At 46.6% G+C, this 56,409-nt stretch carries 59 protein-coding genes and 5 pseudogenes (2 of these 64 only partly in view); 36 read left to right on the plus strand and 28 right to left on the minus strand.

The features are described from left to right. The 4 genes from rpsA to JCM23214_RS02315 form a co-directional block, all read left to right on the plus strand. Positions 1–564 carry the final stretch of a 30S ribosomal protein S1 gene (rpsA, locus tag JCM23214_RS02300; RefSeq protein ID WP_025897321.1) on the plus strand. 1,149 nt of this gene lie to the left of the window's left edge, so the window shows 564 of its 1,713 coding nt (coding positions 1,150–1,713); the start codon falls outside the window, past its left edge; the stop codon is at positions 562–564. 53 nt (positions 565–617) lie between these two features. After that, a complete protein-coding gene (gene sppA, locus JCM23214_RS02305; RefSeq protein WP_025897322.1) occupies positions 618–1,523 on the plus strand; it encodes a signal peptide peptidase SppA in 906 nt (301 codons plus the stop codon). A 63-nt stretch (positions 1,524–1,586) separates the two neighbouring features. Continuing rightward, positions 1,587–1,865 carry an integration host factor subunit beta gene (locus tag JCM23214_RS02310; protein ID WP_025897323.1) on the plus strand — a complete coding sequence of 93 codons (279 nt, stop codon included), beginning with the start codon at positions 1,587–1,589 and terminating at the stop codon, positions 1,863–1,865. Between the two features lie 35 nt (positions 1,866–1,900). Next, a complete protein-coding gene (locus JCM23214_RS02315; protein WP_025897324.1) occupies positions 1,901–2,251 on the plus strand; it encodes a LapA family protein in 351 nt (116 codons plus the stop codon). Here the strand turns inward: JCM23214_RS02315 and JCM23214_RS02320 are convergent. Then, positions 2,238–3,017 carry a glutathione S-transferase family protein gene (locus tag JCM23214_RS02320; protein ID WP_025897325.1) on the minus strand — a complete coding sequence of 260 codons (780 nt, stop codon included), beginning with the start codon at positions 3,015–3,017 and terminating at the stop codon, positions 2,238–2,240. The genes JCM23214_RS02315 and JCM23214_RS02320 overlap by 14 nt on opposite strands. A 90-nt stretch (positions 3,018–3,107) precedes the next feature. On the opposite strand from JCM23214_RS02320, the gene JCM23214_RS02325 reads away from it, so the two are divergent. From JCM23214_RS02325 to JCM23214_RS02355, 7 genes and pseudogenes are all read left to right on the plus strand, one after another. After that, on the plus strand, positions 3,108–3,815 hold the full coding sequence (locus tag JCM23214_RS02325; protein WP_025897327.1) for a helix-turn-helix transcriptional regulator: 708 nt from the start codon (positions 3,108–3,110) through the stop codon (positions 3,813–3,815). A 138-nt stretch (positions 3,816–3,953) separates the two neighbouring features. Beyond that, on the plus strand, positions 3,954–4,661 hold the full coding sequence (gene pyrF, locus JCM23214_RS02330; RefSeq protein WP_025897328.1) for an orotidine-5'-phosphate decarboxylase: 708 nt from the start codon (positions 3,954–3,956) through the stop codon (positions 4,659–4,661). Between the two features lies 1 nt (position 4,662). Continuing rightward, entirely contained in the window at positions 4,663–5,316 is a 654-nt protein-coding gene (locus JCM23214_RS02335) for a phosphoribosylanthranilate isomerase (RefSeq protein ID WP_025897329.1), read from the plus strand. 24 nt (positions 5,317–5,340) lie between these two features. Beyond that, complete coding sequence (trpB, locus tag JCM23214_RS02340) at positions 5,341–6,552, plus strand: tryptophan synthase subunit beta (protein WP_025897330.1); 1,212 nt, start codon at positions 5,341–5,343, stop codon at positions 6,550–6,552. Next, positions 6,552–7,363, plus strand: a pseudogene (gene trpA, locus JCM23214_RS18710) (tryptophan synthase subunit alpha). Before trpB ends, trpA begins: the two are co-directional and overlap by 1 nt. Before the next feature lie 16 nt (positions 7,364–7,379). After that, complete coding sequence (gene accD / locus JCM23214_RS02350) at positions 7,380–8,372, plus strand: acetyl-CoA carboxylase, carboxyltransferase subunit beta (RefSeq protein ID WP_025897331.1); 993 nt, start codon at positions 7,380–7,382, stop codon at positions 8,370–8,372. Positions 8,373–8,415: 43 nt separating this feature from the next. Next, positions 8,416–9,681: a bifunctional folylpolyglutamate synthase/dihydrofolate synthase gene (locus tag JCM23214_RS02355; protein ID WP_439646372.1), complete on the plus strand. Its 1,266-nt coding sequence runs from the start codon at positions 8,416–8,418 to the stop codon at positions 9,679–9,681. On the opposite strand, the gene JCM23214_RS02360 is transcribed toward JCM23214_RS02355, so the two are convergent. After that, a complete protein-coding gene (locus tag JCM23214_RS02360) occupies positions 9,678–10,367 on the minus strand; it encodes a response regulator transcription factor (protein WP_025897334.1) in 690 nt (229 codons plus the stop codon). The genes JCM23214_RS02355 and JCM23214_RS02360 overlap by 4 nt on opposite strands. 287 nt (positions 10,368–10,654) lie before the next feature. On the opposite strand from JCM23214_RS02360, the gene ribA reads away from it, so the two are divergent. Both ribA and JCM23214_RS21945 read left to right on the plus strand, forming a co-directional pair. After that, the gene (ribA, locus tag JCM23214_RS02365; protein WP_025897335.1) at positions 10,655–11,776 is read left to right on the plus strand and encodes a GTP cyclohydrolase II; all 1,122 of its coding nucleotides are present in this window, start codon (positions 10,655–10,657) and stop codon (positions 11,774–11,776) included. Between the two features lie 139 nt (positions 11,777–11,915). Next, entirely contained in the window at positions 11,916–12,854 is a 939-nt protein-coding gene (locus tag JCM23214_RS21945; RefSeq protein WP_025897336.1) for a superantigen-like protein SSL4, read from the plus strand. On the opposite strand, the gene JCM23214_RS02375 is transcribed toward JCM23214_RS21945, so the two are convergent. After that, positions 12,851–13,759: a DMT family transporter gene (locus JCM23214_RS02375; protein ID WP_025897337.1), complete on the minus strand. Its 909-nt coding sequence runs from the start codon at positions 13,757–13,759 to the stop codon at positions 12,851–12,853. The two genes, JCM23214_RS21945 and JCM23214_RS02375, sit on opposite strands and share 4 nt — an antisense overlap. A 51-nt stretch (positions 13,760–13,810) precedes the next feature. On the opposite strand from JCM23214_RS02375, the gene JCM23214_RS02380 reads away from it, so the two are divergent. Continuing rightward, positions 13,811–14,326 (plus strand): L,D-transpeptidase family protein, encoded by a 516-nt coding sequence (locus JCM23214_RS02380; protein ID WP_025897338.1) that lies wholly within the window; start codon positions 13,811–13,813, stop codon positions 14,324–14,326. A 91-nt stretch (positions 14,327–14,417) separates the two neighbouring features. Continuing rightward, positions 14,418–15,815, plus strand: coding sequence for an MATE family efflux transporter (locus tag JCM23214_RS02385; protein WP_025897340.1), 1,398 nt, complete (start codon positions 14,418–14,420; stop codon positions 15,813–15,815). A 1-nt stretch (position 15,816) separates the two neighbouring features. Here JCM23214_RS02385 and JCM23214_RS02390 read toward each other — a convergent pair whose 3' ends face one another. Then, a complete protein-coding gene (locus tag JCM23214_RS02390; RefSeq protein WP_025897342.1) occupies positions 15,817–16,482 on the minus strand; it encodes a YggS family pyridoxal phosphate-dependent enzyme in 666 nt (221 codons plus the stop codon). Positions 16,483–16,497: 15 nt separating this feature from the next. On the opposite strand from JCM23214_RS02390, the gene JCM23214_RS18720 reads away from it, so the two are divergent. Continuing rightward, the gene (locus JCM23214_RS18720; RefSeq protein ID WP_025897343.1) at positions 16,498–17,148 is read left to right on the plus strand and encodes a thiamine phosphate synthase; all 651 of its coding nucleotides are present in this window, start codon (positions 16,498–16,500) and stop codon (positions 17,146–17,148) included. On the opposite strand, the gene JCM23214_RS02400 is transcribed toward JCM23214_RS18720, so the two are convergent. The 3 genes and pseudogenes from JCM23214_RS02400 to JCM23214_RS02410 form a co-directional block, all read right to left on the minus strand. Then, positions 17,145–17,981, minus strand: a complete 837-nt coding sequence (locus tag JCM23214_RS02400) for a sulfotransferase domain-containing protein (protein ID WP_025897345.1) — start codon at positions 17,979–17,981, stop codon at positions 17,145–17,147. The two genes, JCM23214_RS18720 and JCM23214_RS02400, sit on opposite strands and share 4 nt — an antisense overlap. Beyond that, positions 17,981–18,819, minus strand: a pseudogene (locus JCM23214_RS18725) (sulfotransferase domain-containing protein). Before JCM23214_RS18725 ends, JCM23214_RS02400 begins: the two are co-directional and overlap by 1 nt. 114 nt (positions 18,820–18,933) lie before the next feature. Beyond that, positions 18,934–19,974, minus strand: coding sequence for a porin (locus JCM23214_RS02410; RefSeq protein WP_025897347.1), 1,041 nt, complete (start codon positions 19,972–19,974; stop codon positions 18,934–18,936). Positions 19,975–20,400: 426 nt separating this feature from the next. Between JCM23214_RS02410 and JCM23214_RS02415 the strand changes: the two genes are divergently transcribed. The 4 genes from JCM23214_RS02415 to holA are packed head-to-tail and all read left to right on the plus strand — an operon-like array spanning position 20,401 to position 25,075. After that, positions 20,401–20,958 carry a DUF3576 domain-containing protein gene (locus JCM23214_RS02415; protein WP_037492559.1) on the plus strand — a complete coding sequence of 186 codons (558 nt, stop codon included), beginning with the start codon at positions 20,401–20,403 and terminating at the stop codon, positions 20,956–20,958. 52 nt (positions 20,959–21,010) lie between these two features. Beyond that, a complete protein-coding gene (leuS, locus tag JCM23214_RS02420) occupies positions 21,011–23,569 on the plus strand; it encodes a leucine--tRNA ligase (protein ID WP_025897350.1) in 2,559 nt (852 codons plus the stop codon). Beyond that, on the plus strand, positions 23,559–24,053 hold the full coding sequence (gene lptE / locus JCM23214_RS02425) for an LPS assembly lipoprotein LptE (protein ID WP_025897351.1): 495 nt from the start codon (positions 23,559–23,561) through the stop codon (positions 24,051–24,053). Before leuS ends, lptE begins: the two co-directional genes overlap by 11 nt. 5 nt (positions 24,054–24,058) lie before the next feature. Continuing rightward, positions 24,059–25,075, plus strand: a complete 1,017-nt coding sequence (holA, locus tag JCM23214_RS02430; protein ID WP_025897352.1) for a DNA polymerase III subunit delta — start codon at positions 24,059–24,061, stop codon at positions 25,073–25,075. A gap of 13 nt (positions 25,076–25,088) precedes the next feature. On the opposite strand, the gene JCM23214_RS23770 is transcribed toward holA, so the two are convergent. From JCM23214_RS23770 to JCM23214_RS02465, 7 genes and pseudogenes are all read right to left on the minus strand, one after another. Beyond that, positions 25,089–25,604 carry a ParB/RepB/Spo0J family partition protein gene (locus JCM23214_RS23770; RefSeq protein ID WP_199899232.1) on the minus strand — a complete coding sequence of 172 codons (516 nt, stop codon included), beginning with the start codon at positions 25,602–25,604 and terminating at the stop codon, positions 25,089–25,091. Next, positions 25,571–26,038, minus strand: a complete 468-nt coding sequence (locus JCM23214_RS23775; protein ID WP_199899233.1) for a ParB/RepB/Spo0J family partition protein — start codon at positions 26,036–26,038, stop codon at positions 25,571–25,573. The genes JCM23214_RS23770 and JCM23214_RS23775 overlap by 34 nt, the downstream gene beginning before the upstream one ends. Before the next feature lie 30 nt (positions 26,039–26,068). Then, positions 26,069–26,872 carry a ParA family protein gene (locus JCM23214_RS02440; RefSeq protein WP_025897354.1) on the minus strand — a complete coding sequence of 268 codons (804 nt, stop codon included), beginning with the start codon at positions 26,870–26,872 and terminating at the stop codon, positions 26,069–26,071. A 13-nt stretch (positions 26,873–26,885) separates the two neighbouring features. Beyond that, positions 26,886–27,491 carry a 16S rRNA (guanine(527)-N(7))-methyltransferase RsmG gene (gene rsmG, locus JCM23214_RS02445; RefSeq protein WP_025897355.1) on the minus strand — a complete coding sequence of 202 codons (606 nt, stop codon included), beginning with the start codon at positions 27,489–27,491 and terminating at the stop codon, positions 26,886–26,888. A gap of 9 nt (positions 27,492–27,500) precedes the next feature. Then, positions 27,501–29,364 (minus strand): annotated as a pseudogene (gene mnmG, locus JCM23214_RS18735) (tRNA uridine-5-carboxymethylaminomethyl(34) synthesis enzyme MnmG). 106 nt (positions 29,365–29,470) lie between these two features. Next, on the minus strand, positions 29,471–30,802 hold the full coding sequence (gene mnmE, locus JCM23214_RS02460; RefSeq protein ID WP_037492560.1) for a tRNA uridine-5-carboxymethylaminomethyl(34) synthesis GTPase MnmE: 1,332 nt from the start codon (positions 30,800–30,802) through the stop codon (positions 29,471–29,473). 13 nt (positions 30,803–30,815) lie between these two features. Beyond that, positions 30,816–31,064, minus strand: coding sequence for a DUF6489 family protein (locus tag JCM23214_RS02465; protein WP_025897358.1), 249 nt, complete (start codon positions 31,062–31,064; stop codon positions 30,816–30,818). Positions 31,065–31,171: 107 nt separating this feature from the next. Here JCM23214_RS02465 and JCM23214_RS02470 point away from each other — a divergent pair, with 107 nt between their 5' ends. Genes JCM23214_RS02470 through JCM23214_RS02480 form a run of 3 tightly spaced genes read left to right on the plus strand, consistent with a single transcriptional unit; the run spans position 31,172 to position 34,698 of the window. Next, positions 31,172–33,196, plus strand: a complete 2,025-nt coding sequence (locus JCM23214_RS02470; RefSeq protein ID WP_199899234.1) for a thioredoxin domain-containing protein — start codon at positions 31,172–31,174, stop codon at positions 33,194–33,196. A 1-nt stretch (position 33,197) separates the two neighbouring features. Continuing rightward, positions 33,198–33,677 (plus strand): methylated-DNA--[protein]-cysteine S-methyltransferase, encoded by a 480-nt coding sequence (locus JCM23214_RS02475; RefSeq protein ID WP_025897360.1) that lies wholly within the window; start codon positions 33,198–33,200, stop codon positions 33,675–33,677. Positions 33,678–33,723: 46 nt separating this feature from the next. Further along, on the plus strand, positions 33,724–34,698 hold the full coding sequence (locus tag JCM23214_RS02480; protein ID WP_025897361.1) for a quinone oxidoreductase family protein: 975 nt from the start codon (positions 33,724–33,726) through the stop codon (positions 34,696–34,698). 173 nt (positions 34,699–34,871) lie between these two features. Here the strand turns inward: JCM23214_RS02480 and JCM23214_RS02485 are convergent, their stop codons facing one another. The 6 genes and pseudogenes from JCM23214_RS02485 to hemE all read right to left on the minus strand — a co-directional run bounded on the left by JCM23214_RS02485 (position 34,872) and on the right by hemE (position 39,707). Beyond that, positions 34,872–35,252 carry a hypothetical protein gene (locus JCM23214_RS02485; RefSeq protein WP_025897362.1) on the minus strand — a complete coding sequence of 127 codons (381 nt, stop codon included), beginning with the start codon at positions 35,250–35,252 and terminating at the stop codon, positions 34,872–34,874. An 8-nt stretch (positions 35,253–35,260) separates the two neighbouring features. Beyond that, positions 35,261–35,506 carry an AbrB/MazE/SpoVT family DNA-binding domain-containing protein gene (locus JCM23214_RS02490; protein WP_025897364.1) on the minus strand — a complete coding sequence of 82 codons (246 nt, stop codon included), beginning with the start codon at positions 35,504–35,506 and terminating at the stop codon, positions 35,261–35,263. Positions 35,507–35,650: 144 nt separating this feature from the next. Continuing rightward, positions 35,651–36,907 carry a transcription termination factor Rho gene (rho, locus tag JCM23214_RS02495; RefSeq protein WP_025897365.1) on the minus strand — a complete coding sequence of 419 codons (1,257 nt, stop codon included), beginning with the start codon at positions 36,905–36,907 and terminating at the stop codon, positions 35,651–35,653. Between the two features lie 240 nt (positions 36,908–37,147). Further along, complete coding sequence (gene hemJ / locus JCM23214_RS02500) at positions 37,148–37,597, minus strand: protoporphyrinogen oxidase HemJ (protein ID WP_025897366.1); 450 nt, start codon at positions 37,595–37,597, stop codon at positions 37,148–37,150. Continuing rightward, positions 37,594–38,643, minus strand: a complete 1,050-nt coding sequence (gene hemH, locus JCM23214_RS02505; protein WP_025897367.1) for a ferrochelatase — start codon at positions 38,641–38,643, stop codon at positions 37,594–37,596. The genes hemJ and hemH overlap by 4 nt, the downstream gene beginning before the upstream one ends. An 18-nt stretch (positions 38,644–38,661) precedes the next feature. Next, positions 38,662–39,707, minus strand: a pseudogene (gene hemE / locus JCM23214_RS18740) (uroporphyrinogen decarboxylase). Between the two features lie 400 nt (positions 39,708–40,107). On the opposite strand from hemE, the gene JCM23214_RS02520 reads away from it, so the two are divergent. The 5 genes from JCM23214_RS02520 to dnaQ are packed head-to-tail and all read left to right on the plus strand — an operon-like array spanning position 40,108 to position 43,668. Continuing rightward, positions 40,108–40,926, plus strand: a complete 819-nt coding sequence (locus JCM23214_RS02520; protein WP_025897368.1) for a pyruvate, water dikinase regulatory protein — start codon at positions 40,108–40,110, stop codon at positions 40,924–40,926. 10 nt (positions 40,927–40,936) lie between these two features. Beyond that, entirely contained in the window at positions 40,937–41,548 is a 612-nt protein-coding gene (locus JCM23214_RS02525; protein WP_037492561.1) for a Maf family protein, read from the plus strand. Next, positions 41,545–42,405 carry a shikimate dehydrogenase gene (locus JCM23214_RS02530; protein WP_025897372.1) on the plus strand — a complete coding sequence of 287 codons (861 nt, stop codon included), beginning with the start codon at positions 41,545–41,547 and terminating at the stop codon, positions 42,403–42,405. Before JCM23214_RS02525 ends, JCM23214_RS02530 begins: the two co-directional genes overlap by 4 nt. Next, positions 42,402–43,007 (plus strand): dephospho-CoA kinase, encoded by a 606-nt coding sequence (gene coaE / locus JCM23214_RS02535; RefSeq protein ID WP_199899237.1) that lies wholly within the window; start codon positions 42,402–42,404, stop codon positions 43,005–43,007. The genes JCM23214_RS02530 and coaE overlap by 4 nt, the downstream gene beginning before the upstream one ends. Continuing rightward, positions 43,000–43,668 (plus strand): DNA polymerase III subunit epsilon, encoded by a 669-nt coding sequence (gene dnaQ / locus JCM23214_RS02540; RefSeq protein ID WP_025897375.1) that lies wholly within the window; start codon positions 43,000–43,002, stop codon positions 43,666–43,668. The genes coaE and dnaQ overlap by 8 nt, the downstream gene beginning before the upstream one ends. Positions 43,669–43,725: 57 nt before the next feature. Here the strand turns inward: dnaQ and secB are convergent, their stop codons facing one another. After that, complete coding sequence (gene secB, locus JCM23214_RS02545) at positions 43,726–44,223, minus strand: protein-export chaperone SecB (RefSeq protein WP_025897377.1); 498 nt, start codon at positions 44,221–44,223, stop codon at positions 43,726–43,728. Between the two features lie 94 nt (positions 44,224–44,317). Then, positions 44,318–44,824 (minus strand): FxsA family protein, encoded by a 507-nt coding sequence (locus JCM23214_RS21955; protein WP_025897380.1) that lies wholly within the window; start codon positions 44,822–44,824, stop codon positions 44,318–44,320. A gap of 168 nt (positions 44,825–44,992) precedes the next feature. Between JCM23214_RS21955 and JCM23214_RS02555 the strand changes: the two genes are divergently transcribed. The 8 genes from JCM23214_RS02555 (at position 44,993) to JCM23214_RS02590 (ending at position 51,376) form a co-directional block, all read left to right on the plus strand. After that, positions 44,993–45,685, plus strand: coding sequence for a Tim44/TimA family putative adaptor protein (locus JCM23214_RS02555; protein WP_025897381.1), 693 nt, complete (start codon positions 44,993–44,995; stop codon positions 45,683–45,685). A gap of 18 nt (positions 45,686–45,703) precedes the next feature. After that, complete coding sequence (mltA, locus tag JCM23214_RS02560; RefSeq protein ID WP_025897382.1) at positions 45,704–46,912, plus strand: murein transglycosylase A; 1,209 nt, start codon at positions 45,704–45,706, stop codon at positions 46,910–46,912. Between the two features lie 75 nt (positions 46,913–46,987). After that, complete coding sequence (locus JCM23214_RS02565; protein ID WP_025897383.1) at positions 46,988–47,761, plus strand: (Fe-S)-binding protein; 774 nt, start codon at positions 46,988–46,990, stop codon at positions 47,759–47,761. Further along, complete coding sequence (locus tag JCM23214_RS02570; protein ID WP_025897385.1) at positions 47,761–49,185, plus strand: LutB/LldF family L-lactate oxidation iron-sulfur protein; 1,425 nt, start codon at positions 47,761–47,763, stop codon at positions 49,183–49,185. The genes JCM23214_RS02565 and JCM23214_RS02570 overlap by 1 nt, the downstream gene beginning before the upstream one ends. Next, positions 49,155–49,859, plus strand: coding sequence for a LutC/YkgG family protein (locus tag JCM23214_RS02575; RefSeq protein ID WP_051547990.1), 705 nt, complete (start codon positions 49,155–49,157; stop codon positions 49,857–49,859). Before JCM23214_RS02570 ends, JCM23214_RS02575 begins: the two co-directional genes overlap by 31 nt. Next, on the plus strand, positions 49,859–50,545 hold the full coding sequence (locus JCM23214_RS02580; RefSeq protein WP_025897388.1) for a Smr/MutS family protein: 687 nt from the start codon (positions 49,859–49,861) through the stop codon (positions 50,543–50,545). The genes JCM23214_RS02575 and JCM23214_RS02580 overlap by 1 nt, the downstream gene beginning before the upstream one ends. A 10-nt stretch (positions 50,546–50,555) precedes the next feature. Further along, the gene (locus JCM23214_RS02585) at positions 50,556–50,924 is read left to right on the plus strand and encodes a helix-turn-helix domain-containing protein (protein WP_025897389.1); all 369 of its coding nucleotides are present in this window, start codon (positions 50,556–50,558) and stop codon (positions 50,922–50,924) included. Between the two features lie 17 nt (positions 50,925–50,941). Further along, positions 50,942–51,376 carry an MmcB family DNA repair protein gene (locus JCM23214_RS02590; protein ID WP_199899238.1) on the plus strand — a complete coding sequence of 145 codons (435 nt, stop codon included), beginning with the start codon at positions 50,942–50,944 and terminating at the stop codon, positions 51,374–51,376. A gap of 25 nt (positions 51,377–51,401) precedes the next feature. On the opposite strand, the gene JCM23214_RS02595 is transcribed toward JCM23214_RS02590, so the two are convergent. From JCM23214_RS02595 to JCM23214_RS02620, 6 genes and pseudogenes are all read right to left on the minus strand, one after another. Then, entirely contained in the window at positions 51,402–51,797 is a 396-nt protein-coding gene (locus JCM23214_RS02595) for a GFA family protein (protein ID WP_025897393.1), read from the minus strand. Positions 51,798–51,864: 67 nt separating this feature from the next. Next, the gene (locus JCM23214_RS02600) at positions 51,865–52,689 is read right to left on the minus strand and encodes a hypothetical protein (protein ID WP_025897395.1); all 825 of its coding nucleotides are present in this window, start codon (positions 52,687–52,689) and stop codon (positions 51,865–51,867) included. Positions 52,690–52,757: 68 nt separating this feature from the next. Continuing rightward, positions 52,758–53,582 (minus strand): DUF547 domain-containing protein, encoded by an 825-nt coding sequence (locus JCM23214_RS02605; protein WP_051547991.1) that lies wholly within the window; start codon positions 53,580–53,582, stop codon positions 52,758–52,760. A gap of 87 nt (positions 53,583–53,669) precedes the next feature. Then, positions 53,670–54,659, minus strand: a complete 990-nt coding sequence (rfaD, locus tag JCM23214_RS02610; protein WP_037492563.1) for an ADP-glyceromanno-heptose 6-epimerase — start codon at positions 54,657–54,659, stop codon at positions 53,670–53,672. Next, positions 54,659–56,139 (minus strand): annotated as a pseudogene (gene rfaE1 / locus JCM23214_RS18750) (D-glycero-beta-D-manno-heptose-7-phosphate kinase). The gene rfaD and the pseudogene rfaE1 overlap by 1 nt, the downstream one beginning before the upstream one ends. Before the next feature lie 7 nt (positions 56,140–56,146). Next, positions 56,147–56,409: the end of a D-sedoheptulose 7-phosphate isomerase gene (locus JCM23214_RS02620; RefSeq protein ID WP_025897398.1), read on the minus strand. The gene runs 316 nt beyond the window's last position; only the last 263 of its 579 coding nucleotides appear in the window; the start codon falls outside the window, past its right edge; it ends in the stop codon at positions 56,147–56,149.

Below are 56,409 nucleotides of genomic sequence, written 5' to 3' on the forward strand. Positions count from 1 at the left end.
AAGAACATCACTGAATTCGGTCTGTTTGTTGGACTCGAAAACGATGTTGATGGCATGGTTCACATGTCCGATATCGACTGGAGTGAGCCTGGCGAAAAAGCAATCCAGAACTACAACAAAGGTGATGAGGTAACTGCAAAAGTTCTCGATATCGACATCGAGAAAGAGCGCATCAGCCTAGGCATCAAGCAAATGAGTGAAGATCCATTTGCAGGCGCAGCGGAGCTGAAAAAGGGCGCTGTTGTTACTTGTACTGTTACCGCAGTTCAGGATGCTGGTGTTGATGTAGAAGTTACCGACGGTGTTGTTGGCTTCATCCGCAAGGGTGATCTGAGCCGTGATCGTGCAGAGCAACGCCCTGACCGTTTCGCGGTTGGTGACAAGCTGGATGCGAAAATCACATCGATTGACAACAAGACACGTAAAGTTTCTCTGTCAATCAAAGCCAAGGAAGTTGCGGAAGAAAAAGAAGCTGTTGCACAATACGGTTCTTCTGACGCAGGTGCATCTCTTGGTGACATTCTCGGCGCCGCAATGCGTAAAGCAGAAGGCTCTGACGACTAAAATACAACATTTCGGTTGAGGAAAAATGATGTTTAACGAAAGTAGGAAACACCGTGACGACTGAAACCGATCTGATACTCGACAGGCGCCGTTTGAAACGGCGCCTGTTTTTTTGGCGAATACTGACTGTAATCGCAATCCTTGTCGCGATCGCTTTTGGGACAATGAAGCTTGTTCCCGACCAAGCAGAGCCACATGTTGCGAAGCTGAATATTGAAAATGTCATTGTTGAAAATGACCGTCGTCAACAGGTCATCAGTGATATTGCCCAAAATGATAATGTGAAGGCACTTATCGTTTATATCAACAGCCCCGGTGGCTCCACCTACGGAAGTGAGCGCCTTTATCATGCGCTCAAAGATGTAGCCCAGAAAAAGCCCGTTGTAACAGTGATCGGAACGGTAGGCGCATCCGGTGGATATATTACTGCCCTGGCAGGGGAGCGGATTTTTGCCGGCGAAACTTCCATCACCGGATCCATTGGTGTCATTGTTCAATTTACGGAAATCTCCAAATTACTGGATCAAATCGGCGTTCGCGCTGACGCGATAACATCAGGCCCCCTTAAAGGTGAACCTTCACCACTTAAACCCCTCTCAAATGCCGGGCGGCGCAATCTTCAGGAGATGGTCCTGCAAACTCATGAATGGTTTGAAGATTTGATTGTTCAAAACCGTCCCCTGTCAGAAGCCGAAGTTGAAGCCATTTCTGATGGACGCATTCTGATCGGAAAATCAGCGATATCTGCGGGACTGATTGATGAGCTTGGTGGCCTCAAGGAAGCACGGATTTGGCTGGAATCGAACAGGCAGATTCCCCGTGACCTGCCCCTCATACAGGCCGACTATAGTGAACCAAAAGGTCTAATTCAGGAGCTTATTCAAGGAATATTGGGGAAAAGCGTTATATCTGAAAGACTTACACTTGACGGACTGATTTCTCTTTGGCACCCTAATTAGAGAAAATTTGTTTAAACAAGTATCGAACACATAATTCGTAGAATTTATTGGGGGCCTCTCAGGATGATTAAGTCGGAGCTGATTGCAATTCTCGCAGAAAAAAATCCTCATCTTTATCTGCGAGATGTGGAGCGGATTGTCACAACCATATTTGACACTATTTCGGATGCTCTGGCGAACGGGGATCGTGTTGAGCTTCGTGGTTTTGGGGCCTTTTCAACCAAAGAGCGATCTTCGCGCATCGGTCGGAACCCTCGCACCGGAGAACAGGTTTCTGTGGACGCAAAACTTGTTCCCTATTTTAAATGTGGCAAAGAAATGCGCGAGAACCTAAATAAGTGAGATAATAACTCTCCCTTTTTCAGGCGGATATATCAGTGAAACTCATTTCTTGGATTTTTATCGCAGCCCTTGCGCTTGTTGTCATTATATTGAGCGTGGGAAACAAGGCGCCGGTCGTATTTTCGCTATATCCACTGCCTTTCGAAATGGAACTCCCCCTTTACATCCTGATTCTTGCAGGAGCCTTTATCGGTGTTTTGCTGGGCTCAGTTCGAACCTGGATCGCTGACGGGAAAGCCCGCAGTGAAAACCGAGCCCATAAACAGGAAGTCCTGCGCCTCAAGGCAGAATTGGCAAAGCTTGAGGCGCAGCAGTCTGAAAATCGATCAACTGACGAAGACAGCCGGGAGCGAATGCTTAAGATAACCGAAGTCAAGCAGACTTAAGTTGCGAGATTATCTCTGTTTCAAGAGGCTCAAAAGAAATCTGGTCGCCTCCGCCTCTCTCACTATCCCTGAAATACATCTCTTTTAATCGTTTTACATAACCAACCAGATTATCAAAACTCCGCAAACTCCGTTGAAGCTGACCTTCATCCGGCTGATAGTAAATATTAGCCAGCAATCCATATAATGACGCATCCGTTAATCCGGGCATCTCTCCATGTATAAACGCCTGATTACCAAGCATTATTGAAAGTGCTTCAAAGTCCCGCTCCGCCTTGGCGTATATTTCCTCCGAAGTGTGCCTTGAAATTCCTTGAGCATGAATAGCTTTTCGAACGGATTTTTGAGCACTCGCTTTCACAAACCCGCGCATAACAAAAGGCACTCCGGAAAAAACCCGTTGTGAAAATTTTGGCCAGACCTCCATGTCCTGCCACCTCGAATACAGCAAAATAAAATACAGCTCTTCTTCTACTAGCCTGCGGATTAAAATGCCTTTGGCCCGTTCCTGCATATTCAATTGACGGTCCGGATCCCTATCAGTCCTTTCAGCCAGAATTTGAACAATCAGTTCACTATCCCCTATTTTCTGTCCATCCAGTGTGATGAAGGGAACCTTTCCTTTCGGCCCCAGCTGTGTGAATGACCAAATCTGTTCGTAAGGCAATCCGGCTATTCGAAGCCAGGTTTCCAGCTTTAGCCCAAACGGGCTGGGTTGCATTCCAATTACGCAAGGAAAATTGTGAACTTTCACTGTGTCTGCCATCTGCAGTCTCCATCATGTAGTTGAAATGGCTTGATAACACCCCCCTACTGACAACATACTGTCAGTAGTCTTTAGCTCAGGATCCTATTCATGCGCCGTGCAGATCGCCTTTTTCAGATTGTTCAGATACTCCAGCGAAAGAAAAACGCAATTACCGCGCAGATAATCGCTGAAGAGCTGGAAGTTTCAGTCCGTACGATCTATCGCGATATACAGGACCTGATCAAAAATCATGTCCCCATTTGCGGTGAGCCCGGTACAGGGTATTTATTGCAAGGTGGTTATGATCTTCCCCCCATGATGTTCTCAGATGAGGAAATTGAGGCCATTATGCTGGGCGTTGAATGGGTGAGAGCAAACGGTGATACACAAATTCAGCGAGCGGCGGAAGACGTTCTGGTGAAAATCGGAGCTGTTCTACCCAAAAACCGACAGGCTCTTCTCTCCTCCCTTACCCACATCATCCACCGTCCAGATGAAGCAAAGAAAATCACCGTCTCTATGCCGGAAGTTCGTCGCGCCATCCGTCATCATCTCAATGCAGACACTACATATCTGTCTTTGGCTGGCGAACTCACAGATAGGCGCCTTAGCCCCCTCATCATCGTATTTTTCGAAAATATTCAACTACTTGTTGCCTGGTGTCATCTCCGTCAGGATATCCGCAATTTCCGAATGGACCGTTTTCAATCATTTACGGTCTCGGATGAAACCTTCCCCAGTAGTTATGTAAAACAATTACACGATCATATGAAATCCGAAGCCCAGCAGATGCAAAATAGCAAGAGCCAGAAATGAATAATCTCTCAAAACTGGTCAGCTTTTTCTCATAAAGCAGAAAATTGACAAAAACCGCTTCTATCACTTCACTTTCGTGCAAAAAAGGCTATTATCCACTGCTTTTCTTCCACAATTAGCGGAAAAAACTTGGACATCATGACCCGACTGAACCCGAAAAATCCGATTTTAACTGCCATCGACAAAAATAATCTGTCGGAGGCGGAAAATCTGGTGAGCGAAGTCGGAGCTGCCAGTGGTGGAATCAAGCTTGGCAAGGAATTCTTTACGAGCTTCGGCCCACAAGGCATACAACAGGTCGCCGGAACACAAACCCCGTTGTTCCTCGATCTGAAATTTCACGACATCCCAAACACGGTTGCCGGTGCTGTTCGGGCCGCAACCCGTGCGCTGGCGCCCAATATGATGACCATTCACGCGAGTGGGGGCGCGGCCATGATCCGAGCAGCCAGTGACGCTGCCTCTGAATTTGAAAGCTCCCCCTGGATTTTAGCTGTTACGGTCCTGACCAGTATGGATGACAGTGACCTCACATCAGTTGGTGTAAATTCAACAGCTTCGGATCAGGTTCTACGTTTGGCTCGACTGGCTCAGGAAAATGGTGCAGATGGTGTCATCTGCAGTCCTCATGAGATCACAACCTTGCGCGCAGAATGCGGCCCTGACTTTAAGCTGGTTGTCCCGGGAATTCGGCCCACCGGAAGTGATCATGGGGATCAGAAACGGGTAAAAACACCCGCAGAGGCTGTGGCTGACGGAGCAGATTATCTTGTCATTGGACGGCCCATTACCGCTCATGAAGCACCCGCCACCGCTATTCAGAATATCCTCGAAAGTCTGAATTGAAATGACTGCTATTCAGGTTAAAATCTGTGGATTGAACGAGAGAGCATCTATTGCCGCAGCGCTTGATGCCGGTGCAGATTTTATTGGAGCTGTATTTTATCCACGTAGCCCCCGCTCCATCACAGCCGAGCAAGCCAAAGATCTCTTTGCGAAAATGGATCATAGCCAAACAAAACTGGTCGGGCTTTTTGTTGATCCGTCAGACGATCTGTTGCGTACAGTTTTGGAAAATGTAGATCTTGATCTGATCCAGCTACATGGCAAGGAAACACCGGAGCGGGTTGCAGAAATTCGCGAAAATTTCAAACGACCTGTTATGAAAGCCCTCGCCATTGCGCAAAAAGAAGATCTGTCTGCGGTGAATGCCTATGAAAGCGTGTCGGACATGTTGCTGTTTGACGCAAAAGCCCCTAAAAGCATGAAGGATGCATTGCCCGGCGGAAATGGCCTGAGCTTTGACTGGAATATGCTGGCGGATTTTAAATGCGCTCGCCCGTGGATGCTCGCCGGGGGATTGAATGTGCAAAATGTGACAGAGGCGGTCAGGATCAGCGGTGCAACGATGGTGGACACCTCCTCAGGTGTTGAAATCAAACCGGGACACAAGGATCCCGCTGCGATTTCGAGCTTTATTGAAGCTGTTCGCCAGATTTAGAATGAAGGTTGAATTGGAAAACCGATGACGCAGTTAAATACATACCGTTCAGGTCCGGATGATACCGGACATTTTGGGATTTTCGGCGGTCAGTTCGTGGCCGAAACCCTGATGCCGCTTATTCTTGAGCTGGACGAAGCCTATGAAGACGCAAAAAAGGATCCGGACTTCTCCCGCCAGCTCGACGGCCTGTTAAAGCATTATGTTGGCCGAGAAAGTCCCCTGTATTTTGCAGAGCGTCTGACCGAACATTTTGGCGGTGCTAAAATTTATCTGAAACGCGAAGATTTGAACCATACCGGTGCTCACAAAATCAACAACTGTATGGGACAAATCCTTCTCGCCCTTCGGATGGGTAAAAAGCGCATCATTGCAGAAACCGGTGCGGGTCAGCATGGCGTTGCTACAGCAACAGTTGCGGCCCGTTTTGGCCTGCCCTGCACAATCTATATGGGCGAAACTGACATAGAACGGCAAAAGCCCAACGTGTTTCGCATGAAATTGATGGGCGCTGAGGTAAAACCTGTTACTTCGGGATCGCGAACCCTCAAAGATGCAATGAACGAAGCGCTTCGCGACTGGGTTACCAATGTCGATGATACCTTTTATATCATTGGAACTGTTGCCGGACCTCACCCATACCCCACTTTAGTTCGCGATTTCCAGAATGTGATAGGTGACGAAGTTCGCGCACAAATTATGAAAGCTGAAGGCCGCCTTCCAGACACCCTGCTGGCATGTATTGGGGGTGGCTCCAACGCAATGGGTCTTTTTCATCCTTTCCTTGATGACGAAAATATCAAAATCGTAGGAGTGGAAGCCGCGGGCCATGGGTTGGATACAGATAAACATGCTGCATCCCTAAAGGGAGGACGTCCTGGTGTCCTCCACGGAAACAGAACATATCTTCTACAAGATGGTGACGGCCAGATTATCGAAGCCCATTCCATTTCCGCAGGACTGGATTATCCCGGCATTGGCCCTGAACATGCATGGCTTAATGATGTAGGCCGGGTTGACTATGTTAGCGCAACCGACGAAGAAGCACTGGAAGCGTTCCAGTTGTGCTGCAAGCTTGAAGGCATCATTCCGGCGCTGGAATCCAGTCATGCCCTCGCTTATCTGAAACATTACGCACCATCCTTGCCCAAGGATCATATCATCGTGGTCAATCTGTCTGGTCGTGGGGACAAGGATATTTTTACAGTTGCTGACGCTCTGGGAGTGGAACTCTAATGCAAACCCGTATTGATCGTCGCTTTGCGGCCCTGAAAGCTGAAGGCCGGGCAGCCTTTGTTACTTTTGTCATGGCCGGGGATCCCAACAGGGAAACGTTCGAAAAGATAATCAGTGGCCTTCCAGCCGCAGGCGCAGATGTCATCGAAATCGGAATGCCTTTTACAGATCCGATGGCAGACGGACCTGCCATTCAACAGGCCGGCCTACGGGCACTCGCATCAGGAACCACACTCAGATCAACGCTGGAATCAATTCGCAATTTTCGGCGCGAAAATGACGATACCCCGATTATTCTCATGGGGTATTATAATCCGATTTACAGCTATGGTGTTGATGCGTTTCTCAAAGATGCGAAAGACGCCGGTATCGATGGCCTCATCGTAGTTGATCTGCCCTCCGAAGAAGACAACGAGCTATGCTTGCCTGCGCAGGCTGCTGGTCTTAATTTTATAAGGCTTGCGACGCTACAACAGATGACAAACGCTTGCCATCCGTATTGAAAAACAGCTCCGGTTTTCTGTATTATGTTTCCATCGCGGGAACGACCGGTGCTGCAGCCCCAAAACCTGAGGATGTGGCTGTGGCCCTTGAAAGAATTAAAGCGGCAACGGATCTTCCCATTGCTGTTGGTTTTGGTATACGAAGCGGTGCACAGGCTGCTGAAATCGCTAAAATCGCAGATGGTGCTGTCGTCGGAAGTGCTCTTGTAGAGTGCATTGCAAACGCCACTTCAGACGCAGAAGCCGTCAAAGCTGTACATACACTAGCCTCTGAAATCTCTGCAGGTGTGCAGAGCGTTTCAAAATAGGAAACAGGAATCCCTTATGAACTGGCTGACCAATAAAGTTCTTCCAAAAATCCGCAACCTGACTAAAGCGGCAGATACACCAGATAATTTGTGGGTGAAATGCCCAGAATGCGGCCAAATGCTGTTTCACAGTGAGTTAGCTGCTAATCAGAATGTCTGCAGCCATTGTGAACACCACATGCGTATCGGACCCAAGGACCGCTTTAATGCACTGTTTGACGACGCTCGCTATGACGTCATCGAACTGCCAGAAGTACAGGTTGACCCACTCAAATTCCGGGATTCCAAAAAATATCTGGATCGTCTGAAAGACGCTCGAAACAAATCCGGTGATCGCGACGCTATGGTCGTAGCCCATGGCAAGCTTGCTGGAAATGCAGCTGTTGTTGCTGTTCAAAACTTCAACTTTATGGGCGGATCTTTGGGTATGGCTGTTGGTGAAGCCATTATTGCCGCTGCAAAGCTTGCAATATTGCAAAAAGCACCCTTAATTCTGTTCGCTGCGGCCGGTGGTGCCCGCATGCAAGAAGGGATTCTTTCCCTCATGCAGATGCCGCGCACAACGGTGGCCATCCAACGGCTGAAAGAAGCCCGTTTGCCATTTATTGTGGTCCTCACAGACCCGACAACAGGTGGTGTTACAGCTTCTTATGCCATGCTCGGTGATATTCAGATTGCTGAGCCCGGCGCTCTAATCTGCTTTGCTGGCCCTCGCGTCATCGAAGAGACGATCCGTGAAAAACTGCCAGAGGGTTTCCAACGCGCAGAGTTTCTGCTTGATAAAGGTATGCTGGACATGGTGGTGCATCGCCATCAGATGAGAGAAACTCTTGCGCGGATCGTTGACTTAACGACCAACAAATTCAGGGAAGCTGATAAAAAACCTGCCAAAAAAGCCAAACCTTCGCCCCAAGCTACGGCAGAAAAACCAGCTGTAGCAAAGGTGGATGACAAGGCTAAAAAATCCCCAGCTAAACCAACAACAACTGAACCTGAAGCCAAAGGGTAATTCCTTGCACGAGCTTAAGAGTGACGCGATCCTGAAGCGCCTGATGGCGCTTCACCCCAAGGTTATCGACCTGTCGCTGGATCGTATGCATGAGATCCTTGAAAAGCTGGGCCATCCGGAACGTAAATTGCCACCTGTTGTTCATGTAGCCGGAACAAATGGCAAAGGCTCCTTACTGGCTTATTTGCGCGCTATCCTCGAAGCTGCAGGCTATCGCGTACATGTCTACACCTCTCCGCATCTTGTCAGTTTTGCTGAACGGATTGTCCTTGCAGGAGAGATTATTTCGGAGCAGAAACTATCAGAATTTCTTGAGCATTGTGAAGCCGTAAACGGTTCTGAGGCGATTACATATTTTGAAATAACAACAGCGGCTGCTTTCAAGGCATTTGCTGAAACACCAGCAGATATTCTACTTCTGGAAACTGGTCTTGGGGGCCGGCTGGATGCAACAAATGTGGTTGATCAGCCTGCAGCCGTCGCAATCACACCTGTCAGCCATGATCATGAACAGTTTCTAGGGAGTGATCTAGGTGGTATTGCTCGGGAAAAAGCGGGCATAATCAAACAAGGTAGCCCGCTTGTCATTGGCCCTCAATCTGAAATTCCTCTGAAAGAACTCAAAAAAGTCGCCGCTCGGCTGAAAATTGAACCTTTTACCTTTTCGGAAGATTGGTCATGCCACCGCACCGGCAACACCCACTGGCAGTATGAAGGAAAATTCCTGTCAGGAACCTACCCCGCACCAGCGCTTCACGGTCTTCATCAGGTGCCCAACGCAGCAACAGCTCTGGCCGTACTGGAAACTCTGGACGAATTCACAATCACACCGGAACATTTAGAAAAGGGCCTGAGTTCAGTAACCTGGCCCGCCCGTATGCAACCACTGACCAAGGGAAATCTGGTCCGGCGAGTTCCATCTTCTGTTGAAATTTGGCTTGATGGGGGGCACAACGCTGCGGCCGGCGCACAAATCGCAGCCTGCTTTAACGAGTGGGAAAAAGAGGATGACCGCCCAACCTATCTTATTGCCGGTATGCTCTCTACCAAAGATCAGCTAACCTATTTCCGCCATATGCAGACTTTCGTTCAAAAAGCGGTAATGGTTCCCATCCCTGGCGAAGATGCCTCAACTCCCGCAGAAGCGCTGGCAAAGGAGGGTCGTGCCGCCGGAATAGACTGCATCACAGCCCCTACCGTCGAAGAAGCCGTTGATATGCTGATGCCCTATCTGGTTAGGAAGTCTTGCAGATTGTTAATCGCTGGCAGCCTGTATCTTGCGGGCCATGTTTTGCGCACCAATTCTTAAGGAGCGAGACGGTATCCACCCGTTTCTGTAACCAGAATAGCCGCAGACGAAGGGTCTTCCTCAATTTTCTGACGGAGCCGGTAAATATGTGTCTCCAGCGTATGCGTTGTAACTCCCGCATTATACCCCCAAACCTCATTCAACAGAATATCGCGGGAGACAACCTTCTGCCCTGCCCGATAGAGATATTTCAGTATTGAGGTTTCCTTTTCGGTAAGGCGAATTTTCTCGTCCTTGATTTCGTTGAGGAGCAGTTTTTTGGCGGGCTGAAAACTGTAGGGCCCGATGGCGAACACGGCGTCCTCGCTTTGTTCATGCTGGCGGAGCTGGGCGCGAATTCGTGCCAGAAGGACACCAATCCGAAATGGTTTGGAAACATAATCATTCGCACCAGATTCCAGCCCAAGGATCTGGTCGCTGTCACTGTCCTGCGCAGTTAACATGATGATAGGAGCCCTTGAGCCGTTTCGCCGAATAATCTTGCAAGCTTCACGGCCATCCATGTCAGGCAGACCTACGTCCAGTAAAATCAGATCAAAATGACCGGATTTAATCAGCTCCATTCCCTCGCTTGCTGTTCCGGCCTGAACAGTTTCAAACTCCTCATGAAGATCGAGCTGCTCTGCCAATGTTTCGCGCAGGCTCTCGTCATCATCTACCAAAAGAATTTTTTTTGATCCTGACATGGCTTTCTCCCAACAACCCCGTAAGCAAACCTTCTTGGAAAAATTTCCAATAACTCTGCATAGATTGAATTTCTTTACCTGTTATCAAGTGAAATTCACAGTACCACGCTCACACCTCACGCAGATTTTATCAAATGAGAGCACTTTTGTCCGCTTTACACCTAAACAAACACCATTTGAGGAAAAAATTGTTATAAAATAACAATACTGTATGATTACAGATAGTCAAAACAGTGTATGCCTGCTAAAAACATATAAAAACACCTCCGTAATCGGGCCTTGTATCTATGAAGAACCCCTATTCACCTACAGAGAAAAACCTGTCGCTTCGCAATGTGGATCGTGCCATTGCCGACTTACGCCGTGCCTTATGTGTTATTGTGCAGGCCCCAGATAGCGCAGTTCTGGCTCTCTCAACTGAAATGGCGTTTGAAGACGCTAAACTCAGAATGGAAAGCCTCGCGCAAACTTCGGCTATTCTCGCGCTTACAGCGCATCGCGCGAACGTGTTACACATTCTGCCTACAGGGGATGAAACCATTCAGGTCGAAATCGCCGATTGGATGAAAACAGACTTATTGCGCGCTCTTGCTGATGCGACCCATGATCTGGACCAACCGTTCAGGGGGCCTTTTAATCGCATCAAATCATCGACCCCTAAAACAGTGACTGCCGCGATTAAAATGGCCAAGCTGGGTCGGCTCCTGCCATCCGTACTATTCTGTGAAATTGATCCAGCGAATGTTGAAAGCCTGAAACAAAACGAAGACTTGTTGAGTGTCACTGCCGATGAAATCCTCACCTATGATGATGACGCGGCTGCCGAGTTAAAACCGGTCGCCATTGCCAAGGTCCCTTTGCAGGCTTCAGAAAACACCAAAATTCAAGCCTTTCGGCCCATGGATGGGGGCATTGAGCATCTCGCGATTATCATTGGTGACCCACCAAGACACGAACCTGTTCTGGCGCGTCTGCATTCGGAATGCTTTACCGGTGATCTTGTCGGCTCCTTGAAATGCGACTGCGGTGAACAACTGCGCGGTGCCATAAAAGCCATTGCTGATGAAGGCGGGGGTGTACTGTTATACTTGGCGCAAGAAGGGCGAGGCATCGGCCTGATCAACAAATTACGGGCATATAAACTGCAAAGTGATGGATTTGATACCATCGATGCTAATGAACGTTTAGGATTTGATGCCGATGAACGTGTCTTCAGGCCTGCTGCGGAAATGCTCCGGCATATGGGATTTTCAAGCGTCCGACTCATGACCAACAATCCGGAAAAAATTGAAGGAATGACCCGGTGCGGCATCGAAGTTACCGAGCGGGTTTCACATAAATTTCCCTCCAACACGCATAACGAGCTATATCTGGCCACCAAGCGGAAAAAAAGCGGGCATTATCTGTAAAGGGATAGCCTTTCCCATATCTGGTAAAATTTGCCCAGCTGACACCGACAAGCAAAAGAAAATAGTGGTGAAAGGCGCATAAAACCAAGCTGCTTAACTGGCATGAACCTTGCTTACTTTTTAGCGAAGGAGATTTTATATGTCAGTCGGTATCGCTACTCAAAACCACTATGCCTATATGGACCAGCATGTAGAAGGCGGCGCAACGGTACAGTATCCTGGCGCTCGATCATCTCAAATAAACGCAGAAGCTTCGGCTGAGACATCTGGGCAGGAAACCGCGCAAAAAGACATAAACCTTTTTGGTGAGGATGGCTTTGGCTTTGATGATTTCCTCGATATCATAAACCCTCTTCAACATATTCCCGTCATTTCGACGTTGTACCGGGAAATCACAGGCGATCAGTTAAATCCGGGCGCCCGTATTATCGGTGGTGGGATATTCGGTGGTGGCGTGGGATTGGCGGCCTCCGTGGTCAATACAGTCATCGAAGTGGAAACCGGCAAGGATATTGGTGGGCATGTTGCAGCCTTGGTAAGCGGCGAGGAAATACCTGATGAGACGATGCTAGCTACAACATCATCCGCGCCGCAATCACCCACACCCGCAGTTACCCCAACATCAACGCCTCAAATAATCCCGGCAAGCTTTAACGCTCCAAAGCCCACAGTCCTCGAGCCAAAACCGCAGGCATCAGCCCCAAATTCAGCATCAACGCCAGTTCAAAGCAGATCATCTAACCAAGAAAAATCACCCGCACAACCGCCACTGATGATGGGACTGGAGTGGAAAACCCAGCCTCCTAACCTGCACAAAAACATTGATAATATCCGCGCTGCACAAGGTGAAAACCTAACACCCGAACAGTTGGCCCGCATACTGGGTGCTTTCAATCAAGCTCCTGCTGCAAGAGCTACAACTGTTGATACAAAAGCTCAGACCAGCGAGCCTGATCAGGTTGGGCGCGCATCTCCTGGCAATCCTGGTGAAATCACCACAAACGCAATACGGAATTCAAATTTAGCGAACCTAACATCACAGACCGACCAATTTGGCCTCACCGTCACGTTGCGCTAGGTCTCTCTGCGTTTTTTTACAAGCTTGGGGAATTTGATCTGGGTGATCACCATTCCCCCTAAAATCAGTGCAAGCCCAATATAGGTCTGAACACTTGGTATCTCACTTGCAAACAGATATCCCCACAAAATCCCCAGCATCGGGTTCAGATAATTATTGAGGGCCACAAATGTTGCTCCAACCCGCATAATCACGAAATACAATACTACCGTCGCAATCGCGGTCGGAAACACTCCCAGAACAACAAGTGCTCCCAGCGATTCCTGACTTGGTGACAAGGTCCAGGGCTGATCTACAAACAGACAGATGGGTACAGCGATCATGCTCGCAACGATCAGTACGCCAGCCGCTCTGGAAAAGGCGTCCATATCTGGCATATTACGCGCAACAAAACCACAGGCGACATAACAGGCAGCGCCGGCGACAATAGCAAGCTGACTTATCACATTATTTCCAAGCTCCAATATGGCGTTAGGCCCTATCAAAACCACAAGACCACCAAAACCGATTGTTACGCCGACCACCCTCTCAGTGGTAAGCTTTTCATCCTCTGTCAGAAGATGACCCAGCACAAATCCGATTAATGGTGCTGTTCCGATCAGAATAGCCGCTATAGAGCTATCGACCGTAAGTTGCGCCCAACTGATCATATTAAAGGGCAGCACGTTACCAAATACGCCCAAAATCAGAAAAAATATCCAACTCCTGCGATCTGCTGGTAACCTCGCACCGCTGAGGCGCATCACCACATATAAGACGATTGCAGCGATCAAGATACGACCCGCAGCAACCGATTGCGGCGGCAATGTTTCAACGGCAAACTTGATAAATAGAAAGCTGGAACTCCACATTAATGACAATGATAAGAGTGCCAAAAAATCTAATGTTTGAGGTTTGTTGGACATTATGGGGACTTTTTATATGACAGAGTGATCAAACAGGAATACACCGTTCATATGTATATTCAAGTAAAAGCAACCGACGGCCATTTAGGCCAATTGGAAATGGCAGGAAAACTTTTCCCCTGCGCCCTTGGAAAAGCGGGTGTTACCGCTGATAAAAAAGAAGGGGATCATGCCAGCCCGTTGGGATGCTTCCCATTACGTGAAGTTTATTATCGCCCGGACAGGGTCAAAAAGCCTGAAACCTTCCTTCCCTGCTATCAAATTCAACAACAGGATGGCTGGTGTGATGACCCAGCGCACCCCAGCTATAATCAAAAAATCCAGCGCCCCTTTACGGCCAGACATGAAACCCTCTGGAGAGAAGATCATTTGTACGATGTCATCGTTGTTCTTGGATATAATGACGACCCACCTGTCCCTGGCAAGGGAAGTTGTATTTTCATGCATGTCGCCAAAGATGAATACGAAGGCACAGAAGGATGTATCGCCCTGTCTATACAAGACTTACTAATTGTCCTTACAAGTTTGGACAAGGATACTTTAATTGAAATTAATGCGGGTGATTAAAACGGCTTTTTTTCTAGCCATTGGCGCTGCGTGTATTTACTCTAGCCATCTTCGTACCTTATATAATCCCCTAGCAACTGACCCTACTTTGATGTCTGACGCCCAATCGAACTCCACCAACGTGTATCTGACAACCCCTCTCGCATCTCTGTATGCAAAAACGGCGGGGCCTATCATTCTGGTGACCTTTAGCAATGGCCTGTATACGGTTGTAGATGGTTGGTTTATCGGGCGCTATGTGGGGCCAGAGGCTCTTTCCGCCGTTACCATGGTTTTCCCCCTGTTTATGATGCTGATTGCGCTTGGAACACTTGTCTCCAGCGGGTTTTCAAGTGTTTTTGCCCGTTATTACGGTGCCGGAAAAAAGGAACTGGGTGAACAATCCATGTCCAGTGCGGCTGTCCTCTCGGTTTTCATATGCGCCTTGTTGGTCGGGCTTTATGAAATTTGGGGATTTCAGGTTGTCGAACAGATTGCCAATGGATCAGTATCTCTTGCACAGATGGGTGACACCTATTTTTCCCTGACCATATATTTCAGTCCGTTGTTTTTTATTATTGCCCTGCTATCTGATAGCCTGCGATGTCAAGGCCACCTAGCCTTCATGAGCCTGATGGCTATCTCGGCCAATATCTTTAACATGATCTTCAATTACCTGTTGATCGTGGAACTAGATATGGGTGTTGCCGGATCTGCATATGGCACCGCCCTAGCCCAAGGGACAGCTGCTATTCTGGTATTAGCCTATCTTTATCTCCGCCGCGATACCGCCCGCTTCCGGTTTGCCGGATTCTTTAAACTCACCCTTAACTGGGGACAATATCTGGCGCTTGGCGCACCAACCAGCCTGACCTATGTGGGTGTTTCTGCGATCACGGGTGCGACCATTTACCAAATTCAGACCTGGAATGCTGACACATACGAAGTCACAGTTGCAGCTTATGGCATTATCACCCGCATTCTGTCTTTCGGATATATGCCAATTCTAGGGATGACAATGGCACAGCAGGCTATCGTTGGAAACAATTTTGGGGCCCAAAAATGGGATCGGGCCACTGCTGGCCTGAAATTCTCCATGTGCGTGGCATTTCTCTATTGCACAACCTTACAATTCATCATGATTGCCTTTCCAGGACAAATCGCGGCGCTTTTCGTTGACAGTGTCGCTGTTCAACAGGAAACAGCCCGTATTCTTCCCTATATTGCGGCTCTGTATTTGCTCTTTGGCCCCTTACTTATGTTTCCGGGCTTTTTCCAGTCAGTTGGTGATGCTCGCCGGGCGGCTCTTTTGGGCCTGACGAAAGTCTATCTGATCAGCTTGCCCTTGATCCTGTTTTTGCCTTCCTTTTTTGGTGAGGTCGGAATTTGGTATGCTGCCCCCATAACTGAAGTCGCCGCGCTGATTTTAACCGTTTTGGTCGTTGGACGAATTTTAAAGCGGCAGGGAAATTTGGCGGATTGGATGGCAGGGCGGCCACAGCAGAGCTAGCTTAACCGCGCTCTCCAAATATGGCAGAGCCAACCCGTACAGAGGTCGCTCCAAACTGAACTGCATATTCGTAATCACCGCTCATTCCCATAGACAGTTTTTCCAGTCCATTGCGTTTGGCAATTTTTGAAAGAAGAGCAAAAAACGGCGCTGGCTGCTCCTCCAACGGGGGAATACACATCAAACCCTCAACCTGCAGCCCATATTCCTTTCTGCATTGCTCAATAAATGCGTCAGCATCTTCAATAGCAACACCTGCCTTTTGGGGTTCTCCGCCAATATTCACCTGAATGTAGACAGGGATCTGGCGGTCTGCTTTTCGCATTTCCTCCGCAAGGGTTTTAGCGATTTTAGGACGGTCCACTGTCTGGATAACATCAAACAACGCAACCGCCTGCGCCGACTTGTTGCTTTGCAGGGGGCCAATTAAGTGCAGTTCAATATCGGGATATTGACTTCGAAAATCAGGCCATTTGCTTTGAGCTTCCTGAACGCGGTTTTCACCAAATACGCGATGTCCCGCTTGCAAAGCCGCCTCGACCCGCTCAAGCGGCTGTTGTTTGGAAACCGCTATCAACTTGACCTTGTCAGGGTCTTGCCCCCATTTTAAGGCACGTTTTTTGATTTTTTCCTGAACATTGGCCAAATTAGCCGAGACATCTGTCATTGATCCTGATCCTGTGTGCTGCAGAAACTCAATTCCTATGGCATAGCAGAAACCGTCCTGAAGGAAAAACCCTTTGAGCTTTTTTTGCGCCCAGTGCTAAAACAGGTCATGCAGTTACCAGATGCCTTTTATTTTACTGATCAAAACAGAACTCATTCCGCTATCGAAACAATAGCAGATCTACCCCCAAATGTGGGAGTAATCTTTCGTCATTATGACACTAAAAATCGCGCTGAAATTGGTGAGAAAATCGCCCATATTTGCCAAAAAGATCAACGGTTTCTGAGTGTTGCCAGTGACGCCAGACTCGCTTGCCACTTAAAAGCTGACGCCCTGCACCTACCGCAATGGCAACTAAGGCAACTTCCCTTGTTAAAACACCGTTATCCAAATCTTTTGATAAGCGCCGCTTGCCACCAATATCTCGGTCTAAAAACGGCAGATCGACTGGGAGCCGATTTTGCCTTCCTCTCCCCGATCTACCCGACCAAAAGCCACCCCGGTGCGGCCACGCTAGGCACCATTCGGCCCACCAGATGGCTTAATACCCTTTCAATTCCAGTCTATGCACTGGGCGGCATTGGGCAAAAACATTTCAACCAACTGGCATTTTCAGGCTTTGCTGGCTTCGCCGGAATTTCACTTTTTGAAAGAGATTTACCTTAATATCCATCAGGGATGTAGTTGAAACGTTGCATTTGCTGACGGTTGGCATCAACGATCTGCCTGATTTGTGCCGCCGTCAGCTTACTCTTCCACTGATCCGTTTTTCCACTTCTAAAAAAAGCTTTACTATGCCGGGACCGCTCCACAAACCCGTCCTTTTTCTCCATTGATTTTAAGGATTTAAAAGAGGATTGTTTAATCGCCTGTACCAGCTTTTTGCGGTCAATTTCTGCACCCAAAAACTGTAAAGCATTGCGCATTGTTCTCTCCGGTGAACTATGCAAATCTTCATATCTAATTGTCCAGACCGGAAAAGGTGGCTGTGTAGTCCAACTTGCGACATTCATCGACCATGAACTGAAAATCTGTCTTACCATGGTCTCGTTGGGTGCAGTACTACCACTTCGGTTGTTCATAAATTTGATAGCCCGGTCAATATCCAACCCGAAATGATCGGCTACTGAAATTACAGTATCCAAAGGGTTGCGAACAACATAAAGCCCTGCTTTAGTAACATCCGCTGTTATAAGCGGTATCCCAAAATTGGTAGAAAGCAAATTATGTGTTTTCACGAAGGTGACTTCGGGGCGCAAGCTGGCGATATAGCGATGTGCTGCTGGCGTGAGTTGCATGACTTCATCGTCAGAAAGGGCTTCAACATCTTTTTTGGTGATTGCCCTATAGGAACTCATGCTTGAGCCGCCAAAGGTCGTCAGATCGAGACTGTTCAAATTCTGGCGTTTAACATCACCAAGAAAATAGTTGTTCAACAGCATCCGTACCCAAGTGTTTCCAGATTTGGGATAAGATGCCAACCACACTATGGCCCCCATTAACTCTTAACCCCTTTCAGATACCCAAATTCCTCCATAAGTTCCCTATGGGCTTCAACCAGTTTATTCACCTGCGTGTCTGTTAGCTGCTCTTTCCAACCCCCTGCCTTACCCGATCTGAAAAACATGTCAGTTTTGTTGGATCTTTCGAGAAAACCATCTTTCTTTTCCTGGCTTTGCAATACCTTGAAAGACGACGCCTTAATCGCCTTGGCGAGCACTTTTTTAGGAGGCTTTAGCCCCAGAAACTTTGTGATCCCTGCAAACGCAACTCCGGCTTATGGAGTAAATCTTCATACCTCACGCGATGGATATATTGCGGATTGAACTTCTTCCAACTATTTGTGTGATTTGACCAACTCCCATAAAACTGCGCGAGTTTATAGGCATCTTCAGGGGTCTGAGCATCAGGATTGTTCATGAAATCGATGGCTTCATCGATTGAAAATCCAAAGTGATGGGCTAGGCTGACACAAACGTCCCGCGGATCTCTGATAATGTGAATGGCACCGGCAGTGACTTCAGCCGTAATAAAAGGCACCCCAAAATTATATCCCAGCCTATTGTGTGTTTTCACAAATACGGATTGCGGGCGAGAGCGGGCCATTACCTCCTGCGCTTTTGGGGTAAGTTTCATGACCTCTTCAGGACTCATTCCCTCCAGTGAACCACCAGCTGCCTGTTCATACCAGAATTTCTGGCCATCCCCATAAGCAAATTGGGACAACTCATTAATATGAACGATACCTGTCGGGTTTGTGATCAAATTTTGAAGAAATGACCGCACCCATGTGTTTCCCGATTTAGGATAAGACGCCAGCCAGATAATTCCGCCCATTTCAAACTCCCTTTTAACTCTCCGTAATCTAGGTGAATTTATAGGCAGTTCAACAAAAAAGGGGTGGCCGAAGCCACCCCTTTCAAATCCTTGCGGACTAACTGTACCTTCAAATTAGAAGGACAGGGAAGTACCCAGGAAGAAGACTGTTGAATCTTCGTTGCCACCGACAACTAGATCGTCTTCAGCATCCCAGAACTGAACACCACCAAATGCAGTGATTCCTGGGCCGAGTGTGTATTGACCGCCAACAACGATTGCGTCCAGTTGTCCATCTGATGCATCGTCAAGAGTTACACCAGCATACTGGATACCAACTTTCCATGGACCCTGACCGTAAGTCAGACCAATGTTGTAGTCATGACGTTCTTCGTCATCTACGTTTCCATCGTTGTCTGTCAGTTTGTATGCAGCACCGATTGAGAAACCAGCTACATCGAGACCAACACCAGCTGAGTATTCGTCTTGGTCTTCAGCTGTTGTGCTTTCTGAGTGTTCCCAACCCAAAGAAGCTTTGAAGCCTACTGAACCGAATTTGTGGTTGAAGTTTGCACCGAGTGAGTATGCCTCGTCTGTTGCACCTTCATCTTCGATGTCAGAGTAAACTTTAGCACCAGCTGTTTCGCTGTCACCATCTGGAGTGTAAGACACACCAAACTGGAAACCACCAAAGCGTGGTGTGAAGTATGTCAGCTTGTCAGAGTCGCTGATGTCGTTTGTGTATGTAGACGGAGTTGTGAAACCAGATGCGTTTGCATTTGGTGATGCCAAGCCCCATGCAGGAACTGGTGATGGAGATGCATAGTGCATCAGGTATGATGAAGAGTTTTCAGAACCCATCAGGATACGACCGAAAGAACCATCAACATACATGTAAGTTTCGTCGACCTGGTCGCCTGATTCACGTGCTTCCAACTGGATGTTGACACCGAATGTCAAACCGTTGTCCAGTGTTGTGGAACCCATGAAGAAAACTTCGCCTTCGTGACGGATGTCATTTGAAAGCTGATCGCCTGTGTCGTAAGACGCAGCAACGAAAGAAGTCTGCAGGTAACCACCAAGACCGAGTTTAATTTTTTCAGCAGCAGAAGCAGTACCCGCTGTGAGTGCACTTGCAGCTACCAAAGCTGTTGTGCCCAAGATTACTTTTTTCATTTTGTCTCCCCTCTGCTCATGAAAGCTAGAGAAATAGATTTGAAATAAACGACGCAAGGCACAGTGGCCTTGTTAGCCATGTGAAGTTAAAGGCCTATTACCCCAAATGGTCAAGCGCTTGAACGGTGGGCTTTTTCCTCTTTTGGAAACACTGTGCTCAAAAAGTCACAACCTGTTCGACCCGTTGTATAGATAACCATTTCGGCAAATCGATATTTCACACTACAAGCTGTAATAAAATCATCTAATCCCCCTATATTTAGTAGAAACAGTCGTTAAATATCGGATTTCCAAAAATCACACCGTTTCAGTTGTTGTCGTACAACTGAACCTGCATTAGACTGGCGCAAAATTGAGGTTCACCGTTAAAGAACGCTTTGCTTACAGCGTTTCTTCAGATGACTTAGATCCAAAGGGATTTTCGGAATGATTTTGCGAATTTTCAGTCGCACGACAATTAGCGTAATTGCCAGTATTGCAGGGCTACTTGCTCTCACTGCTTGTGGCAGTAACCTTGGAACAGACTCTGCCTTTCCCGAATCTGGACCCTCTGGGCAGGTTTTCCCAGATGGTCGCCCAAAGGAGCGTGAAACAATATTTGGAGAAGGCGGTCTGTTTGGTGGAAGCAAATCACTTAAAGATGGTGAAGGCGGTGGCGGTATAGGTGTCAACAGCTATTTATGGCGGGCATCTCTGGATACATTATCTTTTATGCCCTTAAGCTCCGCTGACCCATTTGGCGGTGTGATCATTACCGACTGGTATTCACCTGCAGAAAGTCCGGGCGAACGGTTTAAAGTAACCGTTTACATTCTGGATCGCCGATTGCGCGCCGATGGCATTAGGGTCTCTGCCTTCAAACAGAATCTGGATGCCACCAATAATTGGGTGCCAGTTCAGCTCACGCCCAAAACCATTACCAATCTGGAAAATGCCATTTTAAGGCGCGCCCGCGAGCTCCGTATTGCACGTGAAGGCGAATAAATCACTAACCAATTGTAGTTAATAATCTTTTTAGAAAACGGTCCTGTAAATAATGTCCCGCTATAATGCAAGGGAAGTTGAAGCCAAATGGCAGTCAACTTGGCAAAACCGAAATACTTTTGAAACGAAAACAGACACCAGCAAACCAAAATATTATGTGCTGGAGATGTTCCCATACCCGTCCGGAAATATCCATATCGGGCATGTGAGAAACTATACCATGGGGGATGTTGTTGCCCGTTTCAAACGCGCACGCGGCTTTAATGTTCTGCACCCGATGGGTTGGGATGCTTTCGGACTGCCGGCAGAAAATGCAGCACGTGATAAAAAGGTGCATCCGGCTGAATGGACATACGCCAATATAGCCAACATGCGAAAAGAGCTGAAATCCATGGGCCTCTCTCTTGATTGGAGCAAGGAGCTGGCAACTTGTCATCCCGGCTATTATGGCAAACAACAGAAACTGTTCCTGGATTTTCTCGATAAAGGCTTGGTTTACCGAAAAGAAAGCTGGGTGAACTGGGACCCGGTGGATATGACTGTTCTTGCAAACGAACAGGTGATTGACGGCAAAGGCTGGCGCTCTGGCGCTCTGGTTGAGAAACGAAAACTCAATCAATGGATGTTCCGGATTTCTGACTATAGCGAAGAACTTCTTGAAGGGTTGCAAACATTGGACCGCTGGCCCGAAAGGGTTCGCCTGATGCAGGAAAACTGGATCGGTAAATCCAGCGGTGCTCGGGTAAATTTCAAAATCAGCGATCGCAGTGATCATCTTGAAATTTATACTACACGGCCTGACACCTTGTATGGGGCCAGCTTTATGGCAGTTGCAGCGGACCATCCATTAACGCAGGAACTTGCCAAATCAAATACGGCCATCGCTGATTTTGTAGCTGAATGCCATCGCATGGGTACAAGTGAGGAAGCCATTGAAAAAGCAGAAAAGAAAGGGGTGGATACCGGACTTTTTGCAGATCATCCTTTCATAGAAGGTAAAAAGCTTCCGATCTATGTCGCTAATTTTGTGCTGATGGAATATGGAACTGGTGCAATTTTTGGCTGTCCCGGCCATGATCAGCGTGATTTTGACTTTGCCACAAAATACAAGTTGGAAATTTCCCGTGTAGTCGCCGGCCCCGGCGGTGAGGAAGGGCCGCTTGAAACAGAACCATATATTGGTCCGGGCAAGATTATCAATTCTGACTTTTTAAACGATCTTGAGGTTGAAGAAGCGAAAAAAGCAGCAATTTCAAAGCTTGAAGAACTTGGTTTGGGATCCGAAACAATTAACTATCGACTACGTGACTGGGGCCTTTCCCGGCAGCGTTATTGGGGCTGCCCCATTCCAGTTGTTCACTGTGACAAATGCGGGACCGTTCCGGAAAAAGCGGAGAATTTGCCCATAGAATTACCGGAGGATGTAACCTTCGACAAACCCGGCAATCCTCTGGATCATCACCCCACATGGAAACAGACGAAATGCCCATCTTGCGGTGCTGACGCTGTTCGCGAAACCGATACCATGGATACCTTTGTTGATAGTTCCTGGTATTTTGCCCGTTTCTGCTCTCCCCGTGCCGACGAAGCTGTAAGCCGTGAAGATGTCGACTACTGGCTCCCCGTAGATCAGTATATTGGCGGAATTGAACATGCGATTCTGCATCTTCTGTATTCCCGCTTTTTCTCCCGTGCGATGAAAGTTACGGGCGCAGTTGATTTTGAAGAACCTTTTGCAGGCCTCTTTACGCAAGGAATGGTCACCCACGAAACATATAAAAGCCAATCCGGTGAATGGCTTTTCCCTCAGGATGTAATTACCAATGATGCGGGCGAGCCGGTTCATATTGAAACAGGGGAAAAAGTGATTATTGGCGGCGTCGAAAAGATGTCCAAGTCCAAAAAGAACGTGGTCGATCCTGCTGAAATAATAGACAAATTTGGTGCAGATGCGGCCCGCTGGTTTGTTCTCTCTGACAGTCCACCTGACCGCGATATGGAATGGACGGATGCTGGCGCTACCGGTGCGTGGCGCTTCAAACAGCGCCTCTATAAATTTATCCATGAAAACCTGGAAAATGCAGCGGATTTAAATGCTGACGAACCGACTGAATTCTCTGGCGAAGCACTAGCGCTCCGCCGCGAAACGCATAAGACCCTAGCCTCGGTTACAGACAGCATAGAAAAGCTTCATTTTAATACGGCAATTGCCCGTATTTACGAATTTATGAAGACTCTCTCTGAGTTTCGCAGTACCGGTGAAGACGGAGCCTGGGCCCTCAGAGAAGCGATGGAAGTCATGGTTTCAATTGTGGGACCAATGATGCCGCACCTTGCTGAAGAATTATGGGAATTACTGGGTCACACGGAAATCCTTGCAGACAGCCCTTGGCCAACCGTCATCGATGAACTTACAGTCGATGATACTGTGACAATCGCTGTTCAGGTAAAAGGAAAATTGCGTGGCACTATTGAAGTTCCCAAGGATGAAGACAAGGCTAAAGTCGAAGCCATGGCTCTCGCCGAAGAAAATGTAAAAAGATTTATCGGCGATGCCACAATTCGCAAAGTTATTGTAGTCCCCAACAGGATTGTAAACATTGTTATATAGAACACTGGCTTTATTTGGTATTCTCTTTCTGGTTGCTGCATGTGGCTTTCAGCCGCTCTATGGCCGCCAGACAGAGAATGCTAAAGTTACCTATGCTCTTGATCAAACCTATATATTGCCAATCGACGGGCGCGTTGGACAAATTGTCCGTAATCATCTGCTAGATAAAGTCAGCCCCAGAAGCCTTCCTTCAAACGCAGCATATCAACTTCAGGTCAGAATTCGTGAGGAAAAAGAAAATCTTGCTATCGATCGGAGCAACAGTTCCAACCGTAATAACCTGACGCTGAGAGCTAACTACCAACTACTGGACTCCACCGGAAAAAATATAGTTTATCAAGGATCTGCACAAGCAATTGCGTCTTTTAATATTGTTGATTCAGACTTCGCTAACCTAGCAGCTGAAAAAAATGCTCAAAAACGATCTGCCATAGTTTTATCCGAAGAAATCCACCGGCAGTTGTCTGTATATTTTTCCCGGTAATTCCTATGGAATTTCGTTCTGGTCAAATTAAAGCTTTTTTCAATACACCAGATAAAACACGACGAGTGTTTTTAATTTACGGTCAGGATGAAGGACTTGTTCGGGAATATGGCAAAAAAATTGCGCTAACCGCTGTTGCTTCCCTTGATGACCCTTTTTGCTATAGCGAACTGGATGCAACATCCTTAAGTGATGATCCCGCAAGGCTTCGTGATGAGATAGAAGCCATTTCCATGATGGGCGGTGAACGCGTCGTCCGCTTGAGAAATGTATCTAATGCACATGCAAAACTGATCACAAATGTACTGGACGCAGATTTTTCCAATACGCTCCTCATATGTGAAGCTGGAGACCTAAAAAAAACAGCCGCTCTGGTAAAGGCAGTAAATTCGCTGAATTTTGGTGCGATAATTGCCTGCTACCGTGACAAATCACAGGATATTCTGTCTCTAATCAATGAAATTCTGGGCGGCGCAAATATTCCCGTACCCACCGACGTGCTGGAGTATCTGAAATCAAGTCTGGGAAGTGACAGGGCAATCTCCCGACAAGAGCTTGAAAAGCTTCAGCAATACAAAGGCAACGACACCTCACCCCTCACCCTTCAGGAAGTTAAATCAATCGTCGGAGATAACTCTGCTGAAAGCGTTTTTGATGTCATAGATGCAACTTTGTTTGGTGACCTGCCCAAACTTGAATATGCCATTGATAAAGCATTCTTCGCTGGGGAATCAGCTATTACTTTTCTTCGCCTTGCCCAAAATCAGCTCAAACAACTCCACAAAGCCGCAGCTTTTATTTCAAAAGGCACACCCGCTAATATAGCTGTAAAAAAAGCAGGTATTGCTCCTTTTAATCAGCAGAAAGCACTTGCTCAAATCGGCCGTAAAACGGCGGCTCATTTTGCACAATGCCTGGACATCATCCTGCAAGCTGAAATTGAATGTAAAAAAACGGGAATGCCCGCCGAAACTTTCTGCAGGCGTGCCCTCCTAAGGGTAGCCATGGCTAACCGGCGTTAGCTAAGCTATTGATTTAATGGAAGTCTTCATCAAGAGCAGATTGGATACTTCCTTCAAAAGCATCCTCTTCTTCTTCTTGCTCTGTAACTTGACGAGAGATACGACGACATATTTCATCCAATTGATCGATGTGATCATAGGCAATCGATATTTGGCCGCAACCCTTTGATTTATCATGAGAAATCGAAACTTTCATCCCAATTGCCGCTGATAAATCCTGTTCTAGAGCGAGCGCATCCTGATCCTTCGTACTGCGGGGCGCTGAGGGCGCTCTATTTGAGGGTTTTTTAGAGACAATTTTCTCAATTTCTCGAACTGAAAGACCATCAATCAAAACACGGCGAGCCAGTTTATCGGGATTATCCGACATCAGGATGGCGCGGCCAGCACCTGCACTAATTGCTCCCGAGCTTACCAAACCTTTGACCGTTTCCGGTAGCGCGAGCAACCTTAGTGTATTTGCAATATGTGATCGACTCTTACCAAGTTGTTTTGCTAATTGATCCTGTGTGTAAGAATATTCATCCATGAGCCGGCGATACCCTTCAGCTCTTCTATGGGAGACAAATCCTCACGCTGAATATTCTCGATAATCGCAATTTCAAGACTATCCGTATCGCTCAGATCTTTAATAATGACAGGAACTTCATGAAGTTGAGCAATCTGTGCGGCCCGCCAACGGCGTTCTCCCGCAATTATCTGATAAGATCCATTGCCACTGGGATCGCGACGAACCAGAATTGGTTGCAAAACACCTTTATCCGCAATTGAATCAGCAAGACTTTCCAACGCTTCCTGATCCCAAAGCTGACGCGGCTGAAAAGGACTTGGATGTAGTTGGTCTATTGGAACCTCCTTGGAGGTTCTGACCCGATCCAGTTCCGAATAATCGGCGGCAACATCATCCCCAAGAAGAGCAGACAGGCCCCGTCCCAGTTTCTTTTTTCCAGTATCGTCAGACATTTTCGTTTAACCGTTAGTAGCAGACTTGCATCAGGCAGCAAACTGGCGTTTTTCACGCCGAATGACCTCACTTGCCAATTTAATATAGGCTTGGCTTCCAGCGCAACGATGATCATAAATCAATGCAGGCTTACCATGGCTGGGAGCCTCTGAAACCCTAACATTTCTGGGGATTACAGTCTGATAAACTTTATCACCTAAATATTCTCTTACATCTTGAGCAACCTGATCGGAAAGCTTGTTTCGCTTGTCGAACATAGTCAGCACAACACCCTGAATTTCCAAGGAAGGATTTAATGTTGTCCGAACCCGTTCGATGGTTTTGATTAACAAACTCAATCCTTCAAGCGCAAAAAATTCGCATTGAAGCGGCACGATGACAGACTGCACAGCAACAAGGGCATTTAAAGTCAGTAGATTGAGCGACGGCGGGCAGTCAAACAGAATATAATCATAATTCCCTTTGATTGGCGCAAGCGCTTCTACCAGCCTGTGGCTTCTTCGGTCCATTTCAATCAGCTCAAGCTCGGCACCTGTTAAATCAGGTGTCGAAGGAACCAGGTCCAGATTAGGAATAACACTCTCGCAGACCGCATCAGCCATAGGAATATGGCCCATGATCACATCATATACGTTTTTCTCGCGATTAAATCGGTCAACCCCAAGTCCAGTGCTTGCATTTCCCTGTGGATCAATATCAACAATCAAAACAGATTTACCGACAGCAGCCAAAGCTGTCGCCAGATTAATGGCTGTTGTTGTCTTACCAACTCCACCTTTTTGATTTGCTATGGCTAAAATTCTTGATGATCCAACAATGCGAAGCTCTTCCATGATGCCCCCTCACCTATAGCGGGCGGACATCCTTCAATTGCAGGACGCAGCCCTCAGAACTGGATAGACTTGTATGCTTAACTGGGGTCATTCTCCAACATTTTGCGGCTTTGGTCAATTCCGCATCTACATCTTGTCCCTTTAAAAACAAAAAGGTTGTTTTTTCAGTCGCAAACGGATGCGCCAATTCCAGCAATTTTTCAAGAGATGCAAGCGCTCTTGCAGAAATTATATCAGCATTAAAAGGGTCAATTGCTTCAATTCTTTTAGTATGAACTGTGATTTTGGTCGATGTTTCACGTGAAACTTCTCGCATGAACTGGCATTTTCTGAGGTCACTTTCGATGACATGCACGTCATAATCTGATGCCATAGCAACCACTAGGGCCGGGAAACCGGCCCCACTACCAAGATCAACCCATGTACCCTTATCTTGCGGCGCATATTTTAATATCTGAAAACTATCAAGAATATGCCTCTCCCACACATGAGGAAGAGTAGATTTACTAACCAGATTTATAGCCCGTTGCCACTTCTTGAGAAGCTCGACATAAATTCTTAGTTTATCCAGTGTTTCACGTGAAACACCGGTAAGGGATTGGAATTCCTGTTCCTGCATATTAATAGGTTATCCTGCCACTTTCCGGTGGTCCCCGCGCTTCACATAAGATAGCAAAGCGGTGAGTGCAGCGGGCGTAACACCTGAAATACGGGCCGCCTGCCCTAAAGTGTCTGGACGAGTATCTTTTAGCTTTTGGGTTACCTCACTCGACAACCCACCAATTTTTTCGTAATCAATGTCCGCTGGCAAAATCAGGGCTTCATCTTTTCGGAATTCTCTGATGTCGGCTTTCTGACGATCCAGATACCCTTTATATTGGGCGTCAATTGCGATCTGTTCGAGAATTTCCTTGGAAAAAGATTCTGTTTCCGGCCATATGGCAGCAATTTCTGTAAGACCGATATCTGGATAAGCCAAAAGGTCAGATGCAGAACGCCGAACACCATCCTGATTTACATTCAATCCTTTGGACCTGGCTTCATTCGGTGTCATATCCAAGCTATCAAACAGCTCTCTGGCACGAGTCAAATCAGCCTGTTTCTGATCAAAGGCACGTTTTCTTTCTTGTCCAACACAGCCAATTTCGATCCCAAGTCCAGTAAGGCGCGCATCTGCATTATCCGCACGTAGGATCAAACGATACTCAGCACGAGAGGTAAACATGCGATAAGGCTCCTTCGTCCCGCGGGTAACCAGATCATCGATCATTACACCCATATACATCCGCCCGATCCAGAATGAAGGCGCCCTCTCCTCCTGCAGCTCGCGCTGCATTAATTCCGGCAAGCAGGCCCTGTGCAGCCGCTTCTTCATATCCGGTTGTTCCGTTTATCTGGCCTGCCAGATAAAGGTTTTTGAGTTTACGGGTCTCAAGTGTATGGCGAAGCTCTCTCGGATCCACAAAATCATACTCAATGGCATAGCCAGCTTGATAAAACTCTACTTTTTCAAGGCCTGGAATAGACCTTAAAAATTCTACCTGAACATCAGCTGGCAAAGATGTTGACATTCCGTTCGGATAGATCGTGTCAACATCCAACCCTTCAGGCTCCAGAAAGATCTGATGGCTCGTTTTGTCTGCGAAACGAACTACCTTGTCCTCTATCGAGGGGCAGTATCTTGGGCCAGTTCCTGTAATATCACCAGAATACATTGGGGCCCGATGTAAATTGTCACGGATCACCTGATGAGTGGCTTCAGTTGTATATGTAATATGACAGGGGATCTGTGGTGTGGTGATTTCCTTCGTCAGGAAAGAAAACGGAACAGGTTCTTCATCACCGGGTTGTTCTTCCAGAACTGACCAGTTTATGGTTTTCCCATCCAGTCGAGCCGGAGTTCCAGTTTTAAGGCGTCCCAATTCAAAACCAGCCCGCTCCAAAGTAACGGAAAGTCCGTTCGACGGATCATCCCCTATCCGACCTGCCGGAATTTTAGTCTCGCCCATATGGATCAGGCCACGCAAAAATGTACCCGTTGTCAGGATAACCTTAGCGCATTTGATGACTGTTCCATCGCCAGTCACAACACCGACAACCTCACCTTGCTCTACGATCAGATCTTCAACGGCACCGGCTTTGATCGTCAGGTTTTCCTGATTGCCAAGAATGTCCTGCATGGCTGCCTTGTACAATTTTCGATCCGACTGAGCACGAGGTCCCCTTACTGCAGGTCCCTTACGCCGATTCAGCAATCGAAACTGTATACCAGCCGCATCAGCCACACGACCCATCACACCGTCCAGAGCATCAATCTCTCGAACCAGATGGCCTTTACCCAAACCACCAATTGCGGGATTACAGGACATCGCGCCAATTGTATCCAGCTTATGAGTGAGAAGGAGGGTATTAGCACCCATGCGTGCAGATGCCGCGGCCGCTTCACAGCCTGCGTGTCCTCCGCCAATTACAATTACGTCATATACAGTCATGAGCGCCAATTTATGAATAGAAAAGAAAAAGTCAAAGCAATAATACAGTTGGTGAAAAATGGAGTTCTTATTGTCAGTGTTTCACGTGAAACACACGATTGATCCGCTATTTTCCGATACAAAAATCACCGAAGACAACGTCCAGAATATCTTCAACATCCACGCGCCCTGTGATTCGCCCTAAAGCCCGCACCGCCAGCCGCACATCCTCAGCCGCTAGTTCCGGGTCCCCCGCCAGCTCAAAACGATTTAGTGATTGAACACAATCCTCCAACGCCTGACGGTGGCGGACCCGTGTCAGGGAAGGTGCACCGGAAACATCCAGCTTCGAGACAACATCTTTTTCCAGTTGGTTCAGAAAGGAATCCAACCCCTCACCTGTTTTTACCGACAGTACAAACTCACGCGGGTTACCAGATACCTCAATGTCCTTGGACAGGCTGGTTTTATCTGCCTTATTATACAAACGGTAAGAGCTAGAGCTGGCAAGATCTGGAAATTCAATAGCAGCATCAACCCCGTCAGCCGCGTCCGTCATGAAGATGAGAATATCCGCAGCCTCAGCTCGCGCCCGCGCGCGACGCACTCCCTCCTGCTCTATCTGATCGGTTGCTTCGCGAATTCCAGCTGTATCAGCGATAGTTACCGGGTATCCCGCAAGATCCAGATGCACTTCCACAATGTCACGGGTGGTCCCCGCCTGATCAGAAACAATTGCCGCTTCTTTACGAGCAAGTTTATTCAGCAGGCTGGATTTTCCAACATTTGGCGCGCCTAGAATAACAACATCCAAGCCCTCGCGTATTTTCTCTCCCCGATGCCCATCCGCTAGATGTTTTTCAATTTCCTCCCGAAGAACTACTATTTTAGGAGCGATAGCGCCCGCTACCCCCTCCGGCAAGTCTTCGTCGGGAAAATCAATATCCGCCTCCAGATGGGCGAGACTGGCAATCAGCTCTTCTCGCCATTTGGTATAAATTGCACCCAATGATCCGCGCATTTGACGAAGGGCCTGCTGATGTTGTGCGTGAGTTTCCGCATTCACCAGATCCCCGATCCCTTCTGCTTCAGTCAAATCCAAACGACCGTGTTCAAAAGCCCGGCGAGTAAATTCACCCGGCTCGGCAATTCGAAAACCGTCCAGTTTTGAAAGTTCCTCCATCAAAGAAGCAACAATGGCCGGGCCCCCATGCAAATGTATTTCCAGAACATCTTCGCCTGTAAAGCTACCCGGACCTTTAAAAGGAATAACAAGTGCCTCATCAATGAGAAACGACCTATCACATGAGTAAATATCCCGCACGGATGCCATCCTGTTAGCGGGTCTTGGCTTATCTGTCAGTTTATCAAGTGCGCTCAACGCCTGCGGTCCGGAAATGCGTATAACACAAATCCCTGCCCGGCCTCTACCGCTGGCGGTTGCGAAAATGGTATCCATCAATGTACGGTGCCTAGTCTTTTTTGTCAGACTTATCTTGAGTAAAAGAATTCCAGAACATGTTCTGCATCTGGTCAAACCCTTTCATACTCGCAGGCAGCCAGTTTTTCATCATATTTTCTGCATCCAGGTTATTAATATTTTCCATCATTTTTTTCTGGATTTCAGCCATTAACGCCTGTTGCATGGGTTCCACATCCGGAAGTCCAAAAAATTTCCTTGCTTCTTCTGGTGTACACTCAATATCAAGATTAATCTTCATGGATGCATTCCTTGTATTGTTCGCCATAGAACGATATTCAAGTTATGTGAAAATCACTGGTGGATCAATCAGATGGATTGATTTCACATAAAATAATGGATTTAGTAATGCGAAATGTCCTTGATCAGGAAACAAGCCCATATCTGCTGCAACATAAAGACAATCCCGTTCATTGGCAGCCCTGGGGACAGGACGCTCTGGATCAGGCCAAAAGAGAAGGCAAACCGATCCTGCTCAGCATCGGTTATGCAGCCTGTCATTGGTGTCATGTTATGGCCCATGAAAGCTTCGAAGACGAACAGGTCGCGGCAGTAATGAACGATCTGTATATCAATATTAAGGTCGATCGGGAGGAAAGACCTGACATCGATAATATCTATCAAACGGCTCTCGCGTTGCTGGGAGAACAGGGCGGATGGCCACTGACCATGTTTCTCAACTCAAAAGGGGAACCCTTCTGGGGCGGTACATATTTTCCAAAAGAAACCGCTTATGGTCGACCCGGATTTATCCATGTCCTGGAATCCGTTCATGGTATTTTCCAAAATGAACCCGAAAAAGTAACCAAAAACCGGGATATATTAAAAGCAGCGCTGAAAAAGCATAATTCGGTACCCGATGGCGACAGGCCCAAACTGAATTTGGACGTTCTGGACAGGATCGCTGCACGTTACAGTGAAGAAGCAGATCAGGAACATGGCGGGATCGGATCAGCCCCTAAATTCCCCCAAACCTATGTTTTAGAAAATCTGTGGCGAAGCTATGTACGGACAGGTCATGACATTCTGTCCGATATAACTGTTAAGGCCCTCACCCATATGTCTCAAGGCGGCATTTATGATCATCTGGGCGGCGGATATGCGAGATATTCTACCGATGCAGAGTGGCTGGTCCCGCATTTTGAAAAGATGCTTTATGATAATGCGCTGATCCTGGATCTCTTGGTTCTGGTTCATCACGAAACCAAGAGCGAGCTTTTCAAAAGCCGTATTTATGAAACAATAGAATGGGTCCTTCGCGAAATGATTGGTGAAAACGGAGCGTTTTCATCCACAATCGATGCAGATAGCGAAGGTGAGGAAGGGAAGTTTTATGTATGGAGCATCGCTGAGCTGGAAGCCATTTTAGGGGACGAAGCTGCTCAGTTTTGTGAAATATATGGTGTTGAAGCCGAAGGAAACTGGGAAGGCAAAAATATACTTCACCGATTAAACTATCCAACCACCCTTGATCCGGAATTTGAAACGGCACTCGGGGCATTGCGCTCCAAATTATTTGAGGAACGCAAAAAAAGGGTAGCACCTGAGCTTGATGATAAAATATTGACCGACTGGAACGGCTTGATGATTGCCGCAATGGCCAAAGCCGGTGCCTATTTCAGCGAAGTCAGGTGGGTGGAGCAGGCGGAAAACGCGTTTACCGCCATCACAACACATTCTATGGAGGATGATGGACGGCTCTATCACAGCTATCGACTTGGATTAGCCAAACATACTGGTATTCTTGAAGATTATGCCAATATGGCCCGGGCGGCCTTAACCTTGTATGAAATAACCGGAAGGAATTTTTACCTGGAGCGCGCCAAAACCTGGTTTTCAATTCTAAACACGCATTTCTGGGATACAGAAGGTGGGTATTTCCAAACAGCAGATGATGCAGAAGCCCTGATTGTCCGGAGCAAGAGTGCATTTGATAACGCGGTTCCCTCTGGTAATGGGACCATGCTCGAAGTTCTTGCCAAACTTCATTACCTGACCGGAGAGAGAGAACCCTTTGAAAAAGCCACTGATATTGTTCGGTGTTTTTCAGCAGAACTGGGACGTAATTTCTTCCCCCTTGCCACTTTCCTCAATAATTTTGAGACTCTGATTGAAGGAAAACAGATCATTATAGTGGGTGGACGGGACGAGCCTGAAACGCAGGATCTTTTAAACGAACTTCGAAATTTCAGTATTCCAAACAAGGTGTTGAATATTATTACGGATACGGAAGATTTGCCGTTTGACCATCCGGCAAAAGGGAAATCACGTGTTGATGATAAACCTACCGCCTATATTTGCACTGGGCCCGTCTGTTCCCTGCCCGCAACTTCACCACTGGATTTGCGAAAAATACTGGAGGGAGACCAATAGTATGCCGCAGCTCAGTATGCATAGTCCTGTGGGAGATCTCACTGTGACTGAAGAAGATGGACAGATTATTTCGCTAGACTGGGGTTGGGTTCCCTCTGAATGGCAGGAAGAAACACCCTTACTTCTCACGGCAATTGAACAGCTGAACGACTATTTTGATGCTAAAAGACTAGAATTTGATTTACCACTAAATCCGCCGGGATCACAGTTTCAAAAAGCGGTCTGTTCAGCGATGAGTGCCATACCTGCAGGTCAAACACGATCATATGGTGAAATAGCAAAAGACCTTGATAGTTCCGCTCAAGCAGTGGGGAATGCCTGCGGGCTAAATCCCATTCCTATCATAATTCCCTGCCACAGAGTTCTTGCAGCCAATCGAGAAATGGGCGGATTTTCCGGCCAAGGCGGCGTCGAGACAAAGAAGAAACTGCTTGCCCTCGAAAACGCTTTGCCACCACAACAACAAAGTCTAGATTTATAAAATCAAACCTGATCAAGGGGCGCAACTCCTGACAAATGGGTAGATAATGACAAAAGCAATTATATTTGAAGAATTTGGCGGACCAGAAGTGATGAAATGGTCTGATGTCGAAGTTGGAAAACCGGGACCCGGCGAAGTTCGTATCAAACACGCTGCCGTCGGCCTGAATTACATTGATGTCTATTTCAGAACCGGGCTCTATCCAAGCCCCCTGCCCGCCTCGCCAGGAATGGAAGCGGTCGGTATTGTTCAGGAAATTGGCGAAGGTGTGAAATTTGTCAAAGCCGGAGACCGAGTTGCATATGCAGGGCGCCCGATCGGAGCCTATTCCGAAGAACGTATTATGCCTGAGGATAACCTGATCCAAATCCCGGAAAATATTGATGATGAAACCGCAGCTGCGATGATGCTGCAGGGAATGACTGTAGAATACCTCCTTCAGCGGACGTTTCACGTGAAACAAGGTGATACGATCCTATTTCATGCTGCAGCTGGCGGAGTTGGCCTTATTGCCTGTCAATGGGCAAAACATATTGGGGCGACCGTGATTGGCACTGTTGGTTCAGAGGAAAAAGCTGCCCTTGCAAAAGAACATGGCTGTGATCACACCATTAACTATCGCACTGAAGATTTCCAAAAACGCGTAATGGAAATCACTAACGGCGAAGGTGTTCCGGTTGTTTACGATAGTATTGGCAAGGATACTTTTGAGAAATCACTGGATTGCCTGAAACCCATGGGATTGATGGTGTCTTACGGAAACGCGACAGGCCCTGTAAATAATGTTGATCTGGGAACCCTCGCTGCCAAAGGATCCCTTTTTGTTACTCGTCCCACTCTGATGACCTATAACGCAAAACGCGAAGATCTGGAAAAGTCAGCAGCGGATCTGATCAAGTTGGTCAGTAACGGCACTCTAAAAATAAATATCGGTCAAAGATATCATCTATCAGAAGCTGCCAAAGCCCATGAAGATCTGGAAGGTAGAAAAACAACAGGATCCACTATTTTTACCCTGTAATCAGCGGTTATCTAAATAAAAATGGCATCTCTTCGCGGGGATGCCATTTTTTATGAAAATATTTAACTGACAAGTTAAATTATTATAAATCAATAATTTAACTATAGTAATTACATAAATTATTACTAAAAATTTCTGATAAAAATCCTAAAAATTTAGATATAAAATCTGATCTAGAGCGGAATTGATTTTTGTTGAAAGAATCCAATAAGTGACTTTTCATTCATGCCACCTTTAGCGATGGAAGAAAAAAGTTTGAGAATATCGTCATTGGTCAAATCAAGCAAAAAGCCGTTTCGCCGTAATGTCATCATAACGAGTAGAATCGCCAGAGAAGCATTTCCTTTGCTGGCAGGCTGTTCGGAAATAACGCCAGTGAACAGAGACAAAACCACTTCAAAAATATCTGAGCTGGATTTTGAGGTAACCATCATTCTCGGCCAGGCAAGTGCAGCCCGAATTTTGACATCATCAATCTGGCAATCACCATCCCCAAAATCCGAGGATAACCTTCTATAGGTTTCGCGAATAACGGCTCGAGTTGGTAGATGCATAAAATCCCCTATTTGAAGAGCCGTTTGAGTGAAGGGCGGTAATGAGTTTCAATTGGCTCATAAAGAGCCATGAACTCATCAAACTCAGGATCGATTTTTCGAACCTGCAGGCCATCTCCTTCAATTTTAACTCGCAAAGTATCCCCTATTTCATAGCCAAGATGGCGCAGAAACTCAGCCGGAATAGTCACGCCCGCTGCACTTCCCGTCTTTCTGAGTTTGGTCTCGAAAGGCTCAAGGTCTTTTTTAACCATAAAAAATAACCTGTAATATCAGATGTCTATACAAGTAATAACATATGTTATTATTAATTCTAAGGATTAAATCAAATGCCAGAAATACAAAAAAAGCGCCACCTGGTGAGGTAGCGCTTTAATGAAGGATATCATTTTAACCCATCAGGTATTCATTGAATCAAAGAAGTCGTCATTTGTTTTGCTTGTCCGCAATTTATCGAGCAGGAATTCCATTGCATCCGTTGTTCCCATTGGGTTAAGGATACGGCGCAGAACCCACATTTTCTGCAAGGTGGCTTTATCCACAAGCAATTCTTCTTTTCGGGTACCTGACTTGGTAATATCAATAGCCGGGAACACACGTTTATCAGAAAGTTTGCGATCAAGAATAATTTCAGAGTTACCTGTTCCTTTGAATTCTTCAAAGATAACTTCATCCATTCTTGAACCTGTATCGATAAGAGCTGTCGCAACAATAGTTAGCGATCCGCCTTCCTCGATATTACGGGCAGCACCAAAGAAACGTTTAGGTCGCTGCAATGCATTTGCATCAACACCACCGGTCAAAACCTTACCACTGGATGGAACAACTGTGTTATAGGCGCGGGCCAACCGGGTAATACTGTCCAAAAGAATAACCACGTCACGTTTATGCTCCACCAGACGCTTGGCTTTCTCAATCACCATTTCTGCAACCTGAACATGGCGGGCTGCTGGCTCGTCAAAGGTAGAGGAGATAACCTCACCTTTTACTGATCGCTTCATGTCCGTCACCTCTTCGGGGCGCTCATCAATCAGAAGGACAATCAGATAGACTTCGGGATTATTGGTTGTAATGGAGTTGGCGATATTCTGAAGAAGAACCGTTTTACCGGTACGCGGGGGTGCAACAATCAATGCACGCTGCCCTTTACCTTGCGGGGAAACCAGATCAATTACTCGGGCAGAACTGATTTCTTTTGTTGGATCTGGTGTTTCAAGCTTGATCCGTTCATCAGGATAAAGCGGTGTCAGGTTATCAAAATTGATTTTATGGCGCGCTTTTTCCGGCTCTTCGAAATTAATCTGCTGCACTTTAAGAAGTGCAAAATATCTCTCCCCATCCTTGGGACTGCGAATTTGTCCCTCTACCGTGTCCCCTGTTCGCAAGGAAAATTTGCGAATTTGACTGGGAGAGACATAAATATCATCAGGTCCCGCCAAATAGTTTGCATCTGGTGACCGAAGGAAACCGAAACCATCCTGAAGGATTTCAAGAACACCGCCGCCGGTTATCTCAACGCCATTTTCAGCTTCATGCTTAAGAATGGAAAACAGAAGTTCCTGTTTACGCATTGTAGAAGCATTTTCAATATCAAGGGCTTCTGCTGCTGCGAGAAGCTCAGGGGGGGTTTTCTTTTTAAGTTCTTGAAGATTCATGTAAATCTCTAAAGATATATAATAATTTGAATACGGAAGAAGTCAGTTGATGTTACTTTAGTGGGAAGTAATGCGCTAACTAGCGATCAATCTGTTTCGATTTTGAGGGACTAAGTGAGTTAAGTCTCAGTTCCCAGTCGCAAGAGAAGCGCGACCGGTTGAGATAAAGAAATGCCAGCATATGACATTTAAGTCAACAGTCTAAAATGCGTAACACCCCGAAAATACGCCTTTTTTATGCTAAAATGGCTTGGCAACGACCATAATGACAATGATTATCATCAAAATAGTCGGAAACTCATTTGCGAACCTATAAAACTTTGCCGGACGTGTATTTTCATCGCGCTCAAACTCTTTTCGCCATTTTGACAGAGATCCATGAAAACCGCCCATCAGGAAAATTGCCGCAAGTTTGACCCATATCCAACCGGAAGACCAATCCACAATTCCCGGAATTGACAAAAGTATTCCCCCAAAAATGAAGGTCATTATCATGGCAGGATTAATAATCCCACGCAGCAAACGACGTTCCATCACTTTAAAGGTTTCTGATTGGACAGATCCTGTTTCGGCATCGCAATGATATATGTAAAGCCTTGGTAAATAGAGCATTCCCGCCATCCAGGCGATTACTGAAATAATGTGAAATGCTTTTATCCACAGATAGTTATCGCTTAAAAAATCCATCATCGCTGGACGCCCCTCAATAATATATTACCGGCAAAGACATCCTCCTGCCCCCGCAGGACAGATAATTTTGCTTCATTACTCGCAATTTGACCTGATTGCCGTTTGCGAACCAGGTTCGCAAGGGCTTCTACAAATTTTTCATTGATCGTGACAGTGGGAACGCGCTCGTACCTGGGAACACCTGCTTCTTTCGCAAGTTCACCATATTCGATATCCAGCTCAACCAAAGTTTCAGAATGTTCGGATACAAAAGCAACCGGGATCACCAGCAGGGGCTGACCTTCACTGCCAGCTTTCCTTATTTCCTCTTCAGTGTCAGGGCCAATCCATTCAAGCGGACCCACGCGGCTTTGATAACATACCTGATGAGAAAGATCAGGACGGTTTAACCGCGCAATGATCGCTGCTACTGATTTCTCCACCTGATCCGGATAGGGATCACCAGCATCAACTATCTTTTTGGGCAACCCATGAGCTGAAAACAGAAGCTTGGGATTAACATCCTTCATTTGCGACAGTTTATCTGAAATCAAGGCTGCATATGCTTTGGCAAATCCATCTTCGGCCGGATAACAACAAATTGTGCTATGAACCGCTTTCAAGCCCTGTTTCTTGGCCTGTTCATGCCATTCTTTAACCGATGAAGCCGTCGTCGTTGTCGAAAACTGCGGGTATAACGGCAGAAGAATAACCTCCTCAGGATCATAGGCGATTACTTCTCTCACAGTCGCCTCAGCACGCGGATGCCAGTAGCGCATGGCGATGAAAACCCGATATTCATCTTCATCTGTGGATAGGGAAGCCTGCAGAGCCTGCTGCTGAGACTGTGTTTGTTCCAGCAAAGGAGATTTACCTCCCAAATGAGCATAAATTTCCCGAGCAGTAGGTCCACGGCGCCATGAAATCAGCTTTGCCACCAGAAATCGAAATGGATTTGGCAAACCGATAATTGCGGGATCATTGAACAAATTGAATAGAAAGGGTTCAACCGACTGCGGAGCATCCGGTCCTCCCAAATTAAACAATATGACTGCTTTTTTGCTCAAACCCAGATGCCCTTTCTGTTAGCCGTTTTTCCAATCCTGAACGATTTTTGCCAAAAGTTCGACATTCTCAGGTGGTGTTTGCGGAATAATTCCATGACCCAGATTAAAAATATGAGACCCGCCTGAGAATTTTCGAAGGATATGATGAATGCGGCTCACCATGCATCTCCGCCGGCAACAAGGAGGATCGGATCCAGATTCCCCTGCACTGTTACTATTGGCTGAATTTCTCGAGCTGCCCAGTCAAGCGAAACCGATGTATCAAGACTAACCGCAGTTACGCCAGTTTTCTCCACAAATTCAAGGAGATTCCCGCCAACACCTTTTGGAAAACCGATTACGGGAAAATCTGGATATTTAGCTCTGATTGCGGTGACAATTTTTGCCGTCGGCTGGGTTACCCATCGTTCAAATTTATCGTCAGGCAAAACACCGGCCCATGTATCAAAAATCTGAACTGCTTCAGCGCCAGCTTCTATCTGTTTGATCAGATATTCAATTGTCGCCTGAACCAGTAATTCGATCAGCTGATCAAAACCTTCTGGATCTGAATAGGCCCATTTTTTGGTTTCCACATAATCTTTAGAGCCACGACCTTCCACCATATAGGTCGCTACGGTCCAGGGAGCGCCAGCAAAGCCGATTAGGGAACAATGCGAGGGAATGGAGCCGCTCAATCGATTAACGGTCTCATAGACCGGATTAAGACGATTGTGAAGATTATCAAAAGTCAGTTTTGAAAGTTCTTTTGCCGAGCGAACGGGATCTAGTACTGGTCCTTCACCTTCTTTATAGGCAAGAGGCTGTCCCAATGCATCAGGAATAAGCAGAATATCGGCAAATAAAATGGCTGCATCCATGTCATATCGACGAAGAGGTTGCAAAGTGACTTCTTCTGCTAGTGATGGATTATAGCATAGATCCAGAAACGACCCTGCATCAGCTCTTGTTTGGCGATATTCGGGTAGATATCGTCCAGCTTGTCTCATGAGCCAAAAAGGAGGCCTGTCGAGTTTTTCCTGTCGCAAGGCTTTCAAAAATCTTTTGGCGGGTTTAGCTGACACGTAACTTGCCTTCCTCAAAAAGTTATCCCTTCCAATATATATTTATAAAAGAAGGTAGTTGTTGTTGTTTATCCCTGTGGATAATGGGGATACTGATTCATGCACAGTATTACCCTAAAAACTGTGGAAAAAACATGTGCTTTTCTGACGCATGGGATAACTACGGTATAGCTGCGTTTTTCGATCACCTTAATTATGGGGATAATGGGGATAACTTTGAAAAGTTAGAGCAGTAAATTGGATATCCCCGATTTTCAAAAGAGCTGTATTGAGTTGTCCAGACGTGTACAGGGAAATTGTAAAGTCAGGAATGGAAAAGAGTAAAGTTTCTGGAAGTGCCAATTGGCTCATGTTATCCCTGTTATTCACATTATCCACAGGCTGATCGGGACAGGTATTTATGACAGAGCTACATCTTCATTTGGTATCGGATTCAACGGGTGAAACCCTGCAGTCAATTACGACTGCAGCTCTTGTTCAATTTGATGCTGTTGAACCAGTTGAGCATGTCTGGTCTATGACCCGGACCATCCGTCAATTAGATGATATCCTTGATTCCATTCAGAAAAATCCCGGCCTTGTCATGTTTACCCTGGTCAATAAGGAGATGCGCCAAACCCTTGAAAAAGGGTGCCGGAAATTAAAAGTTCCCTGTATATCCATTCTTGATCCAGTGATGGCATCGCTATCACAGTATCTTGGTCAGGAAAGCCGTGGTTTACCGGGCCGTCAGCATATGCTTGATCAGCAGTATTTTGCGCGAATTGAAGCCTTGAATTATACGTTAGCCCATGATGACGGGCAAATGCCTGATGGCTTGGAAGATGCGGATATTGTACTGGTTGGGGTTTCCAGAACGTCAAAAACACCGACCTCATTTTATCTGTCACACAGAGGGATCAAAACAGCAAATATTCCAATCGTTGTTGGTTGTCCATTGCCCCCACAGCTTTTCGAGCTGAAACGTCCTTTTATTGTAGGTTTGACATCCAGTCCGGATCGATTGTCACAAATTCGAAAAAACAGGCTGCTTTCCTTAAAAGAAACTAACGAGACAGATTATGTGGATCTGGACCAAATAAAAGAAGAAGTCTTACAGGCACGCAAATTATGTACAAAGCATGGCTGGCCGATTATTGATGTAACGCGCAGATCGGTTGAAGAAACTGCAGCGCAGATCATAACTCTTTATAACAAGCGGTTCAGTAAACAGGATTAAGGCAGGAGTAATGGTTCAGGATCCGATACCGGGATTAATTCTGGCGTCTCAAAGTCAGTCCAGACGTGACTTGCTGAAAAATGCGGGTTTAACATTTGAAGCTATTGCGGCAAAGGTTGACGAAAGTGAAATGAAACTTTCCCTGCAGGCAGCAGGAGCAAGTGCAACTGATACAGCAATTGCACTCGCTGAATTGAAAGCCTTGAAAATTTCAAAGGATTATCCTGAGCATCTGGTAATCGGCGCTGACCAGATGCTGGAATGCAACGGTGTCTGGTTTGACAAGCCAGTTGATATGAGCCATGCGAGGGCTCATTTATCGAGTTTAAGAGGGAAAACCCATCATCTTCAAAATGCAGTCTGCGTGGCAAAATCGAACACAATTATCTGGCATTTTTCAAATACCGCCAGCCTGCAGGTTCGCCAGTTTTCTGAAGATTTTCTGGATGAGTATCTGGAAACTGCTGGTGAGGGAATTTTATCCTCAGTCGGAGCCTATCAGCTTGAAGGTCTGGGAGCTCAGCTTTTTAACAGGGTTGAGGGTGACTTTTTTTCCATTCTGGGTCTTCCCCTACTCCCGCTTATTGATTTTCTTCGTGGACACAAGGTTGTAGCTTCATGACATTATGTGCAGGCGTAATGGGATTTCCCATCTCTCATTCCATGTCACCCAGACTGCATGGTTACTGGATAAAAAAATATGCGCTGGACGCCAGTTATCAGGCTTTTGAAGTAAGACCCGAAGAGTTGATGAGTAAAATCTCATCATTGATCGAAAGAGAAAATTTACCAAAAGATGCCCGATTTAGAGGTTGTAATCTGACGATACCGCTGAAAGAGATTATTATTGATCAGATTGATGAGCTTGAAGATGCGGCTAAAATAATCGGAGCTGTCAATACGGTTATTATTGGAGATGAAGGTCAGTTAATTGGCCGTAATACGGATTGGATTGGTTTTACCGACAGTCTGGCTGAACGGGTTGACTTAAATCGGTTTAAGTCTTCAAAAGCCCTTGTTCTGGGTGCTGGAGGGGCCGCCAGAGGAATTATATATGCGCTTGAAAAAAGCGGGTTTTCCAAAATCTATCTGACAAATAGAACATTGTTGCGGGCCGAAGCACTGGCAAAAGAATTTTCGCAGTTTCCCATTGAGGTTATTAGGTGGGAGGATCGCGCCAAAAACCTTGGGAATATTGACCTTCTGGTGAATACAACAAGCCTTGGTATGAGTGGTCAACAGCGCTTGGAAATGCCGCTTGAGGGTCTTCAAAAAGAAGCCGTTGTGACGGATATAGTGTATTCCCCCCTTGAAACTGAACTGTTGAAATCAGCAAAGGAGCGTGGACATATTACTATTGATGGTCTTGGGATGCTGCTTCATCAGGCAAAAGCAGGATTTGAGGCCTGGTTTGGAACACGTCCAGAGGTTGATACGAATTTGAGAGCCTATGTATTAGAAGGGTTGGGACAAAAATGATAAAAATAATAGGTCTGACCGGATCCATTGGAATGGGTAAATCAACGGTAGGCGTAATGTTTCGCGAAGAAGGTATTCCTGTCTATAACGCGGATGCAGAGGTTCACAAATTTTATCAGGTTGGAGGACAGGCAGTAGAGCCTATTTCAAAACTGTTCCCCGAGGCTGTTATAGATGGCCGGGTTGATCGTCCCACTTTAAGCAAGCTGGTTCTGGGTGATGATAGTGCTATAAAAAAACTGGAAGCTATTGTTCATCCAATGGTGGGCGCCCATCGAGCAGAGTTTTTACAAAAAGCGGAGCAGGATGGGCATGATATGGTTATTTTGGATGTACCATTGATTTTTGAAACTGGCGGTGAGAAAAATTTCCACAAGATTGTAGTGGTCAGTGCACCTGCTCAGATGCAACGGGACAGAGTTCTTGTCAGAGATGATATGTCGGCAGAAAAGTTTGAATCTATTCTGGCACGGCAGGTACCTGATGCACAGAAACGAGAACTTGCTGATTACGTGATTGATACAGGCTTACCGATGGAAGAGACACGTAAACAAGTTCAGGATTTGATTAGAGAGTTACGGGAAGAAGCTGCTCATGCGTGAAATTGCGCTGGATACGGAAACAACCGGTTTTGATCCTTCTACAGGTGATCGGATTGTGGAAATTGGGTGTGTTGAGCTTGAAAATTATATGGCAACCGGCCGTGTCTTTCATGTGTATATAAATCCAGAGCGTGATATGCCTGAGGCTGCTTTCAAGGTTCATGGGTTGAGCGAGGAATTTTTGAAACAACATCCGGTAATCGCAGAAGTGATGGATGATTTTCTGGATTTTATTGGCGATTCAAATCTGGTTATTCACAATGCCGAATTTGATATGAAGTTCATCAATGCCGAGCTGATCCGGATGAAACGCAGGCCCCTTGGGATGGATCGTACCGTTGATACTGTCGCAATGGCCCGAAAAATGTTTCCTGGTGCACAGGCCAACCTGGATGCTCTTTGTCGGCGGTTTAATATTGATAACTCTGCTCGTGAAAAACATGGAGCTTTGCTGGATGCCGAGCTTCTGGCCGAAGTTTATCTGGAACTTCGCGGTGGTCGACAGACAGGTTTTTCATTGGGAGCATCTGGCGAGACTGAGAACACCCAGTTTCGAAAGTCAGTTGTGCGCCCCCCTCGCCCACATGCACCAAGCGACGAAGAACTGGCTGCACACTCTGCTTTTTTGGAAAAGTTATCTGATCCGATCTGGAATTCTTAGAAAATTACACATGAAAAAAGCCCCAAAAAGGGGCTTTTAAGTCGGAAATTTTTGTTATCAAGCGTTGCCAGCAGTATTATTCTGCGCTTCCTGACTTTTGTGAGCCTGATATAATCCAGCGAAATCAATCGGATCAAGCTGCAGAGGCGAAAAACCACCGTCGCGAGAAGCGTCTGAGATAACTCTGCGTGCAAACGGGAAAATGAGGCGCGGGCATTCGATCATGCACACCATTTCAAGTGCGTCTGCGGGGAAGTTTTTAATCAGGAATAGACCACCATAGACAAGCTCGATAATAAAAGCCGTGTTGTCTTCATGCTTGGCCGTTGCCTGAATGCGCAGTTCAACCTCGTAATTTTCGGGTGTCAGCGCTTTTGCCTGAACATTAATACCCAAATCCACGGAGGGTTGAGGCAATTCTGGATTCAGGCTGGCCGGCGCGTTTGGATTTTCGAATGAAATATCTTTAACATATTGCGTAATAATGGAAAGGATTGGACCTTCCTGGCCTTCAGGAGCAGCAGTTGCTCCTGTTTCTGTTTCATTTTCAGCCATTTTAAAAAAATTCTCCTGAAAGAGTCGTTTGGCATTGGAAAAAAGTTGACCTTGGCTAACATGTATCTGTTCGCTGGACAAGCTTTAGCCGTCGTCAGTCTTTATTTTTTGACCAGGGGCTCTCCTCTTTGGAAGGGCCGGGTTCAATATCATCGGGATCAGTGACAACCGTATAATCTCCTTCGATAATTGTTTCACTTCGATACTGATGGTCTTTGTTGCCCCTGTATTGCCGCTCGCTACGTGTAAATCTGCTATGTGAGGCAAGGCTGTCCGCAATCAGGTTTCTAAGCGGCGGCAGAAACAGGAGAAATCCGATCGCATCGGTTACAAAACCCGGGACCAGTAAAAATAATCCAGCCAGTGCCAGTAATATGCCGCTTAAGACTTCGCGCACAGGGGATAGTCCCGCTTGCAGGCGTTCCTGAGCTTGTGTGAGTATGGATATACCTTGTATTCGCAAGAGCAGCATGCCTGCTGCGGCCGTTAAAAAGGTAAGGGCGATGGTATTAAGTGCCCCTATTTCCCCACCGATTTCGATAAAGACGAAGATTTCGACGACAGGAATAGCGATTAAAATGGCAAAAAACAGTAATGGCAAACTTGTTTATCCTTGTTGCAGTTTCTATTTACTTATTAGCAGGCGGTTAAACTTCAAGAAATAAGATCCATCTGGACCTTGGCTTTGGAAGCGGGTACCCTTCGAAGGCTGCCCGTTTGTTTCTGGGTGGATTTTGGCATTTTATAACTTTGGTGTGAATTAAAAATCATGGGTAATGGGTTCGAGTTCCTGGATATAATATTATTGGTAATGATCGCAGCCTTCATTTTCCTGAGGTTGCGAAATGTTCTTGGGCGCCGAATGGGTCATGAGCAAACCCCGCGCGAGGATTTGTCCCGCAAAGGCTTTGGTAAAGCGGAACAAAGTTACAAGGATGATCCGGCTGACAATGTGATCCCCATGAATGATGATATGGAGCAGGACTTCAAAATTGCCTCCAAAGTTAGTCCCCCATTGGCAGCAACCTTGCGTCAGATTCATGAAATTGATCGAAATTTTAATCCGGATGTCTTTCCTTCTCAGGCAGAGATGGCATATGAGACGATTGTTCTCGCATTTGCCAATGGAGATAAAAAGACTTTAAAGGATCTGCTATCCGAAGAAGTTTATAAAAATTTTGCAAATGCTATCGACGCTCGCGAGCTTGCGGGTGAAGAGATGACCACCGATATTTTGAGCATCAAATCTTCTGAACTTGTGGATGCACTTCTTGATGGCAAAGATGCGGAAGTGACAGTTCGTTTCGAAACTGAAATGATTTCGATGACCAAAGATAAAGAAGGTGTTGTTATAAGCGGCGATACCCATCCGCATTTGGTTCGTGAGAAATGGACCTTCGCCAGAAATCTTAAATCCCGAAATCCAAACTGGTTATTGATTACCACCAAGCGTGCAGACTGATTTTGTGAGGGGATTGGGGTGAGAAAAGACAGACTGATCCTGTCAGCACTTATGTTGCTGGTGGTGATTTCAGGTGTGGGTATTTGGTATTTCTTCTTTAAAATAGAGGAAAAAGCATACGAGCAACTGGTTCTTGAAAAAGCAAATTTTTCAGACTTGAAGGGCTGGAATGAAGATGATTTAAGACCCTTTCTGTCCGCTTTTCAAACATCCTGCAAAAAAATCCTGCGTCTTCCAGCTACCCGCTCACTTGGGGCAGATGGTCTTGCAGGAAAAGCGCAGGATTGGTCTGATTTGTGTGAAAACGTTCTTGAACTGGGCGCCGATAGTGCAGAAATCCGCACATTTCTGGAAGACAATTTCACGCCCTTTGCTGTCTCCAATGCCGGGGATCCTTGGGGTTTGTTTACCGGATATTATGAAGCCAGCCTGAAAGGTAGCCGAATCCGGTCAGAAACTTATGCCACACCTTTGTATTTGCGGCCCGATGAGCTGGTAATGGTGGATCTTGGCCGTTTTAGAGATAGTCTAAAGGGGCAACGAATTGCTGGTGTTGTGAAAAACGGACAGCTATATCCATTTGCAGACCGCAAGGAAATCGAAGAAGGGGCACTTGCAGGCCGTGATCTTGAAATTGTCTGGGTGGACAGCGCTGTGGACGCCTTTTTTCTGCATATTCAGGGTTCAGGCTTGATCGAACTTGATGACGGGTCTCAATTGCGTGTGGGGTATGCTGCTCAGAATGGGCATCCTTATTATGCTATTGGTAAAACATTGATTGAAAATGGGGCCGTTGCACGAGAAGACATGTCCATGCAAGCCATTCGTGACTGGCTGGAGGCGAACCCGGACAAGGCCAGTGATCTGATGCAGGAAAATGCTTCCTATATATTTTTTCGGGAATTATCCACTTCGGGCCCCATTGGTGCACAGGGGGTGGAATTGACACCCAAGCGCAGCCTTGCTGTTGATCGTAAATGGATGCCACTAGGCGTTCCGGTATGGTTGCAAACAGAGGTATTTGCAGGCCCGTCCCAAACTGATCCAGATCCCTTTAATCATTTGATGATGGCGCAGGATACAGGCGGCGCTATTCGAGGGCCAGTGCGTGGAGACGTATTCTGGGGACATGGACGCGATGCATATGACGCAGCTGGATCCATGAAAAGCAAAGGTCGATACTGGATTTTACTGCCAAATTCTCTGGTAAAGCAGAAAAACCTTTAAACCGGGTTTTCACTCTCTGGTGTCCGCCGCAGGATATGCGTATAGTTCACCCACTGAGCTTGGGAGAATATGTGTATGTCTGAAAACACCGAAAAAATAGAGGTTGCTCTGTTTGTAACCTGTCTTGTGGATATCAACAGACCTTCGGTTGGTTTTGCTGCGGTTAAGCTGCTTGAACAAACAGGATGTCGGGTGGTTGTACCTGATGCACAAACCTGTTGTGGTCAACCTGCATACAATTCAGGTGACAGGCGATCAACGAAACAGATCGCTGGTGATGTGATCAGTGCTTTCAAGGGATACAGATATGTCATTGCCCCATCTGGATCCTGTGCCGGTATGATCCGAAAACATTATCCTGAACTGTTTGCAGATGATCCGGATATGTTGCTGGAGGCGCAGGATCTTGCCAATCGGACCTATGAACTTGTTTCCTTCCTAAAAGATGTCAGAAACTTCGAAACTAACGATGTGCATTTTGATCAGAAAGTTACCTACCATGACAGCTGTTCAAATCTGCGAGAAATGAAAGTTGTTGAGCAGCCACGGGAACTGATGAAAAACATCAATGGGTTAGAACTGATAGAAGCTGAAGACAGAGAAGCTTGCTGCGGATTTGGTGGAACTTTCTGCATTAAATATTCAGAGATATCCGAAGAGATGGTTGATCGAAAAATTGATCATCTGAAAGCTACAGGAGCGGATGTTATCTCGGCGGGGGATCTTGGGTGCCTGATGAATATCGCTGGGCGACTTTATCGGCGCGGTGAGAATATGAAAGTTCTGCATATTGCAGAAATTCTGGCCGGTATGGGTGATGTTCCCGGCATTGGGGAGGAGAGGCGCTAATGCAGGTTACAAGCCGACAATTCAAGGAAAATTCCCATAAAGCGCTGCAGGATGAAGAACTGCGTGCTGCCCTTAATCGGGTCAAACAAGGATTTACCACCAAGCGTCGGGAGGCCGCAGATGCGCTTCCCGAGTTTGAACAGCTTCGTGATCAGGCACGCGATATCAAAAACCATGTTCTGGAAAATCTCGACTATTATCTGGAATATTTTGAAAGCCGGGTAAAGGATCAGGGAGGTCATGTCCACTGGTGCTCTACCCACAAGGATGCGAAAGACGCAATCTTGAAGATCTGTAAGGATGCCGGTGCCAAAACGGTGACAAAAGGCAAATCCATGATCACTGAGGAACTTGCCTTGAACAAGTTTCTGGAAGCACAGGGCATTGAACCTATTGAGACGGATCTGGGTGAGTATATCATTCAGCTGGCGGATGAGCCGCCCAGTCACATTATCGGTCCCGCGGTACACAAAACCAGAGAACAAGTGACCGAACTGTTTCATGAGCACCATCAGAAATATGGTTATACAGAGCGAGAAGAGGATGCGGAAAAACTGGTCGGAGAAGCCCGCGCGGTCCTGCGCCATAAATATGTAACGGCTGATGTTGGTATTACAGGCGCTAACTTTCTGGTGGCAGAGACTGGATCCACGGTCATTGTCACTAATGAGGGAAATGGGGATTTAACCCAGTCTCTTCCAAAGACCCATATAGTTGTTGCCAGTTTGGAAAAGGTCATCCCCACACTGGAGGATGTCAGTACAGTCATGCGGGTATTGGCAAGATCGGCAACTGGTCAGGAAATGTCCGTCTACACTACCTTTTCGACAGGGCCCAGGCGAAAAGATGATATTGATGGCCCGGAAAATTTTCATGTGATCCTGCTCGATGGCGGCCGTTCAGAAATGATCGGTACAGAGCTTCAGGAATTACTGCGTTGCATTCGTTGTGGTGCCTGTATGAATCATTGCCCGGTTTATCACGCGGTTGGTGGGCATAGTTACGGATGGGTATATCCCGGCCCTATTGGTGCGGCATTGAACCCGCAGATGGTTGGTTTGGAAGAAGCGTTGCATTTACCAAACGCTTCGAGCTTTTGTGGGCGTTGCGAAGAAGTGTGTCCGGTTCGTATTCCGTTACCAAAAATTCTTCGTCACTGGCGGGAGAAGGCTTTTGAGCAACAGATTGCTCCAAAACCGGATCGCTGGGGTATAGAGCTTTGGGGATTTTTTGCCAAACGACCGGGGCTATACCGGCAGGTCACAAAGATTGCCGCGAAAATGCTGTCATTGATGGCTGGAAAAGAGGGAAGACTTAAAAAGCTGCCCTTTAACAATGGCTGGACTCGAGTGAGAGACCTGCCAGCGCCGCAAGGGGAGACTTTCATGCAGCAATGGCAGAAAAAACAAAAGCGGGAGGGATAAATATGGATAGTCGCGAAAAAATCCTGAGCCGTATCCGATCCCAAAAAGGACGTGATGTTCTTTCAAAAAGTGAGCAGGATATTCTGGCACGCCGTATTCAAGCGCATAAAAGAAATCTGGTTCCAAAGCGTAGCCAAATACCACCGGAAGATCAGATTGCGTTGTTTACTGAAAAGATGACAGAGCTTTTGACAACGGTTGAGCGTGTAGAGAGTTCTTCACAAATTCCAGAAAGGATAAAAGCTTATTTGGCGGCAAAAAACCTGCCAAGTCGGATAAAGGTAAGCCCTTCCCCACTGGTTGCAAATCTTCCCTGGGAGGAAGTGCCAACTCTGGAAATTGTGACTGGCGCCGGCGCTGAAGAAGATGAAGTCGGTCTATCACCTGCGTTTTCAGCGATTGCAGAGAGTGGGACTTTGATGATGGTATCAGGCCCGGATACCCCCTCCACGGTTAATTTTTTGCCCGAAAACCATATTGTTGTCGTTGACGTGAAAACGATGTGTGGTTCATATGAGGAGGCATGGGATTTACTACGTAGTGGCCGGGGTACCGATGATATGCCCAGAACCGTCAATTTGATTTCCGGCCCGTCTAGAACTGCAGATATCGAACAAAGGCTGATTATGGGTGCACACGGTCCTAAAAGCCTTCATGTGATACTGGTCGGCTGATGGCGGAAAAAGGTGATACAGGCAAAGGCAGTAAGGCCGTTAAAGCGCAGGAACGTGGTAAGCTGAGTTCTGACGACCGCCATTTATGGCAGCATGTATCATCAACGGTAAAACCGATCCATGTGAACCGATATACATCCTTTTCCGAACTAATTGCCGAGGGGGAGAAAAAGCCACAAATACAAGCTCCGTATGCGCAGGCCAAAGGGAGAAAAAGAAAAGGGGTCCGTCTGGATCGGCCTGATGCATTTTCGGTGAAATCGACGACACCACCTAGTGCTCTTCATCAGGCGCTTGAGGATATTTCAAAGCGTAGTCCTGTTGCAGGGCTGGATCGAAACAGCTCAGAACGTCTGCGCCGGGGCAAGATGCCCATTGAGGGGCGGGTTGATCTGCATGGATATACCCGAAAAGAGGCGCATAGCCGCCTGAAGAGTTTTATTCATAGCGCCTATCGAAGCGGCAAACGCTGTGTTCTGGTTATTACAGGCAAAGGATCTTCTATCCGTCAGACTGATGATGCGCCCTATATGGGTGGTGGGCGAAAAGGTGTATTGCGTGAAGAGGTTCCCAGATGGCTCCGTGAGCCGGAGTTGAACCGTCTGGTTATTGATTTTAAACCTGCTCAACCCCATCATGGAGGTGCAGGGGCATTGTATGTATTGCTACGAAGGGCGCGAGGGTGAGGAGCGGAAAATGACCCCTTTTGGAGTTCGTGTAAGAGCATTACGCGAAGAGCAGAATGTCAGTTTAAAAAAAATGGCAGAAGATCTGCAGATCAGTTCCGCCTATTTATCGGCATTGGAACATGGTCATCGGGGACAACCGTCCTGGTCGTTGGTAGAACAGGTTTGTTCCTATTTCAATATCATCTGGGATGAAGCGGAAGAGTTACACCGGCTAGCTGCGCTGTCTCATCCAAAAGTAACTCTTGATACCAGTGGTCTATCGCCTACCGCGACTGAATATGCAAATCTTTTAGCGCGGGAAATTCGAAATTTGTCAGAGCCCCGACTGGCGGAAATGCTCGAATATTTGAAAAACTCAACTCCATCACGGTTGTAGGTGGGTGAGCTTTGGTATTGGAAAGATCAGATAAAGGTGTCCGTTTGGCACGGTCAGTTCAGAACCTATTTGAACAAATGGGCTATGCCAGTATGTGCGAAGTAAATTTACGAATTCGCAGACGGGTTGATGTTATGGGCATTAATGACAAAGGGCATATATTGATTGCGGAAATCAAAAGCAGTGTTGCGGATTTCAGAAGTGATGGGAAATGGGCAGAATACCTGGATTTCTGCGATGGATATTTCTTCGCAGTTGATGAAGATTTTCCAACAGATTTATTACCACAAGATCAGGGGCTTATCATAGCGGATGATTTTCATGCAGAAATCATCCGCCCGGCACCGGATAGCAAGCTCAATGCAGCCCGTCGAAAAAATATTACTTTAAGGTTTGCTCGGCAGGCTGCGTATCGATTATCTCAATCTTCGTCTGAGCCATCGGGCTTATAAACCTGATTAAAAATCACACGTGATATCAGGAGTGAGGATGGCCGGAAAACTGCTTGGTATCGTCTGTAATTTCGTACCAATGGGGTTTTTCGGACGTAAATTCATGAAACTTGACCGTTAGTTCAAGTTCATCATCAAACAGGTTAGCAGGGATTGGAAAGCTATCACTCTGGGAGCCAATTTCACCAAGTGAAGACCCACAAATCCCACAAAAACTGCGGGTATATTGATATCCTTTTTCGGGTGGGTAATAACAAATACTCTTATTCCCAGACAGAAGTGTGAAATTTTCCTGCTTTGTAAAAATTATGGTACTGGCCCCAATTTTACGGCATCTGGAACAGTGACAGGTTCCCATCATTTCAGGCTGTTCTTTGAGTTCAAATCTGACGGCGCCGCAGCAACAACTACCGGAAATCATGAGTGTCCTCCCGTTCCTTTAAGAATGAGAACAAAATAGGAACAAAAGGCAATTTTGTCAACTCATACTAGCGGGCAGGCTGCACTTCAGTTGCTGTTCGTCTTTTTCCCAATCGGGACGCCAGTTCTTCGCTCAGTGTTTCAAAAGCAGCATAAACAGGTTTGATGCCCAATCCCGCTATAAAGGCCGCGATTGCCTGTCCGAACTTTATTTCACCAAAAGGTGTGGGTTCATCAGGGACATTGAAGAATAGCAATACAACACAAACACCGAGCATAGATCCCAGAAAAATTCTGGTGATGTCACCGCGGACTTTTGCGCTGTCATATGCTTCCATAAACATTTTATCGGATATTCTTTTCATCAGGTATATGCAGGACCCAATACCGCCCCAGGTTGCCGCAATCAGAAATATGAGAGCTGGCTTGGCCAGCCCCAAAATCGCTGAATCTTCACTGCCATTTCCTGCTTCCTGATCTGGATCTCCCAAAACCCAGACTTTCGATATTTCAATCAGGATAGCCAATATGAATAAGGCAAATCCGATTACGACAGGTCTGGTCCGCGGTATATTGTCTTTCATCAAAATTTGGTTGGTCGCCTTTTTTGTCTCCAAAATAGTGTGTCCGTTGACAAAATTTTTGGCGTAAGTGATGGCGGACAGTTTGGCATAGCTTGCCTGCAGATTTACCCAGCTCTCAGCAGATTTAGTACATTCCAGATCCTTAAGGTCATTGAGGAAGGTTCTATAAACATCTGTTTTATCTTCTTGTGTTTTATCTTCTTGTAAAATATTGCCATGCCGGTACACATATTCAGCAAGGGCGTTTGCCTCTTCAAGAAGCCGGTCCACTTTTTTGGAATCAATTGTCAAGGAATTCATGGCTGTCATATATGCACCCCTCTATATGAGGGAATTATTATACTAATAAGAGTAGAAAAACACAAGAAGTAAGCGGGCTAATTATTTAGTTGCCAAGCATAGTGATCATCATTGATATGTGTTTTTCCTTGCAATCTGACCGAGAGAACCGGTGACGCATATTGGGCAATGTGGGTCAGGATGTTTTTGTCAGATGTGCCAAAGTCTTCTGCAAACCAGCGATAAATGCTGTTTACAACGACTTCCTTGTCTGGAGTAAGTCTGAACGCCCGTTCGTGATTAATGAAATTTCTAGCGGCTTTTTCCAAAATGGGTTCAAGATTATCGGGATCAATAGCCTTTTTTGGAAGGTCCGGACATCCAAGGGATGCACAATTGAGGATATAATGTGTGCGTGGATCTTTCCAGATAGGTCGAAGAATTCCATGTTCTATATCATCAAGAGACAGGGAATGGCCTTCAATTGTGACCAGTTTTGCTCCCCAGGGACCGGTTGTAAAAAACCCGGGAGAAATATTGATGTCGCGAATGGTATTTACAGGATAATGCGCCAGTATAACCGAGATTGTGAGGCTGTTATACAGATTGACCCAGAATGCATATTGCACGTTTCTGTTCAGACTGCTGACTTTCACAGATTGCAGATAATTCAAATAAGAGATTAATTTTGCGTGGTCGGCTTTACTAACCTTGTCATAGGCAAATCGTGCAATAAAATCATCTCCCACGTAACGATAGCTAGACAGCAGATCATTAAAAGGTGAATGATCTACCTGTTGCTGGCTGGATGGATCATGAGCTGTCCAGCGCTCAATTAGAATGGCGTCTGGCGCAGCGGTGGCATTCTTGCAGATGATTACAGACAGATTTAACGCAAATATGAATGCGTACACGGCTTTCATGTTCCAGACAGGCTCCTTTAATATCAGGTCAAGACTGCCAGAAATTTTTCAAATCGCAAATAACAGTAGATCACAGGTTTGTTAGGGTTACAGATAGGGATCTTCCTTGGAGAGATATGACTGCACATAGTCACGAATACCATCTTCTAGGGCATAGAAATTCCCGCCATATCCGGCCTGTTTCAGTTTTTGCATATCCGCTTCCGTGAAATACTGGTATTTGTCGCGAATGCTAATCGGTGTATCGATATAACGAATGTCAGGTTCCTTATCGGCTGCTGCAAAGGTGGCAAGTGCCAGATCTTTAAAGCTTCTAGCGCTCCCGGTTCCCAGATTGAAAAGACCACTTACCTGTGGGTTATCGAGTAGCCATAAGATCACTTTGACACAATCTTTTACATAAACGAAATCACGAAGTTGGCCGCCATCCTCGTAATCAGGATTGTGTGATTTGAACAAGGTAACAGGTTCACCTGCGGCAATTTTCGGATAGCTTTGTGCGATCACGCTTTTCATGCCTTCCTTGTGATATTCATTGGGCCCGTAGACATTGAAAAATTTAAGCCCCGCCCATTGAGGAGGAGTTGGCCCCCCTTCACGCTCGACCGCCGCCACAAACTTGTCAAAGGCATGTTTGCTGTATCCGTACAGGTTCAGTGGTTTTAGTTTTTCCAGCGCTTCTGGAGATTGCTCATCCTTAAATCCGGCAGAGCCATCTCCGTAGGTTGCTGCAGAAGAGGCATAAAGGAATGGGATTTTGTGGGCAGTGCACCAGTCCCAAAGCATACGGGTTGGTCTGAAATTGCGTTTTAAAATCAGGTCGCCGTCGGTTTCGGTAGTTGCAGAAATGGCGCCCATATGAATTATGGCATCCAGCGCGGGTGCAGTTTTCAGCCAAGTGTCCAGATTATCTGGATCAACAAAATCGCTGACAACATGATTAGCAAGGTTTTTCCATTTATCGCCTTTTTCCAGCCAATCACAGACGATGATTTCGTCATTTTTATCGGACAGGGCCGCAACGATATTTGAGCCAATAAAGCCAGCCCCGCCGGTTACAAGGATACGTCTTGGCATTAATCAGTTCCTTTATTGCGATCAATTTCAAGGAGTCGCTGGATGGTGCCTGTGGTGCTGAAGCCTTCTTTTAATTTGGCTAAAAAGATCCGTCCGCCATAGGCTTGAACAAGATCAGCGCCAACGACTGTATCTATTGTGTAATCTGCACCTTTTACCAGAACATCTGGCTTGAGTTCACTAATCAGGTTGATGGGTGTATCTTCGGCAAAGGGGACGACCAGTGACACATCTTCAAGGCTTGCAAGCACTATCGCTCGTGATGTTTCCGTCGTCGCGGGTCGGTCGGGTCCTTTGAGTCGTTTAATGCTGTCATCTGTGTTTAGCCCCACAATCAGACGGTCACATTCTGCACGTGCCTGGCGGATCAGAGAGATATGTCCCGGATGAACAAGATCAAAACAGCCATTGGTGAAGCCAACTTTCAAACCGCGAGACCGCCACCCATCAACAATTTCTTTTGCTTTGGATAAAGGAGAAATCTTGTTATCGGCTGATTTGATTTCACTCGATTGAAGCTGGCGCACAGTTCAACCTGAGTGACAGCAGCCGTCCCTGTTTTGGCAACAACAATACTACCGGCCAGATTGGCGAGGTAAGCCGCATCAACAACGCTTGCACCTGCCCCCATGGCTAAAGACAGACAGGCTATTACGCTATCACCAGCACCTGATACATCAAAAACCTCGCGGGCTTGCGCTGGAATATGGGCTGTTTCAGCCTTGGTTACCAAACTCATTCCGGCCTCAGAACGGGTTATAAGCAGGCCATTGATTTGAAGCTTTGATAAAATATGTGATGCGGCTGTCTCTACCTCGCTATCACTGCTGCAGGGATGACCGCTGGCGGCAATCATTTCTTTGCGGTTAGGTGTGAGTAATGTGACCCCTTCATAGCGACTGAAATCAGTTGATTTGGGGTCTGCAATAATTGGAACGTTGGCTTTTTTGGCCAGACTTATCGCGTGCTTCAGGACCTGATCAGAAAGTACACCTTTAGCATAATCCGACAAAATGACCACATCGGCTGACCCTAACGCTTTTTCATACTCTTCCAGCAGACGACGGGCTGTATCTTCGGCCACATTATGGTTCACTTCTGCGTCAGCCCGCAGTAATTGCTGACCATCAGCGATAAATCGGGTTTTTACAGTTGTTGGTCTGCGGCCTGAATTTACAATTGCGCTATTCAGCTTTTGTTCTTTTGCAAGAAGGCTTTCAACTTCATGGCCATCCGCGTCATCACCGACCAGCGCGATGAGAGTTGCCTGCCCGCCAAGGGAGAGGATATTGCGAATGACATTTCCCGCCCCGCCCAGCATGGATTGTTGATGGGTTATACCAAGAACCGGAATGGGGGCTTCAGGCGAAATACGTGATGCACTGCCATAGACGAAACGATCCAGCATCACATCGCCAAGACAGAGAATATGGATGTTATCAAAGTTGGAAATGACGGAATTTAGCTTTCCCAGATCCATAGGGTCCTCACACGAGATTAAGGCGCTGTTCCAGTGCACCGCATAACATATGGCCAAGTGTAATATGCATTTCCTGAATGCGTCGCGTCGATTGGGCGGGCACAATCAGAACAGGGTCAGCAAGCTGTGGCATAATACCACCGTCCCTGCCGGCAAACGCCGTTGGCACGATGCCCATATTTTTTGCCATTTTTAATCCTTCAACCACATTCTGGCTGGTGCCGGAAGTTGATATCCCAACCGCAACGTCACCGGGTTTGCCAAGAGCCT

The sequence above is a fragment of the Sneathiella glossodoripedis JCM 23214 genome (assembly GCF_000616095.1).
In the GTDB taxonomy this organism is placed as follows: Bacteria; Pseudomonadota; Alphaproteobacteria; order Sneathiellales; family Sneathiellaceae; genus Sneathiella; species Sneathiella glossodoripedis.

Bases quoted from the DNA above. Each gene is read 5' to 3' on its own strand.
- JCM23214_RS02380 (WP_025897338.1), top strand. From the start codon at position 13,811: ATGTATATTCAAGTAAAAGCAACCGACGGCCATTTAGGCCAATTGGAA.
- JCM23214_RS02485 (WP_025897362.1), bottom strand. From the start codon at position 35,252: ATGCATCTACCAACTCGAGCCGTTATTCGCGAAACCTATAGAAGGTTA.
- JCM23214_RS02520 (WP_025897368.1), top strand. From the start codon at position 40,108: ATGACAGAGCTACATCTTCATTTGGTATCGGATTCAACGGGTGAAACC.
- JCM23214_RS02580 (WP_025897388.1), top strand. From the start codon at position 49,859: ATGGCGGAAAAAGGTGATACAGGCAAAGGCAGTAAGGCCGTTAAAGCG.
- JCM23214_RS02375 (WP_025897337.1), bottom strand. From the start codon at position 13,759: ATGTCCAACAAACCTCAAACATTAGATTTTTTGGCACTCTTATCATTG.
- JCM23214_RS23775 (WP_199899233.1), bottom strand. From the start codon at position 26,038: ATGTCTGACGATACTGGAAAAAAGAAACTGGGACGGGGCCTGTCTGCT.
- JCM23214_RS02525 (WP_037492561.1), top strand. From the start codon at position 40,937: ATGGTTCAGGATCCGATACCGGGATTAATTCTGGCGTCTCAAAGTCAG.
- JCM23214_RS02575 (WP_051547990.1), top strand. From the start codon at position 49,155: ATGGCAGAAAAAACAAAAGCGGGAGGGATAAATATGGATAGTCGCGAA.
- rsmG (WP_025897355.1), bottom strand. From the start codon at position 27,491: ATGCAGGAACAGGAATTCCAATCCCTTACCGGTGTTTCACGTGAAACA.
- mnmE (WP_037492560.1), bottom strand. From the start codon at position 30,802: ATGGATACCATTTTCGCAACCGCCAGCGGTAGAGGCCGGGCAGGGATT.
- JCM23214_RS02320 (WP_025897325.1), bottom strand. From the start codon at position 3,017: ATGGCAGACACAGTGAAAGTTCACAATTTTCCTTGCGTAATTGGAATG.
- JCM23214_RS02490 (WP_025897364.1), bottom strand. From the start codon at position 35,506: ATGGTTAAAAAAGACCTTGAGCCTTTCGAGACCAAACTCAGAAAGACG.
- trpB (WP_025897330.1), top strand. From the start codon at position 5,341: ATGACGCAGTTAAATACATACCGTTCAGGTCCGGATGATACCGGACAT.
- coaE (WP_199899237.1), top strand. From the start codon at position 42,402: ATGATAAAAATAATAGGTCTGACCGGATCCATTGGAATGGGTAAATCA.
- JCM23214_RS02325 (WP_025897327.1), top strand. From the start codon at position 3,108: ATGCGCCGTGCAGATCGCCTTTTTCAGATTGTTCAGATACTCCAGCGA.
- JCM23214_RS02565 (WP_025897383.1), top strand. From the start codon at position 46,988: ATGTCTGAAAACACCGAAAAAATAGAGGTTGCTCTGTTTGTAACCTGT.
- rho (WP_025897365.1), bottom strand. From the start codon at position 36,907: ATGAATCTTCAAGAACTTAAAAAGAAAACCCCCCCTGAGCTTCTCGCA.
- holA (WP_025897352.1), top strand. From the start codon at position 24,059: ATGGAATTTCGTTCTGGTCAAATTAAAGCTTTTTTCAATACACCAGAT.
- JCM23214_RS02360 (WP_025897334.1), bottom strand. From the start codon at position 10,367: ATGTCAGGATCAAAAAAAATTCTTTTGGTAGATGATGACGAGAGCCTG.
- JCM23214_RS02480 (WP_025897361.1), top strand. From the start codon at position 33,724: ATGACAAAAGCAATTATATTTGAAGAATTTGGCGGACCAGAAGTGATG.
- JCM23214_RS02465 (WP_025897358.1), bottom strand. From the start codon at position 31,064: ATGAAGATTAATCTTGATATTGAGTGTACACCAGAAGAAGCAAGGAAA.
- rfaD (WP_037492563.1), bottom strand. From the start codon at position 54,659: ATGCCAAGACGTATCCTTGTAACCGGCGGGGCTGGCTTTATTGGCTCA.
- leuS (WP_025897350.1), top strand. From the start codon at position 21,011: ATGTCCCGCTATAATGCAAGGGAAGTTGAAGCCAAATGGCAGTCAACT.
- JCM23214_RS02355 (WP_439646372.1), top strand. From the start codon at position 8,416: ATGGCGCTTCACCCCAAGGTTATCGACCTGTCGCTGGATCGTATGCAT.
- JCM23214_RS02570 (WP_025897385.1), top strand. From the start codon at position 47,761: ATGCAGGTTACAAGCCGACAATTCAAGGAAAATTCCCATAAAGCGCTG.
- JCM23214_RS02390 (WP_025897342.1), bottom strand. From the start codon at position 16,482: ATGACAGATGTCTCGGCTAATTTGGCCAATGTTCAGGAAAAAATCAAA.
- dnaQ (WP_025897375.1), top strand. From the start codon at position 43,000: ATGCGTGAAATTGCGCTGGATACGGAAACAACCGGTTTTGATCCTTCT.
- secB (WP_025897377.1), bottom strand. From the start codon at position 44,223: ATGGCTGAAAATGAAACAGAAACAGGAGCAACTGCTGCTCCTGAAGGC.
- JCM23214_RS02600 (WP_025897395.1), bottom strand. From the start codon at position 52,689: ATGACAGCCATGAATTCCTTGACAATTGATTCCAAAAAAGTGGACCGG.
- JCM23214_RS02335 (WP_025897329.1), top strand. From the start codon at position 4,663: ATGACTGCTATTCAGGTTAAAATCTGTGGATTGAACGAGAGAGCATCT.
- JCM23214_RS02555 (WP_025897381.1), top strand. From the start codon at position 44,993: ATGGGTAATGGGTTCGAGTTCCTGGATATAATATTATTGGTAATGATC.
- pyrF (WP_025897328.1), top strand. From the start codon at position 3,954: ATGACCCGACTGAACCCGAAAAATCCGATTTTAACTGCCATCGACAAA.
- JCM23214_RS02385 (WP_025897340.1), top strand. From the start codon at position 14,418: ATGTCTGACGCCCAATCGAACTCCACCAACGTGTATCTGACAACCCCT.
- JCM23214_RS02470 (WP_199899234.1), top strand. From the start codon at position 31,172: ATGCGAAATGTCCTTGATCAGGAAACAAGCCCATATCTGCTGCAACAT.
- JCM23214_RS02410 (WP_025897347.1), bottom strand. From the start codon at position 19,974: ATGAAAAAAGTAATCTTGGGCACAACAGCTTTGGTAGCTGCAAGTGCA.
- JCM23214_RS02440 (WP_025897354.1), bottom strand. From the start codon at position 26,872: ATGGAAGAGCTTCGCATTGTTGGATCATCAAGAATTTTAGCCATAGCA.
- ribA (WP_025897335.1), top strand. From the start codon at position 10,655: ATGAAGAACCCCTATTCACCTACAGAGAAAAACCTGTCGCTTCGCAAT.
- JCM23214_RS02530 (WP_025897372.1), top strand. From the start codon at position 41,545: ATGACATTATGTGCAGGCGTAATGGGATTTCCCATCTCTCATTCCATG.
- JCM23214_RS02605 (WP_051547991.1), bottom strand. From the start codon at position 53,582: ATGAAAGCCGTGTACGCATTCATATTTGCGTTAAATCTGTCTGTAATC.
- JCM23214_RS02475 (WP_025897360.1), top strand. From the start codon at position 33,198: ATGCCGCAGCTCAGTATGCATAGTCCTGTGGGAGATCTCACTGTGACT.
- hemJ (WP_025897366.1), bottom strand. From the start codon at position 37,597: ATGATGGATTTTTTAAGCGATAACTATCTGTGGATAAAAGCATTTCAC.
- JCM23214_RS02585 (WP_025897389.1), top strand. From the start codon at position 50,556: ATGACCCCTTTTGGAGTTCGTGTAAGAGCATTACGCGAAGAGCAGAAT.
- JCM23214_RS02310 (WP_025897323.1), top strand. From the start codon at position 1,587: ATGATTAAGTCGGAGCTGATTGCAATTCTCGCAGAAAAAAATCCTCAT.
- accD (WP_025897331.1), top strand. From the start codon at position 7,380: ATGAACTGGCTGACCAATAAAGTTCTTCCAAAAATCCGCAACCTGACT.
- JCM23214_RS23770 (WP_199899232.1), bottom strand. From the start codon at position 25,604: ATGGATGAATATTCTTACACACAGGATCAATTAGCAAAACAACTTGGT.
- JCM23214_RS02400 (WP_025897345.1), bottom strand. From the start codon at position 17,981: ATGGGGGCCATAGTGTGGTTGGCATCTTATCCCAAATCTGGAAACACT.
- JCM23214_RS21945 (WP_025897336.1), top strand. From the start codon at position 11,916: ATGTCAGTCGGTATCGCTACTCAAAACCACTATGCCTATATGGACCAG.
- JCM23214_RS02595 (WP_025897393.1), bottom strand. From the start codon at position 51,797: ATGATTTCCGGTAGTTGTTGCTGCGGCGCCGTCAGATTTGAACTCAAA.
- JCM23214_RS02415 (WP_037492559.1), top strand. From the start codon at position 20,401: ATGATTTTGCGAATTTTCAGTCGCACGACAATTAGCGTAATTGCCAGT.